This window comes from Vibrio sp. 397 (genome assembly GCF_033339395.1).
GTDB classification, from domain to species: domain Bacteria; phylum Pseudomonadota; class Gammaproteobacteria; order Enterobacterales; family Vibrionaceae; genus Vibrio; species Vibrio alginolyticus.
The window spans coordinates 1-43,789 of the sequence record NZ_JAWOUN010000027.1; the positions used below are offsets into that span (position 1 = coordinate 1).

41 protein-coding genes, 1 tRNA gene and 1 pseudogene are annotated in these 43,789 nt (G+C 44.6%); 33 read left to right on the forward strand and 10 right to left on the reverse strand.

What is annotated here, in order from left to right; translation table 11 throughout:
* Positions 1 to 107 precede the first annotated feature (107 nt).
* The 4 genes from R7P36_RS23290 (at position 108) to R7P36_RS23305 (ending at position 2,471) form a co-directional block, all read left to right on the forward strand.
* Positions 108 to 184, forward strand: a tRNA-Trp gene (locus tag R7P36_RS23290).
* 473 nt (positions 185 to 657) lie between these two features.
* The gene (locus R7P36_RS23295) at positions 658 to 990 is read left to right on the forward strand and encodes a DUF1904 domain-containing protein (protein ID WP_064353645.1); all 333 of its coding nucleotides are present in this window, start codon (positions 658 to 660) and stop codon (positions 988 to 990) included.
* Between the two features lie 12 nt (positions 991 to 1,002).
* Positions 1,003 to 1,839, forward strand: coding sequence for a penicillin-insensitive murein endopeptidase (gene mepA, locus R7P36_RS23300; protein ID WP_213900101.1), 837 nt, complete (start codon positions 1,003 to 1,005; stop codon positions 1,837 to 1,839).
* Positions 1,840 to 2,162: 323 nt separating this feature from the next.
* Positions 2,163 to 2,471: a hypothetical protein gene (locus R7P36_RS23305; RefSeq protein ID WP_005381765.1), complete on the forward strand. Its 309-nt coding sequence runs from the start codon at positions 2,163 to 2,165 to the stop codon at positions 2,469 to 2,471.
* Between the two features lie 42 nt (positions 2,472 to 2,513).
* Here the strand turns inward: R7P36_RS23305 and R7P36_RS23310 are convergent, their stop codons facing one another.
* The 3 genes from R7P36_RS23310 to rdgC all read right to left on the reverse strand — a co-directional run bounded on the left by R7P36_RS23310 (position 2,514) and on the right by rdgC (position 5,251).
* Positions 2,514 to 2,768 carry a YfhL family 4Fe-4S dicluster ferredoxin gene (locus R7P36_RS23310; RefSeq protein WP_005381763.1) on the reverse strand — a complete coding sequence of 85 codons (255 nt, stop codon included), beginning with the start codon at positions 2,766 to 2,768 and terminating at the stop codon, positions 2,514 to 2,516.
* 2 nt (positions 2,769 to 2,770) lie between these two features.
* Positions 2,771 to 4,171: a tRNA 5-hydroxyuridine modification protein YegQ gene (yegQ, locus tag R7P36_RS23315; protein WP_064376921.1), complete on the reverse strand. Its 1,401-nt coding sequence runs from the start codon at positions 4,169 to 4,171 to the stop codon at positions 2,771 to 2,773.
* A 165-nt stretch (positions 4,172 to 4,336) separates the two neighbouring features.
* Positions 4,337 to 5,251 (reverse strand): recombination-associated protein RdgC, encoded by a 915-nt coding sequence (rdgC, locus tag R7P36_RS23320; protein ID WP_017633930.1) that lies wholly within the window; start codon positions 5,249 to 5,251, stop codon positions 4,337 to 4,339.
* A 224-nt stretch (positions 5,252 to 5,475) separates the two neighbouring features.
* On the opposite strand from rdgC, the gene phoB reads away from it, so the two are divergent.
* From phoB to R7P36_RS23335, 3 genes are read left to right on the forward strand one after another with little or no spacing between them, the layout of a single operon-like run.
* On the forward strand, positions 5,476 to 6,165 hold the full coding sequence (phoB, locus tag R7P36_RS23325) for a phosphate regulon transcriptional regulator PhoB (protein WP_005381752.1): 690 nt from the start codon (positions 5,476 to 5,478) through the stop codon (positions 6,163 to 6,165).
* Positions 6,166 to 6,205: 40 nt separating this feature from the next.
* A complete protein-coding gene (phoR, locus tag R7P36_RS23330; RefSeq protein WP_213900100.1) occupies positions 6,206 to 7,504 on the forward strand; it encodes a phosphate regulon sensor histidine kinase PhoR in 1,299 nt (432 codons plus the stop codon).
* Positions 7,504 to 8,463 carry a PstS family phosphate ABC transporter substrate-binding protein gene (locus tag R7P36_RS23335; RefSeq protein WP_042521153.1) on the forward strand — a complete coding sequence of 320 codons (960 nt, stop codon included), beginning with the start codon at positions 7,504 to 7,506 and terminating at the stop codon, positions 8,461 to 8,463. Before phoR ends, R7P36_RS23335 begins: the two co-directional genes overlap by 1 nt.
* Before the next feature lie 34 nt (positions 8,464 to 8,497).
* On the opposite strand, the gene ppx is transcribed toward R7P36_RS23335, so the two are convergent.
* Both ppx and ppk1 read right to left on the reverse strand, forming a co-directional pair.
* Complete coding sequence (gene ppx, locus R7P36_RS23340; protein WP_064376917.1) at positions 8,498 to 10,003, reverse strand: exopolyphosphatase; 1,506 nt, start codon at positions 10,001 to 10,003, stop codon at positions 8,498 to 8,500.
* Positions 9,987 to 12,077, reverse strand: a complete 2,091-nt coding sequence (gene ppk1 / locus R7P36_RS23345; RefSeq protein WP_005381748.1) for a polyphosphate kinase 1 — start codon at positions 12,075 to 12,077, stop codon at positions 9,987 to 9,989. Before ppk1 ends, ppx begins: the two co-directional genes overlap by 17 nt.
* 207 nt (positions 12,078 to 12,284) lie before the next feature.
* Here ppk1 and R7P36_RS23350 point away from each other — a divergent pair, with 207 nt between their 5' ends.
* From R7P36_RS23350 to phoU, 4 genes and pseudogenes are all read left to right on the forward strand, one after another.
* A complete protein-coding gene (locus R7P36_RS23350; protein WP_064376916.1) occupies positions 12,285 to 14,489 on the forward strand; it encodes an ABC transporter permease subunit in 2,205 nt (734 codons plus the stop codon).
* Between the two features lie 327 nt (positions 14,490 to 14,816).
* Positions 14,817 to 16,193 (forward strand): annotated as a pseudogene (pstA, locus tag R7P36_RS23355) (phosphate ABC transporter permease PstA); the annotation flags it as partial.
* A gap of 2 nt (positions 16,194 to 16,195) precedes the next feature.
* A complete protein-coding gene (gene pstB, locus R7P36_RS23360) occupies positions 16,196 to 17,014 on the forward strand; it encodes a phosphate ABC transporter ATP-binding protein PstB (protein WP_005381745.1) in 819 nt (272 codons plus the stop codon).
* Between the two features lie 30 nt (positions 17,015 to 17,044).
* Entirely contained in the window at positions 17,045 to 17,743 is a 699-nt protein-coding gene (gene phoU / locus R7P36_RS23365; protein WP_005381744.1) for a phosphate signaling complex protein PhoU, read from the forward strand.
* Between the two features lie 62 nt (positions 17,744 to 17,805).
* Here phoU and ppk2 read toward each other — a convergent pair whose 3' ends face one another.
* The 3 genes from ppk2 to R7P36_RS23380 all read right to left on the reverse strand — a co-directional run bounded on the left by ppk2 (position 17,806) and on the right by R7P36_RS23380 (position 20,291).
* Entirely contained in the window at positions 17,806 to 18,582 is a 777-nt protein-coding gene (gene ppk2, locus R7P36_RS23370; RefSeq protein WP_054575098.1) for a polyphosphate kinase 2, read from the reverse strand.
* A 70-nt stretch (positions 18,583 to 18,652) separates the two neighbouring features.
* Positions 18,653 to 19,396 (reverse strand): copper homeostasis protein CutC, encoded by a 744-nt coding sequence (locus R7P36_RS23375; protein WP_154205211.1) that lies wholly within the window; start codon positions 19,394 to 19,396, stop codon positions 18,653 to 18,655.
* Between the two features lie 283 nt (positions 19,397 to 19,679).
* The gene (locus R7P36_RS23380; protein WP_005381738.1) at positions 19,680 to 20,291 is read right to left on the reverse strand and encodes a peroxiredoxin C; all 612 of its coding nucleotides are present in this window, start codon (positions 20,289 to 20,291) and stop codon (positions 19,680 to 19,682) included.
* A 199-nt stretch (positions 20,292 to 20,490) separates the two neighbouring features.
* Here R7P36_RS23380 and R7P36_RS23385 point away from each other — a divergent pair, with 199 nt between their 5' ends.
* From R7P36_RS23385 to aceA, 3 genes are all read left to right on the forward strand, one after another.
* Complete coding sequence (locus R7P36_RS23385) at positions 20,491 to 21,396, forward strand: hydrogen peroxide-inducible genes activator (RefSeq protein ID WP_005383681.1); 906 nt, start codon at positions 20,491 to 20,493, stop codon at positions 21,394 to 21,396.
* Between the two features lie 606 nt (positions 21,397 to 22,002).
* Positions 22,003 to 23,631 carry a malate synthase A gene (gene aceB, locus R7P36_RS23390; protein ID WP_017820561.1) on the forward strand — a complete coding sequence of 543 codons (1,629 nt, stop codon included), beginning with the start codon at positions 22,003 to 22,005 and terminating at the stop codon, positions 23,629 to 23,631.
* A 120-nt stretch (positions 23,632 to 23,751) separates the two neighbouring features.
* Positions 23,752 to 25,065: an isocitrate lyase gene (aceA, locus tag R7P36_RS23395; protein WP_005381733.1), complete on the forward strand. Its 1,314-nt coding sequence runs from the start codon at positions 23,752 to 23,754 to the stop codon at positions 25,063 to 25,065.
* 123 nt (positions 25,066 to 25,188) lie between these two features.
* On the opposite strand, the gene R7P36_RS23400 is transcribed toward aceA, so the two are convergent.
* Complete coding sequence (locus tag R7P36_RS23400; protein WP_017820562.1) at positions 25,189 to 25,638, reverse strand: CBS domain-containing protein; 450 nt, start codon at positions 25,636 to 25,638, stop codon at positions 25,189 to 25,191.
* A gap of 325 nt (positions 25,639 to 25,963) precedes the next feature.
* Between R7P36_RS23400 and R7P36_RS23405 the strand changes: the two genes are divergently transcribed.
* The 8 genes from R7P36_RS23405 to R7P36_RS23440 all read left to right on the forward strand — a co-directional run bounded on the left by R7P36_RS23405 (position 25,964) and on the right by R7P36_RS23440 (position 34,116).
* Positions 25,964 to 27,130, forward strand: a complete 1,167-nt coding sequence (locus tag R7P36_RS23405) for a trypsin-like serine protease (RefSeq protein WP_132937062.1) — start codon at positions 25,964 to 25,966, stop codon at positions 27,128 to 27,130.
* A 268-nt stretch (positions 27,131 to 27,398) separates the two neighbouring features.
* Complete coding sequence (gene queA / locus R7P36_RS23410) at positions 27,399 to 28,451, forward strand: tRNA preQ1(34) S-adenosylmethionine ribosyltransferase-isomerase QueA (protein WP_005381728.1); 1,053 nt, start codon at positions 27,399 to 27,401, stop codon at positions 28,449 to 28,451.
* A 147-nt stretch (positions 28,452 to 28,598) separates the two neighbouring features.
* A complete protein-coding gene (gene tgt, locus R7P36_RS23415) occupies positions 28,599 to 29,735 on the forward strand; it encodes a tRNA guanosine(34) transglycosylase Tgt (RefSeq protein ID WP_005381727.1) in 1,137 nt (378 codons plus the stop codon).
* Between the two features lie 177 nt (positions 29,736 to 29,912).
* A complete protein-coding gene (gene yajC, locus R7P36_RS23420; RefSeq protein WP_005381725.1) occupies positions 29,913 to 30,242 on the forward strand; it encodes a preprotein translocase subunit YajC in 330 nt (109 codons plus the stop codon).
* 21 nt (positions 30,243 to 30,263) lie between these two features.
* On the forward strand, positions 30,264 to 32,120 hold the full coding sequence (gene secD / locus R7P36_RS23425) for a protein translocase subunit SecD (RefSeq protein WP_005381724.1): 1,857 nt from the start codon (positions 30,264 to 30,266) through the stop codon (positions 32,118 to 32,120).
* Between the two features lie 14 nt (positions 32,121 to 32,134).
* Positions 32,135 to 33,082 carry a protein translocase subunit SecF gene (gene secF, locus R7P36_RS23430; protein WP_005383689.1) on the forward strand — a complete coding sequence of 316 codons (948 nt, stop codon included), beginning with the start codon at positions 32,135 to 32,137 and terminating at the stop codon, positions 33,080 to 33,082.
* Positions 33,083 to 33,246: 164 nt separating this feature from the next.
* Positions 33,247 to 33,663, forward strand: a complete 417-nt coding sequence (locus R7P36_RS23435; protein ID WP_017633921.1) for a hypothetical protein — start codon at positions 33,247 to 33,249, stop codon at positions 33,661 to 33,663.
* Positions 33,664 to 33,804: 141 nt separating this feature from the next.
* Positions 33,805 to 34,116 (forward strand): hypothetical protein, encoded by a 312-nt coding sequence (locus R7P36_RS23440; protein ID WP_017633920.1) that lies wholly within the window; start codon positions 33,805 to 33,807, stop codon positions 34,114 to 34,116.
* 70 nt (positions 34,117 to 34,186) lie between these two features.
* On the opposite strand, the gene suhB is transcribed toward R7P36_RS23440, so the two are convergent.
* The gene (gene suhB / locus R7P36_RS23445) at positions 34,187 to 34,990 is read right to left on the reverse strand and encodes an inositol-1-monophosphatase (RefSeq protein ID WP_005381722.1); all 804 of its coding nucleotides are present in this window, start codon (positions 34,988 to 34,990) and stop codon (positions 34,187 to 34,189) included.
* 231 nt (positions 34,991 to 35,221) lie between these two features.
* On the opposite strand from suhB, the gene trmJ reads away from it, so the two are divergent.
* The 11 genes from trmJ to ndk all read left to right on the forward strand — a co-directional run bounded on the left by trmJ (position 35,222) and on the right by ndk (position 43,650).
* Positions 35,222 to 35,941 carry a tRNA (cytosine(32)/uridine(32)-2'-O)-methyltransferase TrmJ gene (gene trmJ / locus R7P36_RS23450; RefSeq protein ID WP_213900097.1) on the forward strand — a complete coding sequence of 240 codons (720 nt, stop codon included), beginning with the start codon at positions 35,222 to 35,224 and terminating at the stop codon, positions 35,939 to 35,941.
* Between the two features lie 125 nt (positions 35,942 to 36,066).
* Positions 36,067 to 36,573, forward strand: a complete 507-nt coding sequence (iscR, locus tag R7P36_RS23455; protein WP_005381720.1) for a Fe-S cluster assembly transcriptional regulator IscR — start codon at positions 36,067 to 36,069, stop codon at positions 36,571 to 36,573.
* 28 nt (positions 36,574 to 36,601) lie between these two features.
* A complete protein-coding gene (locus tag R7P36_RS23460; RefSeq protein ID WP_025768862.1) occupies positions 36,602 to 37,816 on the forward strand; it encodes an IscS subfamily cysteine desulfurase in 1,215 nt (404 codons plus the stop codon).
* 38 nt (positions 37,817 to 37,854) lie between these two features.
* On the forward strand, positions 37,855 to 38,238 hold the full coding sequence (iscU, locus tag R7P36_RS23465; protein WP_005381718.1) for a Fe-S cluster assembly scaffold IscU: 384 nt from the start codon (positions 37,855 to 37,857) through the stop codon (positions 38,236 to 38,238).
* Positions 38,239 to 38,308: 70 nt separating this feature from the next.
* On the forward strand, positions 38,309 to 38,632 hold the full coding sequence (gene iscA, locus R7P36_RS23470) for an iron-sulfur cluster assembly protein IscA (RefSeq protein ID WP_005381717.1): 324 nt from the start codon (positions 38,309 to 38,311) through the stop codon (positions 38,630 to 38,632).
* Between the two features lie 55 nt (positions 38,633 to 38,687).
* Positions 38,688 to 39,203, forward strand: coding sequence for a co-chaperone HscB (gene hscB / locus R7P36_RS23475; protein ID WP_064376912.1), 516 nt, complete (start codon positions 38,688 to 38,690; stop codon positions 39,201 to 39,203).
* A gap of 21 nt (positions 39,204 to 39,224) precedes the next feature.
* A complete protein-coding gene (gene hscA, locus R7P36_RS23480) occupies positions 39,225 to 41,078 on the forward strand; it encodes a Fe-S protein assembly chaperone HscA (protein WP_213900096.1) in 1,854 nt (617 codons plus the stop codon).
* Positions 41,079 to 41,091: 13 nt separating this feature from the next.
* Positions 41,092 to 41,430 (forward strand): ISC system 2Fe-2S type ferredoxin, encoded by a 339-nt coding sequence (gene fdx / locus R7P36_RS23485; RefSeq protein WP_005381713.1) that lies wholly within the window; start codon positions 41,092 to 41,094, stop codon positions 41,428 to 41,430.
* A 44-nt stretch (positions 41,431 to 41,474) separates the two neighbouring features.
* On the forward strand, positions 41,475 to 41,669 hold the full coding sequence (iscX, locus tag R7P36_RS23490) for a Fe-S cluster assembly protein IscX (protein WP_005381711.1): 195 nt from the start codon (positions 41,475 to 41,477) through the stop codon (positions 41,667 to 41,669).
* Positions 41,670 to 41,830: 161 nt separating this feature from the next.
* Entirely contained in the window at positions 41,831 to 43,129 is a 1,299-nt protein-coding gene (gene pepB / locus R7P36_RS23495; RefSeq protein ID WP_213900095.1) for an aminopeptidase PepB, read from the forward strand.
* 95 nt (positions 43,130 to 43,224) lie between these two features.
* The gene (ndk, locus tag R7P36_RS23500; protein ID WP_005381702.1) at positions 43,225 to 43,650 is read left to right on the forward strand and encodes a nucleoside-diphosphate kinase; all 426 of its coding nucleotides are present in this window, start codon (positions 43,225 to 43,227) and stop codon (positions 43,648 to 43,650) included.
* Positions 43,651 to 43,789: the final 139 nt, after the last annotated feature.

The window sequence follows — 43,789 nt, forward strand, 5'->3', positions numbered from 1 at the left end:
GGTAGTTCAGTTGGTTAGAATACCGGCCTGTCACGCCGGGGGTCGCGGGTTCGAGTCCCGTCCACTCCGCCACTTATTTGAGCGTCGTCTCAATAAACACGAATTACAGGGGTGTAGCTCCAATTGGCAGAGCAGCGGATTCCAAATCCGCGTGTTGGGAGTTCGAATCTCTCCACCCCTGCCATACTCTAAAGCCTCAGCAGTAATGCTGGGGCTTTTTTGCATCTGAAGAAAAGAGAATCTGACTAGTTGGAGAGTTGTCGATTCCTTTCATACCAAAGTATCGGGGGATTGAGAGTTCATATCTCCGGGATATTGGTCCACTTCACCTATCCCCCATGTTCATAAGCTCTGGCTTAGGTCAGGGGCTCTTTTATTCCTAACGTATAGTTTCGACGTCAGGTGTATGTTTATCCAACGAATATGGCATACCTTTGCTTCAGATAGTTTTATTTTCTAGTAATGTAATTACTAAATGTTGATGTATCGCTTTGCTCTTTCTGTTTTACCTTCGAATTTCATAACACTTTTTCTTCGTTATCGAGCACATCTGATTCACAATCTATTGAAAGGTCAGTGGTTACATTGGCTTGGATGATTACTGACTTGGTTCCTGTTATCATCATGCATTAATGCTAATAATTAGGAAGTAAGTTTATGCCACATTTTCGATTCCGTGCTGTAGAGCCACAAGCTGTTCAGGCATTATCAAAACCCCTTACGGATGAACTTCAGCCTCTAATGGACTGTCCGCGTGAGGATTTTACTTTTGAGTATATCTACACTACGTTTTTCAATGAGGGTGAGGTGAGTGCTGCATATCCTTTTGTCGAAGTGCTTTGGTTCGACCGTGGCCAGGTAGTGCAAGATGAAGTTGCCAAGCTTATTACGCAACAAGTGCGCGGTATCGCTGGTGCCGATATTGATGTTGCAGTTATCTTTTCCGCCTTATCTCCTAAAGCTTATTACGATAATGGCGAACACTACTAAAGGTTAAAGGCTATGAGGCTGAGTTTCATTGTAACTTTGGGTTTATGTTTCTCAGCTTCAGTATGTTCTACTCCTTGGGAGTCTGTGGTTAATCCTACCCGAAACTCTTCCTCCTCTATTGGTAGTTATGCTAACGGTTGTTTAGATGGTGCATTACCCTTGCCTCTCGATGGCGTTGGTTATCAAGTCTTACGTAGTAAAACGAAGCGCTACTATGGGCACCCTAAAACGATAGGGTTTATTGAAAATCTGGCGCTTAAAGCTCATCAAAATCTCAACACCACTCTGCTAATTGGTGATTTGTCTTTACCTAGAGGTGGAAGGTTCTCCTCTGGTCATTCTAGTCATCAAACTGGGTTAGATATCGATATCTGGTTAAGACTTGCTGACCAACCGCTTTCTTATAACGAATTACAACTTCCTAAGCCCATGAGTGTGGTGGATTTAAAAGGTTATTCCATACTTAATCATCGCTGGGAAGAACGACACTTTAAACTAATTCGGTACGCTTCAAAAAGTAAGGATGTTGCACGAATTTTTGTACATCCTGTTATTAAGGAGCAACTTTGCTTGCAAGAAAACGGCAAAGATCGTTCTTGGTTACGTAAAGTGCGTCCATGGTGGGGGCATCACTACCACTTTCACGTCAGGTTGTCTTGTCCTGATTCGAGCGACTATTGTGTTGAACAATCACCACCTCCAGTAGGCGATGGCTGCGGTGCTGAGCTTGCAAGTTGGGCCCCGAAAGCGAAACCTATTGATACCCCTCCACGGGTAAAAACAACCTCTAAGCCCAAACGAAAAAAAGTCGTTCCACCTCAATGCTTGCCGCTTATCAATCCTAATTAGTGTTACTCTCCAGGTTTATCTGTATTTGGTGATCTCTTTTATGAAACTGGAGAAACATCATACTTTTGTCTACATTGAATAATACCAATACAAAAACTAACCCAATTAGTTTTGGGGACATATTATAGAAATCTAAATTAAACAAAGAGTTGTAGTATGGGTAAGTTGTAACTTCTTTGTTTAGAAAAAGATCTTTCGTCACGATACTCTGGTTTCTTAGCAATATGTCTGTCAGTTGGCTAAAAAGCGATAACAACGCAGACAAGTGTGTAAGGCAGGGATATGCCCTTTTCCTGTTAGAAGAGTAAATCAAGGACAAAACCATGACTATGATTTGTGCAAAAGAATTTGCAGAGTGGTTAAGACACAGATTTAGCAGTGATACTAAAGGAGTCTCTTTGACTCGAGAGGATGTGAATCACCTGACTGGGCGTCAACGCCTTGATCCGGGTTTTGTTAATGATGTGCATTATGAGCTGATGCAATATGGGATGGCTTTCGTTACTGATACGAGCCGAGAAAACTTTTATTTAATACCTGTTTCTCAAGCGGAAAATTGGCGTGAGAGACTAGAGTATCATTTTGAAAAAGAGCTATTCTGCAATATTATCCCTATTGAAAAATCAGGTTGAGAAAAGGTTCAACTTTGATGCCAAAGTTGAACCTAATTGCTCTTATGCTAACCCTTGAATAATCACGAATTTTTCAAGCAACTGCTCTTCAGTTTCGACATGGTTCGGATCAGTGATTATGCATTTTGTAATTGGACACACTGACTGACAGGTCGGCTTTTCGTAATGCCCCTTACACTCTGTACATAGCGCTGGATCAATTTCGAAAATGCTCTCTCCCATACTGATTGCCCCATTGGGGCATTCGGGATCACACATGTCGCAGTTAATGCATTTATCAGTAATGAGCAAGGCCATGGTTACTTACCAGTCGGGTTACGGGTGTCCTGCCCTGAGTTTAGATTACGCATTAATAGGCCATATTCTAAATCTAGCTCTGCTGGTACTGGAATGAATACAAAGTGACCGTTTCCTTTCGCGTCTTCAATAGACTCTGACTTGCGGTTTTCCATTGCCTCTAGCGTGAAAACAATATTGCCTTTTGGCGTCATTAGTTCAAGGCTATCACCGACAAGAAACTTATTTTTTACTTCTACTTCAGCCATGTCACCACGACGTTTGCCAGTGAATTCACCAACAAACTGTTGAGCATCAGAGACTGAGTAACCGTAATCGTAGTTTTGGTAAGTATCGTGTGTATGACGGCGTAGGAAGCCTTCAGTGTAGCCACGGTGAGCTAGGCTTTCTAGTGTACCCATTAGGCTTTCATCGAATGGTCGACCTGCTACAGCATCATCAATTGCTTTACGATAAACTTGAGCGGTACGTGCGCAGTAGTAGAACGATTTAGTACGACCTTCAATTTTCAATGAGTGAACACCCATCTTAGTTAAGCGTTCAACGTGCTGAACCGCTCGTAGGTCTTTAGAGTTCATGATGTAAGTACCATGCTCATCTTCGTAAGCCGCCATTTTTTCTTCTGGACGGTGCGCTTCAGAAAGCAGAACGACTTCATCTGTTGGTTTGCCGCGACCAATTGTGGTTTCAGGGCGCTCGTCTTGTACTTCGACAGGCTGTGCTTCAGTCGGGTCGAATTTCTCTACGATATCACCAGCGTCGTTTTCTTTACCCTCTTCAACTTTGTATTCCCAGCGGCATGCGTTAGTGCAAGTGCCTTGGTTAGGGTCACGTTTGTTGATATAGCCAGAAAGTAGGCAACGACCTGAGTAAGCCATGCATAATGCACCGTGAACGAATACTTCAAGCTCAGTTTCAGGGCAATGCTCACGAATTTCTTCGATTTCTTCTAGAGACAGCTCGCGAGAAACGATCACACGTTCCACGCCATTCGCTGCCCAGAACTTAACGGTCGCCCAGTTTACAGCGTTTGCTTGTACAGAAAGGTGAATTGGCATTTCTGGGAAAGCTTCACGAACCATCATAATTAGGCCTGGATCTGACATGATCAATGCGTCAGGACCCATCTCTACGATTGGCTTAAGATCACGGATGAACGTTTTTAGCTTCGAGTTGTGTGGTTGAATGTTACATACCACATAAAGCTTTTTGCCTAGGGTGTGGGCTTCATCGATACCGATTTTTAGGTTCTCGTGGTTAAACTCGTTGTTACGTACGCGAAGGCTGTAGCGAGGTTGGCCAGCGTAAACTGCATCTGCCCCGTAGGCGAATGCGTAACGCATGTTTTTCAGGCTGCCCGCTGGAGATAGTAGCTCAGGCACGAATGCTTTCTCAGTTGTCATTGCTCAATTCTCTTTTATCTGATCACAAGTCAGGCCAATTCCACCTAATGGAAATGGGGTGCAAATTTTACGTCAAAATGTGAACTGTGACTAGGGTAATTGTGTTTCAGATAGAAAAACACCCTCAAAAAAAGTGAGGGCGTTATGGTTAACCTTTATACAATATTATGCGTTAGGATTCGGTAAGCCGCCTAGCGCGTCGTATAGGTTGGGAAGGAAAGCACTGAACTCTCCACACATTAGAGAGAAGTCTGCATCAAATCGAGCTGCTTGATCTTCACGTGGAATATCATCGTTTTGATCTTTCAATTCATCAGAGAATTTTAGACGTTTGATGCCCGCATCTTCCGTCATAATGAACTCAATACGATCTTGCCAATTAAGCGCAAGTTTCGTCACGACTTTATCCGCAGCGATGTGGTTGCGGATTTCATCAGTGGTTAGCTCTTGCTTCTTACAGCGAATCACACCACCTTCTTCAAGTACGGATTTTAGCTCAGCTTCGTCCATCATGCTGATACCTTGAGGTGTGTCACCGCTTTTCACCCACTCGGTTAGCGTAGTTTCAATCGCCACTTCTGGAATAGCAGGAACAACAGGTAGACTACCCATGGTTTTACGAAGCAATGCTAATACATCTTCTGCTTTTTTATAGCTGCTTGCATCAACAAGGATAAAACCTTCTTTTGGCATGATGAGCACGTGAGTGTGGCTGCTGCGGCTGAATGCGCGCGGCAGTAAATCCATTACGATGTCATCTTTCAGGTTGTCTTTCTCTTTCTTCTTCAGAGGACGACCTTCTTGCGCTTCCATTGCTTCTACTTTTGCATTCAATGATTCTTTGATCACAGAGGCAGGTAGCATTTTCTCTTCTTTCTTGGCGCAAATCAGAATGCGGTTTTCTGACACGTGAGTCATCATATCGCCATGTCTACCCATTGCACTGACCCAGCCAAATTTCTGTTTGTCTTGACTGCCACACGGGGTGAATTGGAATTCAGACAGCTGAGTTTCTAGTTGTTCGGCGTTAAAAGTAACCTCGCGGTTAACGCGGTATACCAGACAGTTTTTAAACCACATAAATCTTCTCTAGGCTTGATGACAAGGGACTAATCATAGGGAATTTTTGTGCTGATGTCTTAATAGAAATGAAAAATATCCGAATGAACCTCAAAAGAAAGTTATATGAAAATTTGTTTTCAAAGGTCACAAAAGTGTCATAATTGGTAGTGATAATGCTTATGCATAGAGAGGCGCTTTGTCTCTTAAATTCATTAGCTCAACGAACATAAGGTTACTCAATTATGTCTAGAAGGATTCTGGTTGTTGAAGACGAAGCTCCTATTCGCGAAATGCTGTGCTTCGTACTTGAGCAGAAAGGTTACCAAGCGGTAGAAGCGGAAGATTACGATACTGCAGTAACCAAACTGGCTGAACCCTTCCCTGATTTAGTTTTACTGGATTGGATGTTACCAGGCGGTAGTGGCATTAACTTCATCAAACATATGAAGCGAGAGGAATTAACGCGCAACATTCCAGTTGTGATGCTTACCGCTCGTGGTGAAGAAGAAGATAAAGTGCGCGGTTTAGAAGTCGGTGCGGATGACTACATTACCAAGCCATTCTCTCCTAAAGAGTTGGTTGCACGCTTAAAAGCGGTGATTCGTCGCGTTACCCCGACTGCACTAGAAGATGTAATTGATGTACAGGGATTAAAGCTTGACCCTGTATCGCACCGTGTTACGGCTAATGATGCGCCATTAGACATGGGCCCAACAGAATTTAAGATGCTTCATTTTTTCATGACGCATCAAGAACGCGTATACAGCCGTGAGCAGCTATTAAACAATGTTTGGGGCACCAACGTGTATGTCGAAGACCGTACAGTCGATGTCCATATTCGCCGTCTGCGTAAAGCGTTGGAAGCAGCAGGGCATGATAAGCTGATCCAAACTGTTCGTGGTGCTGGATACCGCTTCTCGACGAAGGCATAAATTAACACGCAGCTTATCGGTACCATTTCTGGAGTTATGAGTGGTTGAAAGATTAACGTGGAAAAAGCTGGCCTGGGAGCTGGCTTTTTTTTACACCCCATGGGTGATAGTAGGTTGGATATTCGGTTATATGCCGTGGTTGCTTTTGGCTGCTACGGCATTGCAGCTTGTGTGGCATTTGCATAACCAAGTACGTTTATCTTCTTGGTTATGGGATGAAAAACGCCTCACGCCACCATCTGGTAGTGGTAACTGGGAATCTTTGTTCAATGGGTTGTATCGCTTACAACAGCGCCAACGCCGTAAACGAAAAGAGCTTACTAATCTTATTCGTCGATTCCGAAATGGTGCAGAATCGCTACCCGATGCCGTAGTGGTATTCCGTGCTGAAGGTAATATTGTTTGGTGCAACAAGCTGGCTCAGCACTTACTGGGCTTCCATTGGCCAGAAGATTCAGGTCAACCTATCTCCAATCTCATTCGTACACCTGATTTTATCAAGTACCTCAACAAGAAAGACTTCTCAGAGCCATTAGAAATGCGTTCACCACTCAACGTCGAACGCATGCTGGAATTGCGTATCGTACCGTATACCGAGGGTGAGCACTTGATGGTAGTGCGTGATGTGAGCCAATTAAAACAACTTGAGGGAATGCGTCGCAACTTCTTTGCCAACGTATCTCATGAACTGCGTACACCAATGACGGTGCTACAAGGTTATCTTGAGATGACAGAAGACCCTGATATGGTCGTGGGTCCAATGTGGAGCAAAGCTCATGGTGTCATGACGGAGCAGCTCAACCGCATGAACAGTTTGGTGAACCAACTACTGACACTATCTAAAATTGAAGCGGCACCTATGCATGAACTTGAGGAAGTCGTGAATGTGCCTGCGATGCTTGAAGTGTTAGAAAAAGAGGCAGTTAGCCTTAGTGGGGACAATCAACATAAATTGAAATTTGATGTTGATGCTAGCCTACGCGTGTTGGGCGATGATGACCAGTTACGTAGTGCTATCTCTAACCTCGTTTATAATGCCGTCAAATACACGCCGCCTGGTGCAAACATTAATGTTTGCTGGTTCCAGACCTCTCAAGGCGCATGCTTAGAGGTGGAAGATAGTGGTGATGGTATTGAACCTCAGCACCTACACCGACTTACCGAGCGTTTTTATCGAGTGGATAAAGCAAGATCACGTGATACTGGTGGAAGTGGTTTAGGGCTAGCCATTGTAAAACACGCGCTGAGTCACCATGACTCTCATTTAGAAATTCACAGTGAAGTAGGTGTGGGCAGTAAGTTTTCTTTCGTATTGCCTGAGCGTTTGGTGGTGAAATAATGGCTTTACGATTGGCAAAAACATTCAGTTTATTCGCGCTTGTTTGTTCTTTTATGGCTGCCGCTCAAGATAAACCATTGCCGACTTATCATAAAACGACGGGGATTGTCGGGAACTTGCTCTCTGTTGGCTCCGATACACTTGCGGGTATGACAACGCTTTGGGTTGAAGAGTTTAAATCCATTTACCCGAATATTAATGCGCAAGTCCAAGCATCTGGCTCTTCTACTGCCCCTCCAGCATTGACCGAACAAACAGCTCAGTTTGGTCCCATGAGCCGCCCTATGCGTTTAAGAGAGGTTGAAGCGTTTGAACGTGAACATGGCTACAAGCCAACGGCGCTTAGGGTAGCCATCGATGCAATCGGTATTTTTGTTCATCAAGATAATCCAATTCAAGGTCTTAACTTTAGTCAATTAGATGCTTTGTTTTCTGCCACGCTACGCTGTGGCGAAAGTCAATTTGTAACAAACTGGCAGCAACTCGGTCTTGAATCACAGTGGGCAAAGCGAAACGTACAGTTGTTTGGTCGTAACTCCGTTTCTGGAACTTATGGTTACTTCAAAAGTAATGCCTTGTGTGGCGGCGATTTCAAGACTCGAGTTAACGAGCAGCCAGGCTCCGCGTCAGTTGTGCAAGCTGTAGCGTCAACCATCAGTGGAATTGGTTATTCCGGTGTCGGTTATCGAGTGGCAGGCGTGCGCTTAGTCCCTGTGGCTAAAATGGGAAATGACTACGTGACTCCAACGCGAGAACATATTGTTAGTGGTAAGTACCCACTATCACGTTACTTATATGTTTACGTGAATAAGCACCCTGATTACCCATTAACACCAATTGAAGCTGAGTTTATTCGCTTTATCTTTTCTGCTCAGGGACAAGCGTTGGTTGAGAAAGATGGTTATGTGCCCATTACGGCAGACTTTGCAGAAGAAGAGTTAAAAAAAGTCGGCCTGTAAGCCGACTTTTTATTTAGGTATGGACAGTACGAGATCAGAAAGTGAGTGTCCACTTCGCGCTGTCCCAACGTTCTTGTTCTTCCTGTAAATCCGCGTGAAGTAATTTATTGTTTTCTAGCCATGCTTCATCTGTGCATGTGAGAATCCATTCGTCATTTTTGATAGATAAGGTGATATCAGGCAATGGATCTTCATTACGCTGCCCATTTAATACGATAGAAAGTCGTAATATTTTGATGAGGCTTATAACGTCACTCTGTTTATAGAGGTTGAAATCTGGTAGTTCTTGCAATTTGAGCGCTTTACGCTGGAAGCGAGCTAATGTTGCAAGCACTAATTGCTGCTCACGGTTGAAACCTTGTAGGGTGGAGTGCAACAGAATATAAAAAGAGTGGCGATGGAAACTACGCAAGTTGATACTTAATCCGACTTCATGAAGCAACGCTGCCCATTCTAGTAAGTCAAATAACTCACTCTTTTTCTTAATGCCTAGTTCAGAGCGTACCTGACATAACATCTCACGTGCATGCCCCTTAACACGAGCGGCATGCTCTAAGTCGACTCGGTGCTTGTTGGCTAAATTTTCTGTGGTGCGCATGCGAATATCGGAGCGTGCGAAACGTTCTTCCATTTCGTACAACAGGCCTTCGCGTAGAGCACCATCGGAGAAAAACATTTGCTCAATGCGAAGCGCTTTGAAAATCGCGGACAAAATCGCTACGCCTGCTGCGAATACGGGTTTACGTTCTTCTGTTAGACCCGCCAGCTCAATATCTTCAATGGAATCAAATTTACACAGAGTTTCGATAAGTGTATCCAGTCGACTCGCTGTGATCAGGCCATCTTCAAAACCTAATCCTACTAGCACTTCTTGAATCGCCTTGATGGTTCCTGATGAGCCGAGAGCAATATCCCAGCCCTTTTTACGATATGTTGAAGCGATGGACTCGAGTTTTTGTTCGGCAGCTAACATCGCCTTGCTGAAGTTTTTTCCTGACAGTTTGCCGTTTTTAAAGTATTGCTCTGTAAAACTGACACATCCCATCTGTTTACTGTTGAGAAGCTCAGGCTCAAATTCTTGTCCAATAATCATTTCGGTACTGCCGCCTCCGATATCGATGACTAGTTTGGAGTTGGATTCTACTTGAGTGTGCGCGACGCCTAAGTAAATCAGGCGGGCTTCTTCTTCTCCAGGGATAATTTCTATCGGGAAAGGCATCACTTCTTTCGCACGCTCGATGAAAAGGTGGGCATTTTTAGCGCGTCTTAGTGTGTGTGTGGCGGCGATACGTACATTTGACTCATCAAGCCCTTGCAGCCTCTCAGCGAACATGGCTAAGCATTCTAGCGCACGCTCCATTGCGGCGTGACTTAAGTTCATTTCACTGTCGAGTCCTGATGCTAAGCGAACACGTTGTTTATGACGACTAACCAGTTGTAGGTCACTGCCAACAACTTTGGCCACCACCATATGGAAACTGTTTGAGCCGAGGTCTATCGCGGCAATGTAGCGAGTATCTTGTTCAAGTATTTGAGGCATCTGAATTTTGTTTTCTAGTTTGCTTTTCTATATTTTTAAGATAGTCATAGATAGCGATTTGAGAGCGAACTTTTTTGCGATTACCTCGTGGTACGTAAGCGTTACTCATTTCTTTATCTATTAAACGAGCCTTTACTGTATCGGTAAAATGGATATTCGTTATATCAATAATTCTCTGTTTCAAACGTGGATCACGGACTGGTACTGCTACCTCGATACGGTGATCAATATTTCTTGTCATCCAGTCTGCGGAGGAGATATAAACTTGCGGATCGCCATCATTGTGGGTGATCACCACGCGAGGGTGCTCAAGAAAGCGGTCAACAATACTGATGATGCGAATATTGTCGCTGATCCCCTCAATGCCCGGTACTAATGAGCACATACCTCGAATGATCATGTTTATTTTTACACCGGAAGTACTTGCTCCATAAAGCTTATTGACGATGCCTTTATCGACTAGGTTATTGACCTTGATCGTAAGAGCGGCTTTTTTCCCTAGCTTGGCATTCGCAATTTCATTATCAATTAAGCGGTAGATTTGGGTTCGAGAATTACGAGGAGATACCATAAGGTGATTGAACTTCACTGGTCGGTATGGATTCTCAATGTAACCGAAGACATTACGGACTTCATTAGTGATTTCTTGATCTGCCGTAAGCAGGGAGAAGTCGGTATAAATTCGTGCCGTCTTCTCATGGAAGTTGCCTGTGCCGATGTGTGCGTAGCGAATAATTTCTTCACCTTCGCGGCGGCTAATCATCAGTAGCTTTGAGTGAATCTTAAGACCAGGCGCACCAAAGATGACGTGCACACCCGCTTCGGTTAATACTTTTGACCATTCGATATTGGCTTCTTCATCAAAGCGAGCTTGCAGTTCGACGACCACAGTGACATTTTTGCCGTTGTGCACCGCATCAATTAAAGAGTTCATCAAGCGAGAATCTTTCGCGACGCGATAAATGTTAATCTTGATACTAAGTACTTTGGGATCGAAGGAGGCTTGGCGCACTAACTCACTAATATGGTCAAAAGTGTGGTAGGGATAATAGAGCAGAATATCTTTCGCTTTAATCGCGTCAAAGCTGTTGGCATAACCTTCGAAATCGGCACATTTCATTGGCGGGAGAGGTTTATTTTCAAGATATTCTCGTCCAACATTTGGAAAGCCGATGAAGTCTTTAAAGTTGTGATAGCGTCCGCCGGGGATAAGGTTATCGTAGTTAGAGATATTAAGTTTGTTACACAGAAACTCTAACATTTGAGGCGGCATATCGCGTTCGTAGACGAAGCGAACGGGCTTTGCTGTCAGTCGCTGATTGACACCCTCTGACATTTGTTCAAGCAAGCTGTACTCGATTTCATTGCGTAAATCGTATTCAGCGTCACGCGTCATTTTCATCGCATAGCCGCTAAGCTCATCATAATCAAAAAAGCCTTTGAACAGCTCGTCCAAACAGTGGCGGATAATATTATCAAGTAAGATGATGGTTTTTCGACGCTTTCCTTTCTGTTCTGGTACCATCACAAAGCGGGGAAGGTGATCGGTCGGAATTTCGATCAGAGCGTACTGGTAATGTTCTTCTTTACGCAGTTCTACGGCGATGTAAGCGTACTCGTCTTTGAGAAATTGCAGAACATCGATCTCGTCTTTCATTAGGAGGGGAGTGATATGCGGCATTACCTCTCTACGGAAGTATTTTGCGATCCACTTTTGTTGCGATTCATCCAGTTGTTGTTCGTTGACCAAGAAAATGCGACGTCGTGCCATTTCTCGAATCAATTCGCTGTAAAGCTCATCAAATTGTTCGTTAAGCTTTAGTGCTTTCGACTGCATTTTGGTTAACAGTCGTTTAGGGCTATCACTGCCACCGCGCTCTTGGCTGATTAGGATTCTGCGCTTCACGTCCGCAAAGCGTACTTTGTAAAATTCATCTAAATTGTTGGAAAAGATCCCAAGAAAGCGAATACGTTCGATCAAAGGGACGGTTTTATCGGCAGCTTCTTGTAATACTCGTTCGTTGAAAGACAACCAACTCAGCTCTTTTTCTATATATAGTTTTTCTGCGCTCATAACCTTACCTAGCCAAAAGTGAAGTAATACGTACTCATCTTGGAAAAATGGATGAGTGAGAACATTATGAGATTTTCATTACAGATTTATTTCATACCACGCATTGCATAAGAGTTGTATTCTTTTCAGGTGTTTAATGTGATCTGTAATATAATTGTCATCTTAACGACATATTCTAGTACTAAGTCAAAAAAGGTAGAGATTTAAATGGCACAAGCCGAGTTTTCATTGCAGGAAAAAGATAAGAAACGACTGATAAAAGATCGTTTAGTTCGACTTGCAGTGACATCCGGTGGTGTCGGCGTACTCGCGGCGCTTATTTTGATCTTTGTCTACCTCGCCATGGTGATCATTCCGCTTTTTTCTGATGCGGAGATCAAAACCAACCAAGCCATTCGAGCCACTCATATTGAAACACCACTTGCGATTTCAGTGGATGATTACGCTCAGCTTGCGTTCGTCCTAACCCAAAGTGGTGAGATTCAATATTTGTCGATGGACGATCCTACGAAACCTGCGGTGTATAAACAGCAAATCGTCCAGAAACCCGTCGCTTTCTCTCAATCTGCTCCTGGGCTAGGTTGGTATGGATTTGTTGATGGGCAGGGTAAAGCGAACCTTTTCAAGCCAGAATTTAATGCCACATTGAGAGAAAATACACGTCCTCCGGAAGTGATTGAGCTAGACACCAGCATGGATCTGACACTAAGTACGCCTCAAGATCCTGTGACTCAGTTTGTATTTGCAGCTTCGACGCCCTTACCAACGGTTGTTTGGCAGACGCAAAGCGGTGAAGTGAAAGCTCGCTGGCAAGTGGCTTCGTCTTTGGGTACGTCTCCTACAACGATCGATTTTACGTTCTCTTCAGGCTTTAATACGCCTCAGCAAATGTTGTTGACACCTGACGGTGAAACGCTTTATTTGCGCGATGGCTCTGAGTTGATCGTGTTAAAGAAAACCGCACGTAAATTTGCTGTGCGAGAGGTGGTCGATCTCACTCAAGGTGATAAGAAGCATTCCGTTCGTACGATAGACTTATTGGCTGGTGCTTACTCGCTTTTGGTGACGCACAACGATGGTCGGGTGTCGCAATGGTTTGATACGCTGCAAGAAGAAAAACGCACGTTAACGCATATTCGTGATTTTAAATTGGCATCAGAGCTTAAGTATTTGTTGCCGGATTCTCATCGAAAAGGATTTTATAGCTTTTACACCAACGGCACGTTGCAAAGCCATTATACAACCAGTGAAAAACTGGTGTTGTTTAAGCGTGCGTACAATCAAGCGCCCGCAATCGCAGCAATGTCTAACAATGAACGCTACTTAATCACTTGGCAAAATAATGCGTTAAATGTTGCGGAAGTGGACAATGCCTATCCAGAAATTTCATTGTCCTCATTATGGCAAGAAGTGTGGTACGAAGGGTATCCTGAGCCTGAATTTGTGTGGCAATCGACTTCGGCGAGCGATAACTTTGAGGCTAAGTTCAGCCTAGTACCTATTGCGTTTGGGACGATAAAAGCGGCGATGTTTGCGATGCTGTTTTCAGTACCGCTCGCAGTGCTAGGTGCTATTTATACGGCTTACTTTATGTCGCCACGCATGCGTCGTGTCGTAAAACCGTCGATTGAGCTAATGGAAGCACTGCCGACGGTGATCATTGGTTTCCTCGCGGGGCTGTGGTTCGCGCCTATTGTCGAAGATCACCTGATTACGATCGTCGTTATGCTGTTTGTTTTGCCCTTGAGCACCATGATTATGGGCGGGCTATGGGCATTAATACCGCAACCTTTGCGGAATCGTCTGCCTAATGGTTGGCATGCTTTAGTGCTCATGCCTGTCATATTGGTACTGATTGGGCTTGGAGTGTGGATTTCGCCTACGATTGAGCAGACGTTCTTTGGTGGCGATATGCGCTTATTCTTAACCGAGCATGGTATTGGTTACGATCAACGCAATGCATTGGTGGTGGGGCTAGCGATGGGGTTTGCTGTTATCCCGACGATTTTTACCATTGCCGAAGATGCCATTTTCTCTGTACCGAAGCATTTATCGGATGGCTCTTTGGCATTAGGGGCCACGCCTTGGCAAACTTTAATCTATGTTGTCTTGCTTACTGCAAGCCCAGGTATTTTTTCTGCCATTATGATGGGCCTGGGACGCGCCGTTGGCGAAACCATGATTGTGTTAATGGCAACGGGCAATACGCCATTAATGGATTGGAATATTTTGGAAGGATTGCGCAGCCTGTCGGCGACCATCGCCGTTGAGTTGCCAGAGTCGGAAGTTGGAAGTTCGCATTATCGCCTGCTATTCCTAGCTGCATTGATTTTGTTTGTGTTTACGTTTGCAGTAAACGCGCTTGCGGAGTGGGTTCGTCAGAGACTGAGAGATAAGTACCGTGCGTTGTAACAATGGTTTGAATAAAGAGCGAGTAATAACGTGTTAAATTGGATTCGTTCTGGCGCACCGTGGATATGGCTAACAGGCGGTGCAGTCAGCATCAGTTTGTTGTCGGTATTAGGGTTGTTACTCCTTATCGGCTGGAAAGGCCTGACTTACTTTTGGCCAGCGCCCTTGTATCAGTGGAATGTTGCAGCGCTGACTCCTGTACAAGGTGAAGTGCTACATGAAAATACTATTCTGATTGGTCAAGTGTATGAGCGCAGCTTTGTACCGAAGAGTTATTTGCCTGAAAGCGCAGCACAACAGTTAGAAGACGATGAAGATTTTGCCACGCGACTCAACATCAAAATCGCTAACCGAGAGTTGTATCCCGCCGATTTTATCTCCGTATTGCAAATGCAGTTGGATGAGCCCACGACGCCAGAAGAGTGGGCGGTGATAGAGCGCAGTAGCGGTGGTTATTTCTTTGGTAAGCTGGTGGCGTTTCAAGATGGCGATAATATATACACCAGTGATATTCAATCGATACTAAATAAAAAGCTTGATGATGCAGAAACTCTGCGCCATGAGATTGATTCTTTGGTGGTCGATCAGCTTAAAGAGCTTGGTTGGAAGCTAGAGCAGTTGCGATTAGAAAAGCGCAAGCATGAATTGAATGACACGCTGACAGAAAGCTTCTTAAATGAAAATCAGACGAAAAAAGAGCAGATAGAGAAAGCGCTTGAGACGTTAGATTTGCAACTTGATGGTTTACGACTTCAGCTCTCTGACTATGCCTTGATTGTCGAGGATATGACCGGGTCACAAGTATCGATTCCGCTCGAAGATATTTTGGACTACTGGTATCCAAACCAAATGTCACTGCCTGATAAAGTCATGCATTGGGGAAAACAGGTTTGGAAGTTTTTATCTGAAGATCCAAGAGAGTCTAACTCCGAAGGAGGCGTGTTCCCTGCGATATTTGGTACGGTTTTCTTAGTACTCATTATGTCGATCATTGTGATGCCACTTGGGGTGATCGCCGCTATCTATCTACATGAATATGCTAAGAATAACGCTCTAACCAGAGTTATTCGTATTGCGGTTATAAACCTAGCGGGTGTTCCATCGATTGTTTATGGCGTGTTTGGTTTAGGTTTCTTCGTTTATACGATTGGTGCCTCTATCGACAACGTATTCTATGCGGAGAAGCTACCGGCACCAACCTTTGGTACGCCGGGTTTGTTATGGTCAGCACTAACTCTTGCCGTGCTGACGCTTCCAGTTGTGATTGTGACGACAGAAGAAGGTTTAACTCGAATTCCGAGCTCCGTACGACATGGCTCTCTGGCACTTGGTGCAACTCAGTTCGAAACGCTATGGCGCGTGGTTTTGCCTATGGCGACGCCAGCTATTATCACAGGTTTGATCCTTGCGATTGCGCGTGCAGCTGGCGAAGTAGCGCCACTGATGCTGGTGGGAGTCGTGAAATTGGCATCCAGTTTACCGGTTGACGGACAATTCCCTTATGTGCATTTGGATAGAAAGTTCATGCATTTAGGTTTTCACATTTACGATGTTGGCTTTCAAACCTCCAACATCGAAGCGGCGCGACCATTAGTTTATGCTACCTCTTTCTTACTCGTGACAGTGATTGTCGGGCTAAACTTAACAGCAATCAGTATTCGCAATAATTTACGAGAAAAATACAGAACGTTAGGACAAGATTAAGTATGTTTAATTTTGATAGTACATTAGGTTATGAGCCACCATTGGATGTTCATAATTTAACGGATGAACAAACAGCCATCTCAATCGAGAACCTTAATCTGTTCTATGGTCAAACTCAGGCGCTGCATGATATTTCGATGCGAATTCCCAAAGGGCGAGTCACCGCTTTTATCGGTCCTTCAGGGTGTGGAAAGTCGACGTTATTACGTTGCATCAATCGTATGAACGACTTAGTGGAAGGGTGTCGAGTCACAGGTAAAGTGCGTCTCCATGGCAAGAATGTTTATCATCCTAATGTCGATGTTGCGACACTTCGACGCCGAGTGGGGATGGTGTTTCAAAGACCCAATCCATTTCCTAAGTCTATTTATGAAAACGTAGTTTATGGCTTACGCTTACAAGGTGTAAAAAACAGCCGCAGTTTAGATGACGCAGTGGAGCGATCCTTGCGCTCGGCGGCGTTGTGGGATGAGGTAAAAGACCGCTTGCATGAGAACGCATTTGGCTTATCTGGTGGTCAGCAACAGCGCTTGGTCATTGCGCGCGCGGTGGCGATTGAGCCGGAAGTCCTGTTATTGGACGAGCCAACATCAGCGTTGGATCCAATCTCAACTTTAACTATTGAAGAGCTTATCAATGAGCTGAAGACTCAATATACTGTCGTTATCGTTACCCATAACATGCAACAAGCGGCGAGAGTGAGCGATCATACTGCATTCATTCATATGGGTAAGTTAATTGAATACTCTGACGCGGACTCGATCTTCACCTCGCCAATGAAGAAACAGACCGAAGATTACATTACGGGTCGCTACGGTTAAGTCGCGACTCTATACGGAATAAGGAACATCATGCACTTTGGACGTCATATTTCAGGACAATTTAACGTAGAGCTAGAATCGATTCGTACTCATGTATTAACCATGGGAGGCTTGGTAGAGCAGCAGCTTTCGTATGCTATTCAAGCCTTGCATAAAGAAGACATCGAACTGGCGCGTAAGGTTGTGCGTGACGATCATAAAGTGAATGCGATGGAAGTCTCGATCGATGACGCCTGTACACGCATTATTGCTAAGCGTCAGCCAACGGCAAAAGACTTGCGCTTAATCATGGCTATCATCAAAACGATCACTGATTTAGAACGTATCGGTGATGTGGCGACACGCATTGCTTACGTTGCTATCGAAAGCCCATCATCAAAAGAACGACAATTCCAAGTGTCGTTAGAGCCTCTCTGCCGTCAGGCAATTAATATGCTGCATCAGGTTTTAGATGCGTTTGCCCGCATGGATGTAGAAGCGGCAGCAGAGGTGCATAAACAAGATGACAAACTAGACGCCGAGTATGAAGCGGTGATTCGTCAGTTGATGACTTACATGATGGAAGATCCAAAAAATATCCCTAATATTCTGCAAGTGATGTGGTCGGCACGCGCGATTGAACGCGTGGGGGACCGCTGCCAGAACATCTGTGAATACATTATTTACTTCGTGAAAGGGAAAGATGTACGCCATCTAGGTGATCAAAGTATTGATGACGTACTGAAGTAACTGATTTCAATAAATAGACCAGCTTTTAGGCTGGTCTATTTATTAGAGAGAAGGAAAGCACGTTAATATTTATCAGGAACGAAGGTCTGATCATCAATGGGCGCTCTGACGTAACCTTCTTTATTGAGTTCAGGTAATTCGATGGGTGAGTACTCAAGTGCTTTGTAATCAATCTGGCTTAGTAAATGACTGATACAGTTCAAGCGCGCTTTCTTTTTGTCATTAGAAGGGACGACCCACCAAGGGCAGTTTTTCGTGTCTGTATAGGCAAACATCTTATCTTTTGCTTCCGAATACTCCGCCCAGCGATGACGTGACTCTAAATCCATTGGGCTGAATTTCCAACGTTTGATCGGCGTATTAATTCGACCTAGAAAACGTTTTTCCTGCTCTTCGTCTGAAACCGAAAACCAATACTTAATCAGAATAATCCCAGAGCGTTGCAACATTCTCTCGAATTCAGGGCAAGAGCGTAAAAACTCCTCGTATTCGTCTGGAGTACAGAACCCCATGACTTTTTCGACACCTGCTCGGTTATACCAACTTCGGTCAAATAAAACGATTTCACCAGCAGATGGTAAATGAGCGACGTAACGTTGGAAGTACCATTGCGTTTTTTCTTTTTCTGTCGGTGCAGGCAGAGCCACTACGCGACAAACACGCGGGTTTAGCTTTTCTGTAATTCGCTTTATCACTCCGCCTTTGCCCGCAGCATCACGTCCTTCAAACAGAACCACCACTTTTAACCCTTTGTGTTTGACCCACTCTTGAAGTTTTACGAGCTCAACTTGAAGGTTTTTGAGCTCCTTTTCGTATTCCTTTTTCTTCAATTTAGACATACACCTTTCCTCACTCCTTGATAAACAATATGTTAGCACTCAAAAGCTATGCGCGTGAGGTTACGGTAGTCTATTTGAGAGCTGCTACGACATCGGTAATGGCTTGTGTACTTGTGATGGGGATTAAAAAATCATCGACATCGGATGCGCCCATTTTGCTTTGTTCAGCAACAAAGGTCATTTGGCTAGGGCGTGTGGTTTTGCCTGACAGATGGATTTCAGGAACTTGAGTGTCTTCTACTAGCTCACGTACGTTACTCGCATTAACGCCAGCCCCCGCCATGATTGCTATGCGTCCTTGGGCTTGCTTAACCAAAGCTCTAAGCACATCGATCCCTTGTGGTGCTGAAGGCGCAAGACCGGAGGTTAAAATACGTTCACAACCTAAGCTGATCACTTCTTCCAAAGTTTTTTCAGCGTCACGACACTGGTCAAAGGCACGATGGAAGGTCACGCCTAAGCCAAGCGCTTGAGCAAATTCACACAGCGCAGCCGCGTAAGGCATATGAATATCACCGTCTTGAGTGAGCACGCCGAACACGACACCGCTCAAGCCTGATTGGTGAGCCGCTTCAATATCCCAACGCATCATTTCGATCTCTTCTTCATTGTAGAAGAAGTCACCTTGGCGTGGGCGGATCATGGCATAAACTGGAACACTCGAAAGCTTAGCCGCTTGCTGCATAAAACCATAACTGGGTGTTAGTCCGCCTAAAGCCAAAGAGGAGCAAAGTTCAATCCGAGTGGCGCCGCCAGCAATGGCGTAGTGCAGAGATTCAATATTATCAATACAGACTTCTAGGTGAGTAACCACGTTCATTCATCCTGCTAACGTTACAAATAGGTGTTGTGGCTAAGATATTAACAGGGCAAGTAAGCAGAATCTGTATGGAGGGGATGATAAATAGAGGTAAAGTTTACGCTAAAGCGTTACCTCATTTTGGCGGTTTATCTGAAGGAAAAAGAAAGCCCAGAGCTGAGGCTCTGGGCTTTGATAGGACTTTACTTAGACTGATTGGCGTTTGCGGTTTTCCGCATTAGCTTTTTGCTTTATATACATCCAACCATCACACCCGTTGAGCTAGGGTGAAGGTCTATTATTTTTTGCCTAGGTCAGCTGCGTGCTCAGATAGGAACGCTGCAACACCTTTTGGAGATGCGTCCATACCTGCTTTACCTTCTTCCCATTGTGCAGGACATACTTCGCCGTGCTTCTGGTGGAAGTTAAGAGCGTCAACCATGCGTAGCATTTCGTCGATGTTACGGCCTAGTGGTAGGTCGTTAACTACTTGGTGACGTACAACGCCTTCTTCGTCGATTAGGAAAGAACCACGGAAAGCAACGCCTGCTTCTGGGTGCTCAACGTCGTAAGCTTTACAGATTTCGTGCTTAACGTCAGCAACTAGTGGGTACTTAACTTGACCGATACCGCCATCTTCGATAGCAGTGTTACGCCATGCGTTGTGAGAGAACTGAGAATCGATAGAAACACCGATTACTTCAACACCTTTAGCTTGGAAGTCAGCTAGACGGTTGTCGAATGCGATTAGCTCAGATGGGCAAACGAAAGTGAAATCTAGTGGGTAGAAGAATACTACTGCTTTCTTACCTTTAGTGAACTCTGCAAAGTTGAAGTTTTCAACGATTTCACCGTTACCTAGAACAGCTGCTGCAGTAAAATCAGGGGCTTGACGACCTACTAGTACCATTTTTTTGCTCCTAAAAAGTATGGTTAGCTCCAAACCGAATTCAGTTGTGTCGGTTTGGTTCGTGTTTGTACGAGACAAACTATAGTACAGATTGTAGTATTGAAAAAAGCGAAATAAATAGATTGAGTTAATCGAAAAAAACGATAATAACAAAACTCTTAACTCGATCACTGGAACGGCGGTAGATACAAATACAATTATGAATAAATGGCCCAGTTTGAAGCAGTTACACTATTTAGTCACACTGCATGAAACAAGACATTTTAGTGACGCTGCAGAGCGTTGTTTTGTCAGTCAGTCGACTTTAAGTAAGGGTATTCAAAACTTAGAGGAATTGATTGGTTGTCCCTTATATGAAAAGAAAGATAAAAAAAGTCCACTGGTTTTTACCCAAACAGGAGAAATGGTAGTAAAGCAGGGGCGAGAGCTGTTAGCAAAAGGGCAAGATTTGGTCGAGCTTGGACGTATGTGCCAAGGCGACGATATGCAAGGCCAGCTAAAAGTAGGATGTATACCAACAATTGCTCCGTTTTTACTGTGTGATTTGGTACAAGAGGTGAACTACCGTTTTCCACAACTGAATCTTTTATTAAGAGAAGACACGACGACAAACTTACTTCAAGCGCTCAGACATGGTGAGCTGGATGTGCTTATTTTAGCGTTACCAGTCGAAATTGATGGGATGGAAAGCCGAGTAGTGGGTAAAGATCCGTTTCGAATGGTTATAAGCGCTAATCAAGCCCAATCGGTCCCTGTGCCGATTCGTTACGCGGATTTACCTGACGAATCCGTCTTTCTACTAGAGAAAGAACATTGCTTAACGGAACATGCGGTATCAGCGTGTAAATTAACAGACAAAGAAAAAATCAATCCGTTTACGGCAACCAGCCTCCATACACTGGTGCAAATGGTTGCGAATGGTTTGGGAACAACGTTCATTCCTCAAATGGCTATCGACCATGGCTTGCTGCATAACCAGAATTTAGTCGTGATCGATCCTCCAGGTAAACAAGCTTATCGCGAAATCGGCTTAGTTTGGCGTCCGAGCTCGTCAAGAACGAAAACATTTAATCAACTTGCAGAAGTCGTTTCAGAGCTGCTTTAGCTATTAGTATTAGCCCTTACTTCTCCATTATTTATCTAAAAGCGCACTGGAAACAGTGCGCTTTCTAGTATTTTATTCTGCTGGTAAACTTTGACTTGTAAAATTTTACAGCTCTTCTTTGATGAAGCTTTCATAAAATAGTGAAATTTCACAATGTTAATTTTACACAAAGCCCTGCATGTCTTGTTTGACCCCTGTTTAAATCCATCTCTTCAGCCCTTGTGAGTACAAGGTGTTTGTTTACCTGTCAATATTCATACGCTTGTTTGAAATTATAAAGCGACTTTAAATTTAATGTAATTTTATTACGTAATAACTTACAAAATAAGGCGCTTGATAGATGGTTTTTACCTTGCGGAATAAAACTTTGAATTTTCTGTTTTGTTTATATTAGGGGTTTCACTAAACCCTTTGTTGATATAGCTTATTTAAAGGCCGATACGACTTATGTCTAGATTGAAAATACACGTAGCATTACGCAATCTATCGGCATGGCTAGACGAGTTGAACACAAAGTTAAAGGATGTAATTTGTTGTTCATAACTTACAAATGTAGCTTTACGCTGACTGCCCAAGATTGATAAAGCACGTTAAGGATGAATGATTATGCTTGCTCAGACAGAACAAAAAACACAACAACTAAAGCAAACCCAAGGCATGCTTGAGGTGAATGGAGTCGTTGCTCCAGAACATCAAGCAATTTTCCCTGTTGAAGCCCAAACCTTTTTATCTCTACTGTGTGAAAAATTTGCCGGACGTGTTGAACAGTTGCTGGAAGCAAGAGAAGAGAAGCAAGCACGTATTGATGCTGGTGAGCTACCAGATTTTCTACCAGAGACACAAGACATCCGTGAAGGAAGTTGGAAGATCCTAGGAATCCCACAAGATCTGCAAGATCGCCGTGTGGAGATTACCGGACCAACTGACCGCAAGATGGTGATTAACGCACTGAATGCGAATGTAAAAGTGTTCATGGCAGACTTCGAAGATTCAATGTCTCCTGCATGGAGTAAAGTGCTAGATGGTCAAATTAACTTGCGCGATGCTGTTAATGGCACCATCAGTTACACCAATCCTGGCAATGGCAAACATTATCAGCTGGAAGATGACCCAGCGGTGTTGATCTGCCGTGTTCGCGGCCTTCATTTAAAAGAAAAACACGTTACGTGGCACGGTCAGATCATTCCAGGTGCGCTATTCGATTTCGCTCTGTATTTCTATAACAACTACAAAGCGTTACTTCAAAAAGGCAGCGGCCCTTATTTCTACCTTCCAAAACTGCAATCGCATCACGAAGCGAAGTGGTGGAGCGAAGTGTTCCATTTCACGGAAGACTATTTCGGTTTGGATACAGGCACCATCAAAGCGACTGTGCTGATTGAAACCTTACCAGCGGTATTTGAAATGGACGAGATTCTGTTCTCGCTTAAAGAACACATCGTTGGTTTGAACTGTGGTCGCTGGGATTACATCTTTAGCTACATCAAAACATTGAAAAAACACTCAGACCGAGTACTGCCAGATCGCCAAGTGGTAACGATGGACAAGCCATTCTTAAACGCTTACTCGCGATTATTGGTACGTACTTGCCATAAACGAGGTGCTTTCGCGATGGGAGGAATGGCCGCATTTATCCCAGCTAAAGACCCGAAAGAGAATCAAAAAGTATTAGACAAGATCCAGACTGACAAATCGTTAGAAGCTAACAACGGCCACGACGGTACTTGGGTGGCTCATCCAGGTTTGGCTGACACTGCTATGGAAGTCTTTAGTGCTGTGCTGGGTGAACGCACCAACCAGTTGGATGTGAGCCGTGCAGAGGATGCGCCTATTACAGCAGCTGAACTGCTTGAGCCTTGTGAAGGCGAGCGCACTGAAGGCGGAATGCGCCACAATATTCGCGTTGCGCTGCAATACATCGAAGCTTGGATTTCTGGCAATGGTTGTGTGCCGATTTACGGACTGATGGAAGACGCAGCAACGGCAGAAATCTCACGCGCCTCTATCTGGCAATGGATTCAACACGGCAAGTCGCTAGACAACGGATTAAAGGTCACTAAAGAGCTGTTCGAGCTCTATCTCAAAGAGGAGATTGAAGTCGTGAAGCAAGAAATTGGCGAGCAGCGCTACCATGCGGGTCGATTTGAAGAAGCAGCAGACTTAATGGCAAGGCTCACGACGAGCGATGAACTGACCAACTTTTTGACAGTTCCTGGTTATGACTACCTGGATTAATAAAGAATAACTGTAACACCAATAACGTGAAGGATTTTCAAGGCAGATAGGGAAGTACTGCCTGAGAACGGAAACTCAACGCACACGCATAAAGTGCAAATTATAAAGAGGGATAGACCAATGACTAACTTAACTCGCCGCCAACAAATTGAAGCTCTGGAAAAAGACTGGGCAACTAATCCACGCTGGAAAAATGTGAAGCGTACTTACACTGCCGAGGAAGTGGTGGAACTGCGTGGCTCTATGGTGCCTGCAAACACAATTGCACAACGTGGTGCAGACAAACTTTGGTCACTGGTCAACGGTAGTGCGAAAAAAGGTTACGTAAACTGTCTTGGTGCGCTAACGGGTGGTCAAGCCGTTCAACAAGCTAAGGCAGGTATTGAAGCGATCTATCTGTCAGGCTGGCAGGTAGCGGCGGATAACAACACCGCTTCGACGATGTATCCAGACCAATCTCTTTACCCAGTAGATTCTGTACCGTCAGTAGTAAAGCGTATCAACAACTCATTCCGTCGTGCAGACCAAATTCAGTGGGCTGCTGGTAAGACGCCTGAAGATGAAGGTGGTATTGATTACTTCCTACCTATCGTAGCGGATGCTGAAGCGGGCTTTGGTGGTGTGCTTAACGCTTACGAACTAATGAAATCGATGATCGAAGCCGGTGCCGCGGGCGTTCACTTTGAAGACCAGTTAGCATCGGTGAAAAAGTGTGGTCATATGGGGGGTAAGGTATTAGTTCCTACGCAAGAAGCGGTACAAAAGCTCGTTGCAGCTCGTTTGGCTGCTGACGTAGCGGGAACAACAACATTAGTTATTGCTCGTACTGATGCGAATGCGGCGGATCTCATTACTTCAGATTGCGACCCATATGATAAAGACTTCATCGAAGGTGAGCGTACTCAAGAAGGTTTCTACCGCGTTCGCGCGGGTATCGACCAAGCTATCTCTCGCGGCCTGGCTTACGCACCATATGCAGACTTGATTTGGTGTGAAACGGCTACGCCATGTTTGGAAGAAGCACGTAAGTTTGCAGAAGCAATTCACGCTGAATACCCAGATCAATTGTTGGCGTACAACTGCTCGCCTTCATTCAACTGGGAGAAAAACCTAGATGCAGAAACCATTGCTAAGTTCCAACAAGAGCTTGCAGACATGGGCTACAAGTATCAATTCATCACGCTAGCAGGCATTCACAACATGTGGTTCAACATGTTTGAACTGGCGCACGCTTACGCTCAAGGTGAAGGTATGCGTCATTATGTTGAGAAAGTTCAGCGTCCTGAATTCCAAGCAGCTGAAAAAGGCTATACGTTTGTTGCGCACCAACAAGAAGTAGGTACAGGTTACTTCGATAGAATGACCAATACTATCCAAGGTGGTAACTCTTCAGTGACAGCATTGACAGGTTCGACCGAAGAAGACCAATTCTAATTGGCAGAGAAACACTTCCTTAATCAGCGTCAGTAATGGCATTTTGAGCGGCAACCCTGCCGCTCTTTTTTCGTTTAACCGGTGTAAAAAAGAAACTTACAACAAAGAGAATACGCTTGCGTACTACTCTTCCTGCTCGATTTCTTCAGGTTCCACTTCTTCTTGTAGTTCCAATAAGTTAATCGCAATCGTCACGAAGTCACTATCAGTAATAATGCCGACCAATCGACCTTTGGTGACAACAGGTAGACAGCCAACTTTATGCTTTTGCATATAGATAGCGCTCTCTTTGAGCCCCGCGATAGGCTCTGCCGTCATGATATTGGTGTGCATCATTTCGTAGAGCGGTGTGTCTAAAGTAAAAGATTGTTCAGCCTCATCTGGGTGCAAGCTCGATTCTTGAGCAGCAAGAATGTCGCGTTGAGTCACCAAGCCTTGTAAGTGGTTATTGGCATCAACAACCGGAATGTGTCGAATATCAAGCGCATCCATCATGCTTTTTGCATCACGCAAGGTGTGCGTGCGCAGTAAGGTATGAGGATTACGAGTCATCATGTCTTCAACCTTGATCATAGAGACCTCCAGCGGCATTGTCCTTCTCCATTGTCCTTCTCTTAAATATAGAGAATATTTTTCTGTATATCTGGGAGCTAACTCGTTTTTCATCAATTAAATAGCACAATGCTGATGGGCTGCGTAATCTGTGTTTTATTGGTGTTTTTATTAATTTGAATAAGTCGGTTTGTGTGCGAGTCAGTTGGCATTTTTAGTTGATATTGAATGTGTCCCCAAGGTAATCCAATGAATTGAATCGCACATTTTTATTCGCTGGATTTTCCAAGATTCTTCTCTCGAAGAAGATACGTCCAGGCTTACCAAATTGAAGACAGCAACCTAGATGAAACGAACAACGTGTAACAAACTTATTGCGCTGGCAGTGGCGGCATTCAGTGTGCCATCAACACAGGCGATTGTGTTAGGAGATGAACAAACCGATCCTGTTGACCGCGTTACTTTGCGAGCAAGTAATATGGCAGAGTTTCCGCTGTGTGGGGGAACGATGCTGACAGAGCAATGGGTACTGACTGCGGCGCACTGTGTGGTGATGGGACAAGGAACCAATGAAGCAACCTATTATGTGACCCCGCCGGGTGAGCTGTCGGTGAATGCGAATGTGTATGAACTTAATTCTGCAGGGCTTGATAACTTCTATCCGGTGTCTCACGTTGTGGTTCATCCGGATTACACCCGGATTTCAAAAGCTGAGACCGACAGTAATGGCAACGTGAAACCTATCCAAACCGGTTTAGATTCAGACATCGCGTTGCTGTATCTCACGCGCCCAGTGGCAAACGCGAGCTTTGCTGACCTAGCGAGTAAAGTTGACATGGAGAGTATCGAAGCACGTTTGGCGGCGGACTGGAACGATAATTACCTGACCAATCAACGTGTCGAAAATGTGCAAGTGTTTGGATGGGGGTCTACTCAGCCGGATGCTTCTGAACCTTCTAATACGCTCAAAACCACCATTAGCACATTTTTACCCATCGACAAATGTTATGAGCGTTTAGAAATTGGCAGCAGTTTTCCGGGGATCATTGATTCAAGAGACAACCAAACCAAAATTTGTACGCTACCAACACAAAACCATGTATTGGAGCCAGATAGCCATACTCAATATGGCAACTCTGCATGTAAAGGTGACAGTGGTGGCCCGTTGGTCGATGTGGCGACCGGCAAACAAATTGGTATTGTTAGTGGCGGCCCCCTTATTCTACCAACGTGTGGCTCTTTGACGATCCCAAGTTTCTACACCAAGGTGAGCCACTATTACGACTGGGTACAGTCTTACATCACTGCCGATGCGCCACCAAGTCGTTACATCATTGCGCCGAATTTTATCAAAAGTGCTAACAATGAAAGTGGTGACAATAAAGAGTGTCACGATGGCATTGCGACCAATAACTGTGATTTCAAAGGCTCAGATGATGAAGGTGGCAGTCTAGGGTTTTGGTTATTGGGTTTATTCGTGCCGTTATTCTTGTGGCGAAAGCGTGAGGTTTGATAGGGAGATTGGAATGCCAAACTAATAAGCAGTGGTATACGCTGCTTTGCTTTTTTCATGTTCTCTCTTTTGGGCTCAAATTAAAAATAGTGCCAAGTCATCGAGGCTTTTCACGTTTTATTACACTCTTCACCATGGCTTTTACTGCTATATTCTGGTGATTTGCTTGCTATTGCAGCATGTAAACATATACTAGTCTGCTGCGAAAAACTCGTCGCAATTTTATCGTCGCCTAGACGTGATTTGACCAATAGATAAGACAAGTAACATGCAAGTATCAGATTTCCATTTCGACCTTCCAGATGAACTCATCGCTCGCTACCCTCAACCAGAGCGTACCGCTAGCCGACTGCTGCAAATGGACGGCAATACCGGAGAGCTCATTGATGGCACATTTACTGATGTATTGGGCCAAGTTCAACCCGGTGACTTAGTGGTGTTTAATAATACACGTGTTATTCCTGCTCGTCTTTTTGGCCGCAAGGAATCGGGCGGTAAATTAGAAGTGCTAGTGGAGCGCATGTTGGATGAGAAAAGCATCCTCGCGCACGTTCGTTGCTCTAAATCACCAAAACCAGGTACAACCATTATTGTTGGCGAGAATGATGAATATTCAGCAGAGATGGTTGCACGCCATGATGCTTTATTTGAACTGAAATTTAGTTCTGATAAGACGGTACTAGAAATTCTGGAAGAAATCGGCCATATGCCGCTTCCTCCTTACATCGACCGTCCAGACGAAGATGCAGATAAAGAGCGTTACCAAACGGTATATAATCAAAAGCCAGGTGCGGTTGCGGCACCTACAGCGGGCCTTCACTTTGATGATGTTCTCTTGGAGAAAATCAAAGCGAAAGGTGCAGAGTTTGCTTACGTTACTTTGCACGTTGGGGCGGGTACATTCCAGCCGGTAAAAGTGGAAAATATCAACGATCACCACATGCATGCCGAGTACGTAGAAGTACCACAAGAAGTCGTCGAAGCAATTAAAGCGACGAAAGCGCGCGGCGGACGAATTATTGCTGTTGGTACCACATCTGTGCGTTCACTTGAAAGTGCAGCGCAAGACGCATTGCAAAAAGGGACTGAGCTGGCCCCATTCTTTGGCGATACAGAAATCTTTATTTTCCCTGGTTACGAATATCAGTTGGTGGATTGCTTGATCACAAACTTCCACTTGCCTGAATCAACACTGATCATGTTGGTGAGTGCATTTGCTGGATACGAGAACACCATGAATGCTTACAAACATGCGGTGGAAAACAAATACCGTTTCTTCTCGTATGGCGATTCAATGTTCATCAAGAAGAAAACGGCGTAGTTAAAAATAGATTTACGAGTGCTAGCAGTAAGCTAGGAAATAAAGCATCCATTGCTTTATCTCTCGCAAGGAAAAGCGACCGCTCCTTAAAGTAGGGTAGAGCCCTAAACACTCAGTCAGACTGTTTCTCTGACACCCGGAGGCATCGTGAAATTAAAATTCGATCTTAAGAAGAAAAACGGCAATGCACGTCGTGGTCAACTGACTTTCGAACGCGGCACTGTTCAAACTCCTGCGTTCATGCCAGTAGGTACTTACGGTACCGTTAAAGGTATGACACCAGAAGAAGTAAAAGGTACTGGTGCAGAAATTCTGCTAGGTAATACGTTCCACCTGTGGCTACGTCCTGGTCAAGAAGTGATGAAAATGCACGGTGACCTGCACGATTTTATGAACTGGCACGGTCCTATTCTTACTGATTCAGGCGGCTTCCAAGTATTCAGCCTTGGTAAGATGCGTACGATCACTGAAGAAGGTGTTCACTTTCGTAACCCAGTAAACGGTGACAAAATTTTCATGGACGCAGAAAAGTCGATGGAAATTCAAAAAGACCTAGGCTCTGACATCGTTATGATTTTTGACGAGTGTACGCCTTACCCAGCGACACACGATGAAGCGAAGAAATCGATGGAAATGTCATTACGCTGGGCACAGCGTTCACGTGACCACTTCGAGAAGCTAGAAAACCCAAACAACCTATTTGGTATTGTTCAAGGTGGTGTTTACGAAGATTTACGTGATGTGTCGGTAAAAGGTCTAACGGAAATCGGTTTTGACGGTTATGCGGTTGGTGGTTTGGCAGTAGGTGAGCCTAAAGAAGACATGCACCGTATTCTTGAGCATACTTGTCCTCAACTTCCTGAAGACAAACCTCGCTACTTGATGGGCGTTGGTAAGCCAGAAGATTTGGTTGAAGGTGTTCGTCGTGGTATCGACATGTTTGACTGTGTAATGCCAACGCGTAACGCACGTAATGGTCACTTATTTGTGACTGGTGGTGTGATCAAGATCCGTAATGCGAAACATAAAACGGATACAACACCATTGGATCCGCATTGTGACTGTTACACTTGTCAAAACTACAGCAAGTCGTACCTTCACCATTTAGAGCGTTGTAATGAAATCTTAGGCGCTCGCTTGAATACAATCCATAACCTGCGTTACTACCAGCGTCTGATGGAAAGCATTCGTAAAGCAATTGATGAAGATCGCTTCGATGAATTTGTTACTGAGTTCTATGAGCGTCGTGGCCGTGAAGTGCCACCACTAGCAAAAGAGCAGTAATTGAAAAACTAAAAGAATTAAAGCCTTTGGCATGTCGCCAGAGGCTTTTGCTAATAAAGTAGGCTAACGCACGTTATTTTTGAGAGAGCGATCTCTATTAGTTACTCTCAGACTTGAATCTAAAATGCGAAAGCCCAATTTGTTTGATTATCAATAAAATATAATGAGGATGTTTTAATGTTTATTTCTCAGGCTCACGCAGCAGCAGAAGGCGCGCCAGCAGGCGGTGGTTTTGAAATGCTAATCATGCTTGGCATGTTCGCAGTGATCTTTTACTTCATGATTTATCGCCCACAAGCGAAACGCGTAAAAGAACACAAAAACCTAATGGCTTCTATGGGCAAAGGCGACGAAGTTTTAACTAGCGGTGGCCTAGTGGGTAAAATCACTAAGATTGCTGAAGACAATGACTACATTTCAATTGAGCTTAACGCGAACAATGAAGTAGTAATCAAGAAAGACTTCATCACTGCAGTGCTACCAAAAGGTACGCTTAAGTCTCTATAAAACAGCTAAAGGATCCTCGCTGTGCTAAACCGTTATCCATTATGGAAGTACTTGATGGTGCTTTTTGCCATCATCACCGCTGCGTTATACGCACTTCCAAATATCTACGGTGAAGATCCGGCTATTCAAGTTACAGGGGCGCGTGGCGCCTCTGTAGATATGTCAACGCTGGATGCTGTCACTACTGCTCTTAACAAAGAGCAACTTTCTCATAAATCCATTGCTCTCGAAGATGGATCAATTCTTGTTCGTTTTAACGACACTGACACACAAATCAGTGCTCGTGATGTCATCAGCGAAGCGCTAGGCAAAGACACAATTGTTGCACTTAACCTTGCACCTTCTACACCCGATTGGCTAGAAGCGATTGGCGCGTCACCATTGAAGCTAGGTCTTGACCTTCGCGGTGGTGTTCACTTCTTAATGGAAGTGGATATGGATGCAGCGATGGAAAAGCTTGTTGGTCAACAAGAAGAAGCTTTCCGTAGCGAACTTCGTGACGCCAAGATTCGTTACCGTGCAATCCGCCCTTCTGGAAAAGAAGCGGTAGAAGTGTTGTTACGTAACGAAGAGCAATTAGCAGAAGCGAAAGCAACGCTAGAAAAGAATCACCCGGACATGATTTTTGTCGATTCTGATTCAAATGGCCGTTACGCTCTTACTGCCACCTTTACTGAGCAACGTTTACAAGAGATCCGTAACTATGCTGTTGAGCAAAACATTACGATTTTACGTAATCGTGTCAACGAACTAGGTGTTGCGGAACCATTGGTTCAACGTCAAGGTGCTAGTCGCATTGTAGTTGAACTGCCTGGTGTTCAAGACACTGCTCGTGCAAAAGAAATTCTCGGAGCTACGGCAACGCTTGAATTCCGTGAAGTTGATGATAAAGCTGACCTATCGGCAGCGGCAAATGGTCGTGCGCCAGCAGGTAGTGAAATCAAGATGGACCGTGATGGTCGCCCAGTTGTGCTTAAGAAGCGCGTTATTCTTGGCGGTCAAAGCATCACAGATGCAAGCTCAAGTGTTGATGAATATGGTCGTCCACAAGTTAACATCTCGCTAGACAGCGAAGGTGGTAATAAGATGTCTGCGTTCTCTAAGAAGAACATTGGTAAGCTAATGGCTACCGTGTTTGCAGAATACAAAGACAGTGGCCGTCGTACGCCTGAAGGCAAAGTTATTCTGGATAAGCATGAAGAAGTCATCAACCAAGCAACGATTCAATCGGCTCTTGGTCGTAACTTCCGTATCACAGGTATCGACTCTGCTGCAGAAGCACACAACCTAGCACTTTTACTACGTGCTGGTGCACTGATTGCACCTATCTCTATCGTTGAAGAACGTACCATTGGTCCATCAATGGGCCAGCAAAACATCGATATGGGTATCCAAGCATGTATCTGGGGTATGGTTGCCGTAATGCTATTTACGCTGCTTTACTACCGCGGCTTTGGTTTGATTGCAAACATCGCTCTAATGGCAAACTTGGTGCTTATCATTGGTGTTATGTCGATGATTCCAGGCGCTACCATGACGCTTCCGGGGATAGCCGGTATCGTGTTAACAGTCGGTATGGCGGTTGATGCGAACGTACTGATCTTCGAGCGTATCCGTGAAGAAATTCGTGATGGACGTAGTCCACAACAAGCGATTCACCAAGGTTATGCGAATGCATTCAGCACGATTGCTGATGCGAACATCACAACACTAATTACTGCAATCATTCTATTTGCGGTCGGTACTGGTGCGGTGAAAGGTTTCGCAGTTACTCTATCTATCGGTATCTTAACTTCAATGTTCACCGCCATTATTGGTACACGTTGTATCGTGAACCTGATCTACGGTGGCAAACGCGTTGATAAATTGTCGATCTAAGGCTGGGAATTAATATGTTTCAAATTCTAAAAGCAGAGAAGACGATCGGCTTTATGCGTTGGTCGAAAGTAGCATTCGTTTTTTCAATTATAATGATTGCTGCTTCTATCTTCACTTTGTCAACCAAGTGGCTTAATTGGGGTCTAGATTTCACTGGCGGTACGCTTATCGAGGTAGGTTTTGAACAGCCAGCAAACCTTGAAGAGATTCGTGCAGCACTAGATTCAAAAGGCTTTGGCGATGCGACAGTACAAAACTTCGGTAGTGCTCGTGAAGTCATGGTTCGTCTTCGTCCACGTGATGACGTTTCTGGTGAAACGCTAGGTAACCAAATCATTGGTGCTATCAAAGATGGTACTGGCGAAAGCGTAGAAATGCGTCGTATTGAGTTCGTAGGTCCCAACGTTGGTGATGAGCTAACAGAAGCTGGTGGTCTAGCGATCTTGGTATCGCTGATCTGTATCCTGCTTTATGTATCGATGCGATTTGAATGGCGTCTAGCGGCTGGTGCGGTAATGGCATTGGCTCACGATATTATTATCACGCTAGGTGTCTTCTCGTTTCTACAAATTGAAGTTGACCTGACCATCGTAGCTGCGCTACTGACGGTTGTGGGCTACTCACTCAACGATACCATCGTTGTATTTGACCGGATTCGTGAAAACTTCCGTAAGATGCGTAAGGGCGAACCTTCAGACATTATGGACGCCTCAATCACTCAAACGTTGAGCCGTACATTGATTACATCTGGTACGACGTTGTTCGTGGTAATTGCACTGTTCATGCAGGGTGGTGCTATGATTCACGGCTTTGCAACCGCACTTTTACTCGGTATCACTGTAGGTACTTACTCTTCTATCTACGTAGCATCAGCACTGGCTCTAAAACTGGGTATCCAGAAAGAGCACTTGATGCCACCTCAAGTAGAAAAAGAAGGTGCAGAGTTCGACGAGATGCCATAAGGCAGATTGAGAACCGAAAACAAAAACCGCTGAGCAATCAGCGGTTTTTTTATGCCTGATAGATTTGAAAGTTTCATTTTTTTTTGAGGTACTTCCAGCTTGAATTGTAGTTTTTTGATTGAGTTGAATATCGGAAGTATGTTCAACAATTTCGGGAGGAAATAATGTCAAGGCAAGCTGAAATAAAAGTACAGTTACTGAAGTTTGTAGAGATTTCTTACAAGCACAATAAAGGTGTTACCACCAAGCTAGTTACTGGAGGGAAAAGGTTCAAGTTAGCAGTTGATGAGTCAGGTAAAGTAACTTTATCTGGTGAGCTTGGATTTACTAAGTTTGAAGTTTCAAAAGAAATGGTTGAAGAGCTGGGCATAAAATTAAAAGCCGTTTCTGTTACTTTTAAAACTACTCGTGATGGTGTTTTGACATACAGTGGGAGTGTTTCTCTTTTTGGTGTTGTTTCCTTTGGAGTTACTGGGCAGGTAAATGTCCGTGAGCTTTTAGAGCAGTGCGAGTGGGGGCTTTGTAAGTACAGATTTAAGCCGAGTAAAATTGATCAAGCGCTCCGTGAAGCTGGGGTTTAGTTGGTTATGCTAAATAGAATTCTACCTATTCCGGTTTTACTAAGTGTTTCAACGCCCTGCATCGCAAGTCCACTCCACGATACTTACCTTGATATACGTAATAATTTATACAAGATGCAGTATATAGAGGTGGTAGAAGCTATGGCAGGACCAAATCTATCGATTGAAGAGCTGAACAGTATTAAGTCTCACCCAATAAAATTTGGTCATCAATTTCCATTTTTATCATCTATCCCATCAAGTTTGGTTACAGAGCTGTCTTACTTTGAAGAGTACAGTGAGGATGGAGGAGTTGGATGTCTTTCTGTAAACGGCTTTGGTGATGTATACCAGCCAGTCACGGTTTCGCTGCAGTTTTTAATGAAGGAACAAATATGGAAGGTTAAGCACGTAAAAATAGACCACTTATCTGACTACGACCGTTTCTACAAACAGGCTGATTGTTCGAAATAAAAAAGCCCCGCTCAATGAGCGGGGCTTTCTAAAGTCATCAGCGTGACGGGCTATATATGACTTTCAAATCTTACTTAAGGATCGCGCTGTTACCGTTTTCGCGGATGTGCTTAAGGATAGATTTTACGCCACGAGCGCTTGAAGCAACGATGTTACCAGACTTCATGTAGTCAGTGCCGCCAGCAAAGTCTGTTAGGATTGCGCCAGCTTCACGAGCAATAAGCTCACCTGCTGCCATATCCCAAGGTTTTAGGCCTAGCTCGAAGTAACCATCAACACGGCCAGCAGCCACGTAACAAAGGTCAAGAGCAGCAGAGCCGCTACGACGGAAATCAGCACATTCAGTGAATAGCGCACCAACGATCTTGATGTAAGACTCAGCGTGTTGTTTCTGCTTGAATGGGAAGCCTGTTGCTAGAACAGTACCTTGAAGGTCTTTTAGTTGAGCAACACGAATACGTGCACTGTTTAGTTGAGCGCCGGCACCGCGTTGTGCAGTGAATAGCTCGTTTTGCATTGGATCGTAAACACAAGCAACTTCAGTTTTACCCTTAATACGAACAGCGATAGAAACCGCGAAAGTTGGGTAACCTTTTACAAAGTTAGTGGTGCCATCCAGTGGGTCGATGATCCATTGTACGTCTTTATCTTTACCTTCGATAAGACCTTGTTCTTCAGCAACGATACAATGCTCAGGGTAAGACTGCTTGATAGTATCGATGATGATGTATTCTGCTTCTTTGTCTACGTTAGTGACAAAGTCATTAGTGCCTTTAAGAGTAGATTCTACTTTATCAGTGTTTTCTAATGATTTAGCAATATGATTGCCTGCCTTTCGCGCAGCGCGAATAGCAATGTTTAGCATTGGATGCATACGAATTTCCCAACGGATGTTAAAGAACAAATGAAAGCGGCGGCGAGTATACCAGAGATAATTAAAAAGGGAAGTGGTTATTTTTTGTTCTAAATGCGACTGGTTGAGTGTACAGAGCATACTGCGGACGAGAACAATAACCAAGAATGAGAAGAGAGGTCTGCTTGCCTCTAGGGTGTCTTAAAAAACTATGATAACATTCTGCGGTTTTAATTTAGGTAGCAAACACAGATGTTGGATCAAGTAAAAATTGTACTCGTAGGTACCTCTCATTCAGGCAATATTGGCTCAGCAGCTCGAGCAATGAAAGTGATGGGTTTAAACCAACTAGTATTAGTCGATCCACAATGTGAAGTGGATGAACAAACTCTTGCTTTAGCTGCGGGTGCTGGTGATATTGCTCAAAATGCAAAGATTGTCGGCACATTAGAAGAAGCGGTTGAAGATTGTTGCCTTGTTGTGGGTTCTAGCGCCCGCTCTCGTACATTAGAATGGCCAATGCTCGAGCCACGTGAATGCGGTGAGAAATTTGCAGTTGAAGGCCGAAAGCATCCGGTTGCGCTCGTGTTTGGCCGAGAAAGAACTGGTTTGACAAACGAAGAGCTACAAAAGTGCCACTACCATGTTTGTATTCCCGCTAATCCTGAGTACAGCTCGCTTAACCTAGCGATGGCTGTACAAACTCTCAGTTACGAAGTGCGAGTTGCACACTTGAACTTAGAGCAAAGCCAGTTTTCCCCAAATGAATCGGAAGAATACCCGCGTCATCGAGAACTCGAAATGTTCTTCGAGCATCTTGAAAAGGTGATGGTTGAGACCCAGTTTATTAACAAAGAGCAACCTGGACAGGTGATGAATAAGTTGCGCCGTTTGTTCTCTCGTGCTCGACCAGAAACCCAAGAACTTAATATTCTACGAGGCGTTTTGACTTCGATAGAAAAGAAGTTCTGAGTAAATAATAACCACTTTAGGTGTAAGGATGAATACCTGAGTAAAATGGTCAAATAAATACTTGACCAAATTACTCAGGTATGGAAAAATCTTAACCATTACAAACCATGTGGATACGGTGTGGTATGAAACTTACATCTAAAGGAAGATATGCGGTGACAGCCATGCTGGATGTGGCACTGCATTCGCAACAAAACCCTGTACCTCTGGCTGATATTTCAGAGCGTCAAGGGATCTCGCTCTCTTACTTAGAGCAGCTATTTTCAAAATTGCGTAAAGCAGGTCTCGTTGCCAGCGTTCGTGGTCCTGGTGGTGGTTACCGACTTGGTGCCGACGCTCACAGTATCGCTATTGGTACCGTGATTGCTGCCGTTGATGAGTCAGTAGATGCAACCAAATGCCAAGGTAAAGGAGATTGCCAAGGTGGAACACGTTGCCTTACTCACACGCTGTGGCGTGACCTAAGCTCTCGCATTAGTGACTTTTTGAATAACATCACTCTTGGTGAGTTGATGACAGACAATGAAGTACTCGAAATTTCTGATCGTCAGGACATTGATCTGGCGGTAACCCATGGGCTATCAAACAAAAATACAACCGCCGCGCCCATCGGTGTAAACGTCCGCTCTTAGCGGTCAGCTTTTTACATTGGAGTAGAGAATGAAACTGCCGATTTATCTTGATTATTCCGCTACATGTCCAGTTGATCCACGTGTTGCTGAAAAAATGGTTCAGTACATGACAATGGATGGCACATTTGGCAACCCAGCGTCGCGTTCGCACCGTTACGGCTGGCAGGCAGAAGAAGCGGTCGATACTGCTCGTGAGCAAATTGCTGACCTTCTAAATGCAGATCCTCGCGAAATCGTATTTACATCTGGTGCGACAGAATCAGACAACCTTGCTATTAAAGGTGCAGCGCACTTTTACTCGAAGAAAGGCAAGCACGTAATCACTTGTAAAACAGAGCACAAAGCCGTTCTTGACCCATGTCGTCAACTTGAGCGTGAAGGCTTTGAAGTGACTTACCTTGAGCCAGAATCAAATGGCTTGATCGATCTAGAGAAGCTTAAAGCGGCAATGCGTGATGACACAGTGCTTGTGTCTATTATGCACGTAAACAACGAGATTGGTGTGGTTCAAGACATTACAGCGATCGGCGAATTGTGTCGTGAGCGTAAAATTGTTTTCCACGTGGATGCAGCGCAATCTGCAGGGAAATTACCAATCGACGTTCAAGAGATGAAAGTTGACCTAATTTCGCTTTCTGCTCACAAAGTTTATGGCCCTAAAGGCATCGGTGCACTTTACGTTCGTCGTAAGCCTCGTATTCGTCTTGAAGCGCAAATGCACGGTGGCGGCCATGAGCGTGGTTTCCGCTCTGGTACACTACCTACTCACCAAATCGTAGGTATGGGTGAAGCATTCCGTATTGCAAAAGAAGACATGCAAAAAGATTACGATCATGCTTTAGCGCTTCGTAACCGTCTTTTTGATGGCGTGAAAGACTTAGAAGCAGTGACGGTAAACGGTGACTTTGAGCAGCGTGTACCACACAACCTAAACATCAGTTTCGCATTCGTAGAAGGTGAATCACTACTAATGTCGCTTAAAGATCTAGCGGTATCTTCTGGTAGTGCTTGTACGTCTGCAAGCCTTGAGCCTTCTTACGTTCTTCGTGCCCTAGGCATGGATGACGAATTGGCTCACAGCTCGGTTCGTTTCTCGTTTGGTCGTTTCACGACTGAAGAAGAAATTGATTACGCAATTGAACAAATCCGCGTTGCAGTGACTAAGCTACGCGACATGTCTCCTCTATGGGATATGTACAAAGAAGGGATTGATTTGAGCACTGTTGAATGGGCTCACCATTAATCTCAGGGATTGAAATAGAGGATTCGAGGTAATTTATCATGGCATACAGCGAAAAAGTAATTGATCACTACGAGAACCCACGTAACGTTGGTTCATTCGATAAAGAAGATCCATCAGTAGGTAGCGGCATGGTTGGCGCTCCTGCGTGTGGTGACGTAATGAAGCTTCAAATCAAAGTGACACCTGAAGGTATCATCGAAGATGCGAAGTTCAAAACATACGGTTGTGGTAGTGCAATCGCATCAAGCTCACTAGTAACTGAGTGGGTAAAAGGTAAGTCAGTTGATGAAGCGGCAGCAATTAAAAACTCTGAGATTGCTGAAGAGCTAGAGCTTCCACCAGTGAAAGTTCACTGTTCTATTCTTGCTGAAGATGCAATCAAAGCAGCGGTTGCTGACTACAAGAAAAAACACCAAGAATAATTATTCCGTAATATAATGGGAGCTTTGACGCTCCCATTCCAATCGAAATTTAGACAGACTAAGGTGCAGTATGGCCATCACAATGACAGAATCAGCGGCAAGTCGCGTAAGAGCATTCCTAGATAACCGAGGCAAAGGTATCGGTTTACGTCTTGGAGTGAAGACGACTGGTTGTTCCGGCATGGCATACGTACTTGAGTTTGTTGATGAGCTCAATGAAGAAGACGAAGTATTTGAACTCTCTGGAGTGAAAATTATCATCGATCAAAAGAGCTTAGTGTACCTAGATGGTACTGAATTGGATTACGTGAAAGAAGGGTTGAATGAAGGTTTTGAATTCAACAACCCTAACGCGAAAAGTGAATGTGGTTGTGGTGAAAGCTTCAACGTCTAATTGATTGTCCTTCTGGGCAAACGAGTCCGGAAGGCTTTACTAGGACCCGAACTTAATGAATCACTTTGAATTATTTGGGCTACCAAGTCAGTTTAAGCTGGATGGTAGCCTTCTTTCTTCTCAGTTCCGAGAACTACAAAAACGCTTCCACCCGGATAACTTTGCAACGGGCTCAGAACGTGACCGTTTGATGGCGGTGCAAAAGGCGGCGCAAATCAACGATGCCTATCAAGTTCTGAAAAATCCTATTTCTCGCGCCGAGTATATCCTCGCAGAGCAAGGTGTTGAGATCCGAGGTGAACAGCAAACGATGCAAGATCCGATGTTCTTAATGGAGCAAATGGAACTGCGCGAAGAACTGGAAGAGATTGCTGACAACTCCGATCCTGAATCGGCGCTTTTTGACTTCGACTCTAAGGTCCGCAAAATGTACAAACAGCATCTGGCAAGCGTCGAGCAAGAGCTTGATGATGGTCTATGGGCTGAAGCCGCAGACCGAGTTCGTAAGCTAAAATTCATTGCCAAACTAAAGAACGAAATTGAGCTAGTCGAAGACAAACTCCTCGGCTAGTAAGCGTGACAAGGACCTATCATGGCACTACTTCAAATCGCAGAACCGGGCCAAAGCTCGGCACCTCATGAGCATAAGTTAGCAGCGGGTATCGACTTAGGTACTACCAACTCTTTGGTTGCTTCTGTACGTAGCGGCGATGCAACTCCACTTGCGGACGAGCAGGGCCGTACTATTTTACCTTCAGTCGTTAATTACGCTGAGGAAACGTTAACGGTCGGCCACGAAGCCAAAGCCAAAGCAGAGTTTGAACCAGAGAACACGATTATCTCTGTAAAACGTTTGATCGGTCGTTCATTAAAGGACATTCAGTCCCGTTACTCTTCACTTCCTTATCGTTTTAAAGAGAGTGAAAACGGCCTGCCAATTCTGCAAACACCTCAAGGTGACAAAAACCCGATTGAAGTATCTGCGGACATCCTAAAAGTATTGGGTAAGCGAGCTGAAGATACGTTAGGTGGTGAGTTAGCTGGTGTCGTTATTACCGTTCCTGCTTACTTTGATGACGCGCAACGTGCAGGTACAAAAGATGCGGCGAAATTAGCTGGTCTTCATGTTCTCCGTCTACTTAACGAACCAACCGCTGCGGCAATTGCTTATGGCCTAGACTCTGGTCAAGAAGGTGTGATTGCGGTTTACGATCTAGGTGGCGGTACTTTTGATATCTCTATCCTACGTTTATCGAAAGGCGTATTTGAAGTATTAGCAACAGGTGGCGATTCTGCATTAGGCGGTGACGACTTCGACCATCTATTTGCCGATTATTTAATGGAGCAAGCGGGTCTAGAAGCGCCGCTTTCTGCAGAAAAGAACCGTACACTGTTGAACATTGCTACTGAAGCTAAGATTGCTTTCTCTGAGCAAGACAGTGTTGACGTTGACGTTTTTGGTTGGAAAGGCACCGTGACTCGCGAGCAGTTCGAAGATCTGATTCGTCCGCTAGTGAAGAAAACCCTGATGTCTTGTCGTCGCGCATTAAAAGATGCGGATGTCGACGCAGATGAAGTACTCGAGGTCGTCATGGTTGGCGGCTCAACCCGTACATTGTTGGTTCGTGAAATGGTAGGCGATTTTTTTGGTCGCACACCTCTGACAAGCATTAACCCAGATGAAGTTGTTGCAATCGGTGCGGGTATTCAAGCTGATATCCTAGCGGGTAACAAACCTGACTCTGAAATGTTGCTTCTTGATGTGATTCCACTGTCGCTCGGTATTGAAACCATGGGTGGTTTGGTCGAGAAGATCATCCCCCGCAACACTACGATTCCCGTTGCGCGTGCGCAAGAATTTACCACATTCAAAGATGGCCAAACGGCGATGAGTGTTCATGTGGTACAAGGTGAACGTGAAATGGTTGATGACTGTCGTTCACTTGCTCGCTTCTCGTTAAAAGGTATTCCTCCGATGGCAGCGGGTGCGGCACATATTCGCGTGACTTACCAAGTTGACGCTGATGGCCTTCTTTCTGTTACGGCAATGGAGAAGAGCACTGGTGTTCAATCAGAGATTCAAGTAAAACCTTCTTACGGCTTAAGTGACAATGAAGTGGCGGATATGTTGCGTGATTCAATGACGCACGCAAAAGAAGACATGCAAGCTCGTGCCTTAGCTGAGCAGCGTGTTGAAGCCGACCGAGTGATAGAAGGTTTGATTGCAGCGATGCAAGCTGATGGTGATGACTTACTATCAGAACAAGAGAAACAAAACTTGATTAAAGCCATCGAAGCCTTGATTGAGCTGCGTAATGGTGATGATGCAGATGCGATAGAGCAGGGCATTAAAGATACCGATAAAGCGAGCCAAGATTTCGCATCACGCCGTATGGATAAATCGATTCGAGCTGCGTTGTCAGGTCAATCAGTAGACGATATATAAGAGATAAGTAGTTATGCCTAAGATTATTGTATTACCACACGACGATTTGTGCCCAGAAGGTGCAGTGTTGGAAGCAAACTCTGGTGACACCGTTCTAGACGTAGCGCTAAAAAACGGTATCGGTATTGAACATGCGTGTGAGAAGTCATGTGCGTGTACTACCTGCCACGTAATCATCCGTGAAGGTTTTGATTCACTCGAAGAAAGTGAAGAACTAGAAGACGACATGCTAGATAAAGCGTGGGGTCTAGAGCCTGAGTCACGCCTAGGGTGTCAGGCGAGAATTGCTGATGAAGACTTGGTGGTAGAAATTCCTAAATACACACTAAACCACGCTTCAGAAGATCACTAAAACTATCTTCCCAATATAGGGAAGAAGCAAAAGGAAGATGAGCAATGAAATGGACAGATTCTCGCGATATCGCGATTGAACTTTGTGACAAGTTTCCAGATGTCGATCCAAAAACAGTGCGTTTTACCGATCTTCATCAATGGATCATGGAGTTAGATGAGTTTGACGATGAGCCAAACCGTTCTAATGAAAAGATTCTAGAAGCCGTTATCATGTGCTGGATGGACGAAGCAGACTAAGTCTGTAAAACACAGCCTAGTTAACAATTCTTACTAAAAAAAGCGGACCTTTAGGTCCGTTTTTTTATCCAATTGACATTTTTGCCCTACATAATGCTAACATCCGTGAGTTATTAAAAAGAAGCAGCGTAGGCAACGCTGCTATAAGACAAGGAGAAACCATGTCTACACAGATGTCTGTATTTTTAAGTCAAGAGTCGGCAGCACCACATTGGGGTGAAAAAGCACTGCTTTCATTCGCTGAAAACGGCGCAACTATTCACTTAGGTGAAGGTCATGATCTCGGCGCAATTCAACGTGCAGCTCGTCAGCTAGATGGCCAAGGAATTCGTTCTATTTTTCTTTCTGGTGATAACTGGGATCTAGAGAGCGTATGGGCTTTCCACCAAGGGTTCCGTAACCCTAAAAAACATGGCTCAGTTGAGTGGGCAGCATTGTCTGATGAAGAGCAAGCAGAGCTTCAAGCTCGTATTACTTCGACTGATTTTACCCGCGATATTATCAACAAAACGGCAGAAGAAGTTGCTCCTCGTCAGCTAGCGACAATGGCTGCTGAATTCATCAAATCTGTTGCGCCGAAAGGCACGGTGACAGCTCGTATCGTCAAAGACAAAGACTTGTTGGCAGAAGGTTGGGAAGGTATTTACGCAGTAGGCCGTGGTTCTGAGCGTACTTCTGCGATGCTTCAGTTAGACTACAACCCAACTGGTGACGAAAACGCACCTGTATTCGCATGTCTTGTGGGTAAAGGCATCACCTTTGATTCCGGTGGTTACAGCTTGAAGCCTTCTACCTTCATGAGTGCAATGAAAGCAGATATGGGTGGCTCGGGTACTATAACTGGTGGCCTAGGATTAGCTATCTTGCGCGGTTTAAACAAGCGCGTAAAACTGATCTTGTGTTGTGCTGAGAACATGGTTTCTGGCCGTGCCCTTAAGCTTGGCGACATCATCACTTACAAAAACGGCAAAACCGTTGAGATTATGAATACCGACGCGGAAGGTCGCTTGGTGCTTGCAGACGGTCTTATCTACGCCAGTGAGCAAAACCCTGAGTTAATCATTGACTGCGCGACGCTAACAGGCGCAGCGAAGAATGCGTTAGGTAACGATTACCATGCGCTAATGAGCTTTGATGATGAGCTATCGCATCAAGCGCTTACGGCGGCAAACCAGGAAAAAGAAGGCTTGTGGCCGCTACCACTTGCTGATTTCCATCGAGAAATGCTGCCATCTAATTTTGCCGATTTATCGAATATCAGCTCTGGTGATTATTCTCCGGGTGCAAGTACTGCAGCTGCATTCTTGTCTTACTTCGTTGAGGACTACAAAAAAGGCTGGTTACATTTCGACTGTGCGGGTACGTATCGTAAAGCCGCTTCTGATAAATGGGCTGCGGGAGCAACGGGTATGGGTGTTCGTACACTTGCTCGTTTCCTCAATGAGCAAGCTGGAAAATAAGATTGATTGCAGCACTCTCTTGTTTGAGTGCTGCTCTTACCCAGTAAGTCACTTTAAAAGCACAACTATTATTACAAGTACAGAAAGGAAATTTTATGGCTCTAGAAAGAACATTTTCAATCATTAAGCCTGATGCTGTAGAGCGAAACCTAATTGGTGAAATCTACAATCGTATTGAAAAGGCTGGCCTACGTATCATCGCTGCCAAAATGGTTCACCTGACAGAAGATCAGGCAAGCGGCTTTTATGCAGAGCATGAAGGTAAAGAGTTTTTCCCTCCTCTAAAAGAGTTCATGACATCTGGTCCTATTATGGTTCAGGTATTGGAAGGCGAAAATGCGATTGCACGTTACCGCGAGCTAATGGGTAAAACCAACCCAGAGGACGCGGCATGTGGCACTTTGCGTGCTGATTACGCACTCAGCATGCGTCACAATTCAGTTCATGGTTCAGATAGCCCTGAGTCTGCCGCTCGTGAAATTGAGTTTTTCTTCCCTGAATCAGAAGTTTTCTCTCGCTAACTCGTTCATGCATCACTTTTGCGTGATGATCTAGTTCGTAATAACCTCGGAATTGTCCGAGGTTTTTTATTTTCAGCCCTAAACCACCTACTTCAGTAGGTGGTTATCATCCGTTTCGGCTTTGCCTGTAAAACTACTC

Excerpts from the sequence above, each read along its gene's own strand:
- R7P36_RS23295 (WP_064353645.1), top strand. The coding sequence starts at position 658 with ATGCCACATTTTCGATTCCGTGCTGTAGAGCCACAAGCTGTTCAGGCA.
- mepA (WP_213900101.1), top strand. The coding sequence starts at position 1,003 with ATGAGGCTGAGTTTCATTGTAACTTTGGGTTTATGTTTCTCAGCTTCA.
- R7P36_RS23305 (WP_005381765.1), top strand. The coding sequence starts at position 2,163 with ATGACTATGATTTGTGCAAAAGAATTTGCAGAGTGGTTAAGACACAGA.
- R7P36_RS23310 (WP_005381763.1), bottom strand. The coding sequence starts at position 2,768 with ATGGCCTTGCTCATTACTGATAAATGCATTAACTGCGACATGTGTGAT.
- yegQ (WP_064376921.1), bottom strand. The coding sequence starts at position 4,171 with ATGACAACTGAGAAAGCATTCGTGCCTGAGCTACTATCTCCAGCGGGC.
- rdgC (WP_017633930.1), bottom strand. The coding sequence starts at position 5,251 with ATGTGGTTTAAAAACTGTCTGGTATACCGCGTTAACCGCGAGGTTACT.
- phoB (WP_005381752.1), top strand. The coding sequence starts at position 5,476 with ATGTCTAGAAGGATTCTGGTTGTTGAAGACGAAGCTCCTATTCGCGAA.
- R7P36_RS23335 (WP_042521153.1), top strand. The coding sequence starts at position 7,504 with ATGGCTTTACGATTGGCAAAAACATTCAGTTTATTCGCGCTTGTTTGT.
- ppx (WP_064376917.1), bottom strand. The coding sequence starts at position 10,003 with ATGCCTCAAATACTTGAACAAGATACTCGCTACATTGCCGCGATAGAC.
- ppk1 (WP_005381748.1), bottom strand. The coding sequence starts at position 12,077 with ATGAGCGCAGAAAAACTATATATAGAAAAAGAGCTGAGTTGGTTGTCT.
- R7P36_RS23350 (WP_064376916.1), top strand. The coding sequence starts at position 12,285 with ATGGCACAAGCCGAGTTTTCATTGCAGGAAAAAGATAAGAAACGACTG.
- pstB (WP_005381745.1), top strand. The coding sequence starts at position 16,196 with ATGTTTAATTTTGATAGTACATTAGGTTATGAGCCACCATTGGATGTT.
- phoU (WP_005381744.1), top strand. The coding sequence starts at position 17,045 with ATGCACTTTGGACGTCATATTTCAGGACAATTTAACGTAGAGCTAGAA.
- ppk2 (WP_054575098.1), bottom strand. The coding sequence starts at position 18,582 with ATGTCTAAATTGAAGAAAAAGGAATACGAAAAGGAGCTCAAAAACCTT.
- R7P36_RS23380 (WP_005381738.1), bottom strand. The coding sequence starts at position 20,291 with ATGGTACTAGTAGGTCGTCAAGCCCCTGATTTTACTGCAGCAGCTGTT.
- R7P36_RS23385 (WP_005383681.1), top strand. The coding sequence starts at position 20,491 with ATGAATAAATGGCCCAGTTTGAAGCAGTTACACTATTTAGTCACACTG.
- aceB (WP_017820561.1), top strand. The coding sequence starts at position 22,003 with ATGCTTGCTCAGACAGAACAAAAAACACAACAACTAAAGCAAACCCAA.
- aceA (WP_005381733.1), top strand. The coding sequence starts at position 23,752 with ATGACTAACTTAACTCGCCGCCAACAAATTGAAGCTCTGGAAAAAGAC.
- R7P36_RS23400 (WP_017820562.1), bottom strand. The coding sequence starts at position 25,638 with ATGATCAAGGTTGAAGACATGATGACTCGTAATCCTCATACCTTACTG.
- R7P36_RS23405 (WP_132937062.1), top strand. The coding sequence starts at position 25,964 with ATGAAACGAACAACGTGTAACAAACTTATTGCGCTGGCAGTGGCGGCA.
- queA (WP_005381728.1), top strand. The coding sequence starts at position 27,399 with ATGCAAGTATCAGATTTCCATTTCGACCTTCCAGATGAACTCATCGCT.
- yajC (WP_005381725.1), top strand. The coding sequence starts at position 29,913 with ATGTTTATTTCTCAGGCTCACGCAGCAGCAGAAGGCGCGCCAGCAGGC.
- secF (WP_005383689.1), top strand. The coding sequence starts at position 32,135 with ATGTTTCAAATTCTAAAAGCAGAGAAGACGATCGGCTTTATGCGTTGG.
- R7P36_RS23435 (WP_017633921.1), top strand. The coding sequence starts at position 33,247 with ATGTCAAGGCAAGCTGAAATAAAAGTACAGTTACTGAAGTTTGTAGAG.
- R7P36_RS23440 (WP_017633920.1), top strand. The coding sequence starts at position 33,805 with ATGGCAGGACCAAATCTATCGATTGAAGAGCTGAACAGTATTAAGTCT.
- suhB (WP_005381722.1), bottom strand. The coding sequence starts at position 34,990 with ATGCATCCAATGCTAAACATTGCTATTCGCGCTGCGCGAAAGGCAGGC.
- trmJ (WP_213900097.1), top strand. The coding sequence starts at position 35,222 with ATGTTGGATCAAGTAAAAATTGTACTCGTAGGTACCTCTCATTCAGGC.
- iscR (WP_005381720.1), top strand. The coding sequence starts at position 36,067 with ATGAAACTTACATCTAAAGGAAGATATGCGGTGACAGCCATGCTGGAT.
- R7P36_RS23460 (WP_025768862.1), top strand. The coding sequence starts at position 36,602 with ATGAAACTGCCGATTTATCTTGATTATTCCGCTACATGTCCAGTTGAT.
- iscU (WP_005381718.1), top strand. The coding sequence starts at position 37,855 with ATGGCATACAGCGAAAAAGTAATTGATCACTACGAGAACCCACGTAAC.
- iscA (WP_005381717.1), top strand. The coding sequence starts at position 38,309 with ATGGCCATCACAATGACAGAATCAGCGGCAAGTCGCGTAAGAGCATTC.
- hscB (WP_064376912.1), top strand. The coding sequence starts at position 38,688 with ATGAATCACTTTGAATTATTTGGGCTACCAAGTCAGTTTAAGCTGGAT.
- hscA (WP_213900096.1), top strand. The coding sequence starts at position 39,225 with ATGGCACTACTTCAAATCGCAGAACCGGGCCAAAGCTCGGCACCTCAT.
- fdx (WP_005381713.1), top strand. The coding sequence starts at position 41,092 with ATGCCTAAGATTATTGTATTACCACACGACGATTTGTGCCCAGAAGGT.
- iscX (WP_005381711.1), top strand. The coding sequence starts at position 41,475 with ATGAAATGGACAGATTCTCGCGATATCGCGATTGAACTTTGTGACAAG.
- pepB (WP_213900095.1), top strand. The coding sequence starts at position 41,831 with ATGTCTACACAGATGTCTGTATTTTTAAGTCAAGAGTCGGCAGCACCA.
- ndk (WP_005381702.1), top strand. The coding sequence starts at position 43,225 with ATGGCTCTAGAAAGAACATTTTCAATCATTAAGCCTGATGCTGTAGAG.